The following is a 57,671-nucleotide window of genomic DNA, read 5'->3' as shown; positions in this document are numbered from 1 at the left end:
TCGCGACGCATCCGGTGAATCGTTCCGCTCTCCACGCAAGACTGCCCGAAGCGATGTGCCTTGATTTCAATGATATGGATTACTTGATAGAGGTTTTGCCACAATTTGATACGATTTTGATTGGTCCTGGACTCGGTGTACATGAGACAGCGCAACAGCTTTTAGAGATGGTTTGCGAATATGCGCATGCCGAGCAGCGGGTTGTTATTGATGGCGACGGAATCACGTTGTACGCATCGCAAAATTTCAAAAAACCGGATGCAACGCTTATTTTCACGCCTCATCGTAAGGAATGGGAACGGTTGACGCATATGGAGACCGAGGATTTGGACGATATGAAGAATCAGGATTTTGCTACGGATTTGGATGCCATTGTCGTTTTGAAAGATCATCGTACGCGCGTTTATGTCGGTGAAGATATTTGGCAAAACATTTACGGCACACCAGCGATGGCGACTGGCGGCATGGGCGATACGCTCGCTGGGATGATCGCTGGGTTGCTTGGACAATTAGAGAAACCGAAACATGCCGTCCTCACTGCTGTATTTTTGCATAGTTATATCGGTGAGACGTTGGCGAAAAAGAAATATGTTGTTTTGCCAACGGAAGTCGCCGAGCAAATTCCTTATTACTTGAAGAAATTCAGTGAAACGGATGATAATCCTTATTAAATTGTAAAGCCTACACGTTTCTTGTTGCGCGTGTAGGCTTTTTGGAATGGCAACCCTTTTTCGAACAAAATTTATAAGGTGTCAATCGATTAAATGTGTATCTTAGAAATGAGTTGATTTTCGGTGTCATTCTTAGCTTTTGTATAGTTCAAAACTAAGTGAAATTTACGCATGATAGTGGCAATTTTACGTCTGGAAACAGTAAAGCCCAGAAGGGCTAACGCCACTTTTAATTCCCGTGTCCCATAGTTTTTACGGCTTTATCAAACTCCTCGACTACTTCTTTTTCTAAGGCTGTTTCTGAATTTTTTGGTCTTGCTTGATAGTAATAGGTGCTCCTCGAGACCCCTAAAATACGGCACATCGCTGCTATTGGATATTTGTGTTTATTTTTGTTGGATTACTTGGATTTTCGTCCGAATATCAGCGCAGCTTGCTTTAAAATATCATTTTCCATCTCTAACTGCGTATTTCGTTTGCGTAGTTCTTGCAGTTCTTATTGTACACACCTTATTTTTTTGTCCAGTTAAGTATAACCTATCCATCTGATGTTAAACCCCGTTATATACGTTGTTAAAGGCGCATAACTAACATTGAGATTGATCAGCAAAGGTCCCGTTAGTTTTCGAATCGCTAAATCCATAAGTTTTCCATTCCCGTTATACTCCCTCATTAAATTGCTTACTCTTTAATTTTAAATCGTCCTGGGTTGCTTTTATCGTATATGATCGTAACTACTTTATTTTCATATAGCCATGAACTATGTTTAGTCTTTATGGTTACCCATCTCGTTCCATCAAATTCGCTTCCATCTCGCAACTTAAATCTCACTGTTAATTTAACTCTACGAGAGGTCTCATCTTGTGCACGTGGTATACCATCATCAAATGCTCGGCTAGTGAATCTGCTAAATACGACGAAAGCGTTAGTCTCCTCCCAAGTGGTATTCCTTTCTTTTCTCCCTGAAAACAGGTGAATAAAGTATATCAAAGTAGCTACTATGATAACAAAACTTAGCATAATCAAGAATATAATAATCAAGAAAAAAGCCCCCCTTCTGGAGTGTTTCTATAGTATCCTGCTCCTCCCAAAGCAACAAGAATGATAATCCCAACTACTATAAGTTTTTTCACATTACTATCTCCCATCTATATTTTGTTCCATACCGCCTACTACTCAATAAGTTTTTTTATCATAACGATATGTCTAAATACCATTATATAGCATCCGTAATTTTCCGTAAAGTTCATTTAGTTAGTCTCTTACATAGCTCCTTTTTAAAATTTTCCATATTCTAAGTATAGCATCTCCGAATCGTTTTGAATAGCACAGAAAAAGCTTGCAAAGTCTAGATTCGACCTGCAAGCTTTCTTTGTTATTCTTTCGTTCTTGGAAGTTTTAATCCAATCGTCATGCCAAATAATAAAGAACCTAGAATGGCGAATGGCATTGCAACCAACGTGTAGTTTAGGTATAGTGCACCCAGTCCTGCTAAGACGCAGATAATACCAAGCGTCAAAAATACGCGGGCCCGCCGTGCTTCTTTTGACCGCTTCCTTGTTCGTTTTTCCATGATGTGTTTGCCTCCCTTTTATGCTTTCATGCGTAGTTTCCGGCGAATTGTTGCGGCTCTCGGGCCAAATACTTTGTCGAAAAGGCGTAGTCGCAAGCTCAGATAGCCGTACACGAGCGCGCCAACCCCACCGCAAATGATGAGTAGAATCATCGAATTTAATTTCGTTTCTGGGTTAATAAACATTGTTAAACCTTGATATACCAGCAATACAGAGACCGCCATCGCCAAATTAAGGAGTAACATCAAGACTGTTCTTCTCAAAATAACGCTGAAATTGTAGTTTGCGTATTTCCGAATAATAATCATCGCAAAAATAACGGATACGGTATAGCCAAGTCCTGTTGCTGCAACGGAACCGCGCGCTCCCATCCACATCATCAGCGGCATTTGGAAAACGGATTTCGTCAATAAACCAATCAGTAGGCTCAAAATCGTGAATCGCTGTTCATCAATTCCTTGCAAGATTGCCGCTGTCACGCTGAATAAGGATAGTAAAATCGCGACTGGCGCATAGAACGCCAAGATTTGAATTCCTGCAGGATCATGTTCATAAAACACTGTATAAAGCGGTTCTGCAAGCAAGGACATCCCGATACAAGCTGGTAACGTGATGAAAAGTAGTACTTGGAAAACATCGTTTAACTGTTTTTTTACATTTTCCTGTTCGCCACGTGCATACGCCGCCGTCACGAGAGGTACAATGGTCATCGAAAACGCAGTCGCTAAACTAACTGGAATGATGACTAATTTTTGCGCACTAAAGTTAACGATACCGAGTAAATTCTCCGCTTCATGGCCACTGTAGCCAATCCATGTCAAAATTCGGCCAAACGTGAACTGGTCGATTTGTTGGTAAAGTGAGCTCGCAATGCCGACAACAACGAATGGCACCGCGGTAATGAAAATATCTTTATACATCGACGGTAATGAGACCGTAACTTCGCCTTTACTGGTTCGTAACAGGGCGTCGAGACCTTTTTTGCGTTTGAAGAAATACCAAAGTAGGCATGCTAGACTCGCCAATGCGCCGATGAAAGCTGCGAACGTGGCGATACTAATGGCGCTAACGATTGTGCCGTGTAAAATGTAAAGCACCGTTGCCGAACCTACGAGCAGGAACGCAATGCGGACAATTTGCTCGATAACTTGCGAAACCGCAGAAGGTCCCATCGATTGGTACCCTTGGAAGAAACCGCGAATCAGGCTCATAACTGGGATAACGATAAGCGCAAAGCTGACCGCGCGGATAACCCCAGTCACGTCCTCCACCGTATAACCGCTTCCCTCAATCGATTGCAACCCAGCGAGTACAGGCGCTAACGCATACATCGCGATAAAACTAACAACACCTGTTGCAAGCATTAAATACACGCCTGTTCGGAATAAACGACGCCCGATTTCATACTCGCCAATCGCGTTATATTTCGCGACATATTTCGCCACCGCCAATGGAACACCAGCCGTTGCGATTCCTAGAAAAATTTGATACGGGACATACCCGAAATTATACAATGTCATCGGTCCAGCGCCACCCATAATCCAATAAAACGGAATGACATAAAACAGACCTAAAAATTTAGAAATAAAAGTTCCTAACGTTAAAATGAAAGTTCCTCGAAGTAATTTTGATGAAGACATAGACCTCGTCCTTTATTGTGAAGTGCTCGTTTTGAGCCGATTAATGACACTCGCTTTTTCATGAAATAATGATTTGTTTAAAACTCAACTAGATTTTAGTTTACTCCTTCTTGCACAAGCTTGCAATCATTAGTTTAAAATAAATAGAAAAAAAGCGGATAATTTAATAAAATCGAATCTACATTCACCTCAATAACCCATTATTTCTGCTTTATCGTTTCTAAAAGCTCTTCATCCATCGTGTCGAAGTATCCACCCATCACTTTAACAATTTCCCCATCTTTACTCACAATAATTAAATCTGATTCATCCGACCCAAGTAACAATGTGTATATACCGTCATCTGTAGCCAGTGTATTTTGCTCCTTCACTCGTTCTGTATAGTTTTTAAATGCCGGTAATTTTATATGATCTCGTAAAGCCCCACGATAATCCAGAGCAACAATACTCTCTATCAATTCTTCTCGTTTACTCTCCTCATCCTGCATGTCAAACGCTGTAACAAATCGCGAAACAAGTCCAGCTTGCGTATGTATTTCTGCACTTGTTGGTTTTCTAAATGTTTCTCCAGACATCTCATCATATTCAGTTAAATAAACTGGTTCCGCTGTTGAACTACTAGGAACAAACACTGTACACGCCTTAAATAATCCTATCAAAACAAGATAAATGACAATGAGTTTTAGCCAGCGCCAACTTCTAACCTTTTCCCCCTCCAATTGTTTACTTTCCGTAAGTTTCCTTCTTAAAGTAGAGACTTGTTCTTTGTTTCCTAATTTCTCCTCTACTCTAATTTGCTGACGGAGTGATTTCCCCCATTCTTTTTTTACCAAAGTCAAATGTTCTATCGGAAGGGTTGTCCAAAATCGTACAGCATTCCCATAGTCTTCTGCAAAATAATAGATAAAACCCAAAAATAAATTCAATTGTAAAACATAGCCGCCCTGAAAACTATCCAAAAACTGACGTCGTTTATCCGACACTTTCCCAGTTTGTTTACTGCGAATTAGAATAGCATAAAATCTAGCTGTTTCATGAGCCGAATTAATCGCCAGCGCCTTCTCGAAACAGCGAAAACTACGCTTAAATGTTCCATTACTCAGTTGTAATTGATCTAATCGTCCATAAAAAAGGACCATCCCTTCCAAAGTACATAAATCGGCATCTCTATCAAATATTTTTTCAGCTTGTTCTACTAGCTGCTTTGCTTCTGTAAGCTTTCCATATCTCAGAGAACGATAAGCTGCGTAACGCAAAGATAAAAATTGTTCACGAACCATCCCTTTCATACGCTCAGGAAATTGAAAAGAAAAATTCGGTATGTTGAAGATTTCTTCCATATGATTCTCAAAAATATGTCTTTCCTCATCTACAAAATGCTTTTCATCAACCATTTGTAGCGCAAAATGCTCGAATAATAGCTGAATAACTGGCTGAGGAATTGTCGCATGATAATCTAGTAACAGCTCTTTCACCAAATCTCTATTCGCATTGTATTGATACATATCCCACTCTATACTACTATCTAAAATCAATTTCCAACAACCCACATCTACTCTTTTCTCAAAGTTATTAAATACACTTTGGACTAGTTCCTGAAATGTAGGGTTCTCATCTTTTTTAAGTACTAGTTCTGACTCATTAATCGTTACTTCTTCTTTGTTCTCTGTCCACAAATTTGGCGTATTCTCGATTTCATACTGCTCTATTTCCCCATTTTTTGCGAAGATCATCGCTGCATCGAAGGCTTGCTTAAGCTCTTGAAAAGCCTTCAAATCATCATCTGGATGGGTTATTTTCAGCTTCTTAGCATATGCTGATTTAATTTTCTTTTTATCCACCGTAACTTCAATATTAAGCATTTCCCAACAATTCATATGCGTATTTCCTCTTCCAGCTGATTTAAGATTAAGTGAAAATCTTTTGCTGCTTTTCGTGTTGCCCATTCCTCTTGCACCGCTAGCTTCCCTTCAAACTGCAAAATCAACTGCTCAATATATTTTCTACGTTCTCCTAATGTTTCCGCAAACAAGCGCTCTGCTCTCGCAAGAAGTAACCTATTTTCATCTCGTTCTCGCGGATGGATTTTCAAATCAGCTAAAGCCCCTATGCGAGTCTCCATCTCCACATCGGTTAACTTTTTTGTATTATTTTGCACTACCAAACGTTTTGTTTCTCCCGTTTTTGGTATCGTAACTATTACTTCTAAAATACCATTTGTATCATACGTAAAACGTGCCTTTACCAATTGATGCTTTGGTGCTTTTGGAACTTTAATTTCTAGCTCACCTAACTTAAGATTTTCCACAACTAAACGATTTTCCCCTTGGTATATCGTAAACTTAATACTTGCTTGATTATCATTCGCCGTATAGAAATCCATTTCCTTACTGACAGGAATAGTTGTATTACGTTCAATCACTGGCGCGAAGAAACCATCTCGCAATTCACCATTCACTTCATTCACTACCTCTGTCCCTAAAGAAAAGGCGCACACATCTGTTAAAATAATCTCATCTAAGCCTTCCGATTTTTCCTTTAGCGCACTTTGAATAGCGGTACCTAAGCCTACTGCCTCATCTGGGTTTATTAGTGTATACGGGAATTGACCCAATAACTTACTCAAATAGGTTCTGATTAAAGGCATTTTCGTTGCCCCTCCGATTAGAATAATTTGCTCCAATTCCTGCATCCCAATATCACTATCACGCAGCACCCTCATAATTGGTGCTCGCATTTTCAAAAGAAGCATCTCACAACACGCTTGTAACTTTGCTTCTGTTAGCTCATATTCATATTGTTTCGTTCCCACTTCGAATACAATAAAAATCTCATGTTGCGTCGTAACCTCTTGTTTAGCCTTCTCTGCACGATATTTAAGCATTGCATATTCTGCTGATGAAAGTAATGTCTCCCTTAAACCATTACTTTCTAGGCAATCTGATACAATAGCTTGCGTAAAATCCTCTCCACCCAGGAAATTATCTCCTGCAATCGCTCTTACTTGCATTACTCCATCAAACATTTCTAAAAGTGAAACATCAAATGTACCTCCACCAAGATCAATAACTAAAAAAGTAATATCATCTTCTGTTTGATGTAGGCCATAAGCAATAGCTGCGGCTGTTGGTTCACTGATTAAGCAAGTAACCTCCAAACCTGCAAGCCTTGCTGCATCCATCGTCGCTTGCCTTTGTATATCGTTAAAGTAGGCAGGCACACTAATAACAGCCTGCGTACAACTTTCACCTAAAAAATTCTCAGCGTCAGCGCGCAGATTTTTTAAAATAAAAGCCGATAAGTCAGTAGGAGTAAGGATATGTTTTCCCATTTGGTACTTTTTTTCTGTACCCATAAATCTTTTAAAAGATGCCGCCGTAAGCCCTGAGTGAGTTATTAATCGTTCCTTTGCGACTTCGCCAATTAAAATATCACCGTCATCATCTATCCCAACAACAGAAGGTGTCAAATTATTACCAAAGACATTAGGGATAATCTCCGTTTTCCCATCGTTCCAATATGAGACTAAACTATTTGATGTTCCTAAATCGATTCCTACTTTCGCCATGTTCTACCTCTCCTTTTATGTAAACTATAACTCATTATAAATGTTATTGGATAGAAAAACTTTACATTTTGAAAACGTTCACATTATTGTCACATTTAATTTTGACAGAGATAAAAAAACATGTAGCGACACTATATTCGAGTCACTACATGTCCGTTATTTCTTCTAAGCATTGTTTAAATTACTCGCCCCAGAAATAAATTCAGTCAACTCTTCATACTTCCCGTCATGCAACAACTGCACAACCTTACTGCCCACAATCACCCCATCACACACGGCGGCAAATCTCGCCACATGATCCAGATTCGAAATTCCGAAACCGGCCAAAACCGGCACAGGACTAATCGTTTTTAAGTATGTCAAATTTTCATCAATCTTATCGCCGAATGCTGCGCGCTCGCCTGTTGTCCCGTTTACTGTCACGGCATAGATGAAACCTTGCGATTGTTTGGCAATTAATTCCACTCGCGCTTTCGGGCTCGTTAGCGAAATCAATGGAATCAGGGCGATATCGGTATTTTCTAAGTGTGGCAAAATCAAATCACGATGTTCGTAGGGTAAATCGGGAATAATCAGACCTTTAATCGGTGTTTTTTTGGCAAGCTCAATGAATTTCTCAACGCCAAGGTGATAAATCGGATTAAAATAGCTCATCACGACTAGCGGAATCTCGATTTTGCTCGTTGTTAATGTTTCTAAAATCTGCTCAAGGCTAACTTTCGCCGCCAAAGCTCGCGCGCCAGCTTCTTGAATGACTGGTCCATCAGCTACGGGATCGGAGAACGGAATACCGAGTTCAATCGCGGTCGCACCAGCATCGCTCAGTAGCTTCATCTGATTTTCTAACTGGTCAAGGCCGCCATCACCGGCCATAATATAAGGAACTACGGCTAAATTAGCTTTTTCGATTGCGTTTTGTAACATCATTTGTCATCTGCTCCTTTCAAACGTGCGCGGATTTGGTCTACATCTTTATCGCCACGGCCAGATAGGCAAACGACGATACTTTCTTCTGGCTTCATTTTACCAGCGAGTTCTACAGCGAAGGAGATTGCGTGTGAGCTCTCTAACGCCGGAATGATTCCTTCGGTGCGGCAAAGCAATTGGAACGCTTCTACGGCCTCGTCATCGGTCACAGAGGCATACTCGGCGCGCCCCTCATCTCGTAAAAAACTATGTTCGGGACCGATTCCCGGATAATCCAAGCCTGCTGAAATGGAATACGCTTCCTGAATCTGACCGGCATCATCTTGCAAAATATGCATCATTGCGCCATGCAGGACGCCAATTTCACCTTTGGAAAGTGACGCTGCGTGAAAAGCGGTATCCAGACCAGAACCAGCCGCTTCGACACCGTACATTTTGACCGTCGTATCGTTCACAAATGGATAAAAAAGTCCCATCGAATTACTGCCACCGCCGATACAAGCTACTAATGCGTCTGGCAAACGGTTCTCTTTCTCCAGATGTTGCGCGCGAGCCTCTGCTCCAATCACGCTCTGGAAATCGCGAACAATTTGCGGAAACGGATGCGGTCCTAAAACGGAACCCATGATATAATGCGTATCTTCCACATTCGCCACCCAATAGCGCAGCGCCTCATTGACAGCGTCTTTTAGCGTACCGTTTCCACCTGAAACGCTGACCACTTTCGCGCCAAGCAGCTCCATTCGGAAAACGTTCAACTGCTGCCGTCTAATGTCCTCTTCTCCCATAAAAATCGTGCATTCTAAGTTAAACAAGGCCGCCACTGTCGCCGTCGCTACACCATGTTGCCCAGCGCCTGTTTCCGCTACGACTTTCTTTTTCCCCATTTGCCGTGTCAACAAAGCTTGCCCGATGCAATTATTGATTTTGTGCGCGCCGGTATGGTTCAAATCTTCCCGTTTCAAATAAATCTTAGCGCCGCCCGCATGCGCCGTCAACTGTTCCGCAAAATAAAGCGGGGACTCACGCCCAACGTAATCGCGTAAATAATAGCTCAATTCTTGTTGGAACGCCTCATCTGTTTTCGAAATTTCGTACGCTGCTTCTAGTTCTGTGACAGCTTTCATCAATGTTTCCGGGACAAATTTCCCGCCATAATTCCCATAAAAACCTGCTTTATTCGGTGCATCATAACTCATTTTCAGGACTCCTTCGCTTTTTGGATGAATTTTATTATTTTTTCAGGGTCTTTCGTTCTGTTCGTCTCAACACCCGAGGATACATCGACGGCAAATGGTTGGAACTGCTCGATTGCTGCGACGACATTATCTATATTCAAACCACCCGCGATAATCAACCGTTCCTTTGGCAACTCAGTTTTCATAATTGCCTGCCAATCAAACGTTTCACCAAGCCCTGCAATTGGTGCGTCGAGCAAAATCAAGCTATCTGAAAATGCTGTTACATCCCCATTTATCTGACCATCCTTGACTTGGAAAGCCTTGATTGTTGGATGGTTTATTTCCGCTAAATCCGCCGCCGTTTCCTGTCCATGGCATTGCACAATATCAAGCGGTACCATCGCCGCGATTCTGTTTATTTCCGCAGGACTTTCATTCACAAAAACGCCTACTTTTTTGACCGAATCTGGCATATGCTGCGCTAAAATTCGAGCTTGATCTGGTGTCACTTGGCGCTTACTCGGCGCAAACACGAAACCAATCATATCGGCCCCATTCGCGACCGCAACATCGATATCAGGACGGTATTTCAGTCCGCAAATTTTAACCTGTGTCATACGCGGCTCACCTTCAATGCGCTCGCGGCTTGCTCGACATTTTCTGCCCGCATCAACGCTTCACCGACAAGTACCACACTAAACGCCTTCGCCACGCGTGCCACATCTGCCGGTTCACGGAAGCCACTTTCACTAATATAAAACGTATCCGCGAGTGAAAATTCTCCCGCCACGCGTTCACTCACCGCAATATCCACCACAAAACTATGTAAGTCGCGGTTATTCACGCCAATCAATTTTGCGCCTAGTCGTTCGGCAATCTCTAATTCCGCTTCATTATGCACTTCCACGAGAACCTCTAAATCAAGCGCTGTAGCCTGTTTGTAAAGTGTCGCCAAATCTTCCTCTGACAAAGCCGCTACAATCAATAACACAATCGAGGCCCCCGCATTTTTGGCGCGAATCAATTGTTTTTCGCTAATAATAAAGTCCTTACACAAAACCGGAATGCTCACCGCCTCAGCCACAGCCCGCAAATCTTCTATGTCCCCTTTGAAAAATTGCTGATCTGTCAAAACTGAAATCGCGCCCGCGCCAGCCGCTTCGTAACTTTTCGCCTGGGCAACCGGGTCCACATCAAGATTAATAGCGCCTTTCGACGGAGAAGCTCGTTTTACTTCTGCAATCAGCTGCACCGCCTCTTGATTCGCCTTTAAAAAATCATGAAAATACGGTTTTTGCCTGTCTAATTTCGCTTTTTCAACCGGCATTTCCGCCACTTCCTGCGCTTTTTTTGCTAAAATTTCTTCTAAAAATGTCATCCTACTAATCGCTCCTTTTGACAAGCTAATAATTGTGTTAATTTCGCATAAGCCGCACCACTATCAATCAAATCACGCGCCATCTCGATGCCCGAAACAAGCGTCGTTACTTTTCCATGTGCCAGCAACCCGAGACCAGCGTTCAAAATGACTGTATCGTAGTACGCACTCGGCTCCGCTTTTAAAACCGATAGCAAAATTTCCGCATTCCGTTTCGCATCGCCACCTTGAATCGCCTCCAAATCACGACTTTCTAAGCCAACGTCCTCCGGCAAAAAGCAATGCATTGTCACCTCACCATTCTCAAGGAGCGCGTAATGATTCTCTCCCGCAAGCGACGCCTCATCCATGAAGCCACCGCCGTTTACTACAATCGCGCGCTTCCTGCCTAATTTTCCAAGCACTTGCGCGGTTTGTTCCAACAAATCACGACGGTAAATCCCCATCAATTGCGTCTCCAATTTCACCGGATTTGTCAGCGGTCCAATCAAGTTGAAAATCGTCGGGGTATTCAGCTCCCGCCTCACTTCCATCACATATTTCATATTTGGATGCACGTGCGGCGCGAACAAGAAAGCAATACCAGCATTCTCCAGTAAATATACCATATCCTCCGTGCCAAGCGAAATATCAATGCCCAACTCCTGACAAACGTCCGCACTTCCCGATTTACTCGAAATACTGCGATTCCCATGTTTTGCGACCTTAATGCCAGCTGCCGCCAACACAAAAGCCGAGGTCGTACTCACATTAAAGCTAAGCGATTTATCCCCACCAGTGCCGCAATTATCCATCGTATTTTCAGATGCTATCGGTAACTGTAACGCCACGCCCTGCATCGTTTCCGCAATCGCCTGCATCTCCTCAATCGTTTCTCCTTTAATTTTCAGAGCCATCAAGAAAGCCGCGATTTGCGCCTGACTTAATTCCCCTGCAAAAATCGCCGAAGCAACCGCCTGCATCTCAACTCGCGTCAAATTTTGCTGGTCATATACTTTTTGCAAATACGCTTCCATCTCGCTCACCCTCCTTTTCCACAATCGCTACAAAATTCGCCATCATCCGTTTGCCATCCAGCGTCCCAATCGATTCTGGATGAAACTGCAACCCATAAACCGGAAACCCGCGCAACTGCATCGCCATAATCTCATCGTCATCCAGCGACCGCGCCAAAACTTCCAAAGCCTCCGGAAACGCCTCCTTCTCAACAATCAGTGAATGATACCGCATAATTTCCAGTTCCTCATCTAACCCCGCAAAAATCGCGCTACCAGCCGTTTGTCGCATCATTGAAACCTTCCCGTGCCTAATCTCGCCAGCCCGACTCACCGTTCCACCAAACACCTCGCCAATCGCCTGATGCCCTAAACAAATCCCAAGCATTGGCAACTTATCCGCGAACCGCCGCACGACCTCTTCCAAAAGTCCCGCCTCACTCGGCTTCCCAGGCCCCGGTGACAACACGATTCCCGTCGCACTGGCCGCTAGCTCCATCAAATCCGCCGCATCATTCCGGCAAACCACAACCTCGTCCGCAAATTCCGCCAAATACTGTTCCAAATTATACGTAAACGAATCATAATTATCGACTAATAAAATCATTTTCCAACCTCCAGTAACGCTTTCGCTTTTTGCAGCGTTTCTAAATATTCGCTCTCAGGATCCGAGTCATACACAATCCCTGCACCAGCCTGCACATACGCCGTTCCCTGATGCAACACCATCGTCCGAATCGCCAGCGCAAAATCACAATCCCCTTGATGCGTCAAATACCCAACCGCCCCCGCATAAGGACCACGCTTTACATTTTCCCATTCATAAATCCGTTCCATCGCTCGAATCTTAGGCGCACCACTCACCGTTCCAGCCGGTAGCACCGATTTCAGCGCATCCATCGCCGTCAAGCCTGGTTTCAGCACACCATCCACAACCGACACCAAATGCATCAAAAAGCGATACCGCTCAATTGTCAAGTAAACCGGAACATGCACGCTGCCCGTCACCGCAACTTTTCCAATATCATTACGCCCCAAATCCACCAACATCCGATGTTCCGCGAGCTCCTTTTCATCATGCAAAAGTTCCTCCGCTAAACGCTCATCTTCCTGCTTCGTCCCCCCACGTTTTCGCGTCCCAGCAATTGGATTCGTCACAACCACATCACCCGCCACACTCACCAAACTCTCCGGAGAAGACCCAATCAACGTCGTCTCATCAAAATCAACGAAAAACAAGTACGGCGAAGGATTCAACAATCGCAATTTCCGATAATAATCAAACGCATCACCCGTAAACGGCGCCTCCAAACGCTGCGACAACACAATTTGGAAAAAGTCCCCGTTCCTAATATGCTCCTTCGCCCGCTCGACCTGCGTCATATACTCCGCTTTCGTCACATTACTCGTATATTCCATCGGCGTCACCACAACATTCCGCATCTCGCGTTCCCCCGCCGTCACCAACTGCTCCTGCATCCGATCAAGCGCCTCCCGCATCTCACTCTCCGTCCGATTCGAGTAACAATTATCCTGCACCAGCGTCATTTCCTCCGCCTGATGATCCATAATCAAAAACGACTCATATACCATAAAATGAATATCCGCTAATCCCGCGCGCGTTTCCCGTGGCATCTCGCCCAAATCCTCATAAAGCGCAATCGTATCATAGCCAACATAACCAATTGCGCCAGCCTCAAAAGGAAGCGAATCCGCATGTTTTGGCGCCGTCCTAATCACCTTATCAAGCTCCGCCAGCGGATCAAGCACCGTTCTCTCCACCCCATCCAACACAAATCGCTGTCCATAAACCTTTATCTCATGCACCGGATCCATCGCAATGATTGAATACCGTCCCGCATCCGCATCTCGCGCCGCGCCCTCAAGTAACGCCTTATTTTTCCCATCCAAACGCTCATAAGCCAAAATCGCCGTAATCGTATCCGCATGTAATTTCCTCGTTAATTTCATCTCTCATTCCTCCAATTCTAAAATACAAAAAAGCCCTCTAAAGAACACAGCCAAATCACTGCTTTCTTTAGAGGGCGAATAATCAAATACCGCGGTACCACCTCATATTGGAATCATAAAAAATTCCATCTCATTCGAGTACGAATCACATACTCTATCTCAATAACGGGAGAACCCGGCAGCTCCTACTTTTTCGTTCAAAGCCGCACGCGCAAGGACCACTTCAGCAAACTAACCTTATCAGTTCACACCAACCACTGACTCTCTGGAAAAATTATGTTTGCTTACTCTTCTTGCTTTATGTTTTGATTTTATTTATTTTTAAGTTTTATAGCTCTCATATATATTGAGGTTCTTTGGTTTTCTGCTACTGATTCGCTTACTGATTGTTCTCAGTTTACGTGTAAAAACCGCTGATGGATTACATGCTCACTGCGTTCTCATGCATATTGAGGCTGTAATTCAGCACACTACGCTTCATAACAGCCACAACAAAAAGGGCCTCCCTCCTTATCTAATAAACATTAGATAAGGACGGGAGACCCGTGGTACCACCTTAATTAATCGAAAAAACGATTCACTCAATCCCATAATAACATGGGGTGCCTTGTGTAACGATAAGGCCTAATCGCTAACTCCTACTGAGGAAAAATCCCGTTCAGCTTAGTTGCTCCGAAGTCCATTCACATCATCTCTGCTACTGATTCACACCAACCATCAGCTCTCTTGAAACATCCATCATGTTACTTACTCTTCATCCACGCATTCATTTACTATAACATTCATACTAGCCGATATTCTTGCTAAAGTCAAGTATTTTTTACAATGTATTCTCCATGAACCACTTGTGAATATGACCACATTTTTCGAGAATATATTCGAATGTCCTTCTGTCATCATCCAGGAAAATATACACATTCTGCATCCTATTATATCCTTTTTCAATCTCCCTGTCGCTTCCCAAACAATTCCAATAATCAAATTTACAAATAGCCTTACCCAAAGTCTTAGCCTCATGCCTCAAGTCCTGCTCTATCCTCTTTTGCTCCACGATAAAACGTAATTCAGTCCCTGATTCCAATAATAATTTTTGAATGGAAGCCAACTCAAATAATATAATTAAGTCATATAAATGCTTCCCCATTTCAATAAACCTTCCTGCCCCTGCAGACCCTAAATAATAATCCTCTACAGCGAATAGTTTATCAACAAATATCCGTTCCACCTTCATCACATTCATTTGAAATGGCTTCATATTATATTCCACATTCAAAATTTGCTTAATCGAATCTGACGCTAATGTTAGTATAATTGGTTCCATCAAATACGCAGAATAGGGCTCAAATGTCGTAAAAGCTGTCGTCTCAACCTTAACTGTCCCAACTCTTCCCAACGAATCTCTCTTCGAAAAGCCCGTCTCAAACAAAGTATCGTACTCATAAACCGATGTCCTCGAACCACTTCCTGAGACACTTTGCGGATGTGCCGTGTTTATGCCCAATTGTGTGTAACACGAAGTCACCTTTTTCAACGCATTACCTTTACTCGTTTTAGAAATAAATTTTTCATTATTAAATGTTAAATCGATGTCCTCTGAAAAACGATTAATCCTCTTTAAACACTTATATAATGCCGTCCCACCTTTAAAATATACGTCATACTCTCGTTGTACAACAGCTATTTCTTGCAACATTAAACATACATAATAATCTTTCTCTAAAATCTCTGGCAATATATCATGCTCATTAAAAATAGATTCTAGTAAATCCCTAAATACATGTCGATCGTGATGCAGAGTACAGTACATTAACCAATCAGCTCCCTGTCTAGAACAGCCTCCGCTAGTTCATCCAGTATGTGCATTACTTTTTGATTATAGTATTTTTTTGCATAGCCAAGTAGTTTGAACCCATCGATCCGCTCTCGTTCCATATAATCGTAGAGCGATACGTAAAAAGAGGCATCCAACACGTGATACTGCTCAATATCTCTTAACGTATCCAACAACTGGAAATAACGGTAATTATACTTAGAAATTGGCACTTTAGGTTTTTTAATGATTGGTGGGTTACTGAATTTATGGATTGGTTTCTTCACGTTATAATTATTTGTCACGATTTCCTGCCGATTCGTCATGTTATTAGAAAAACCATTGGCGTTAAGAAAAGCAGCCCCCGCAACGTATCCAATCACTTCATCCTCTTGCTCATTGACAATATACGCCTTCTTAATAAGCTTCTCTTTATCGATAGCGCTTCGTCCAAACTTAGTCTCTTTACTACGAAAATAAATACCATCATCATACTTAGAAATAACGCCTCTTTTTTCCAATCTACGCAAATATTCATTCACTATTCTTGTAAAACTATTATTACTTGCTACTTCAAAATGTTCATTTACTTGCTGCTTAATCTCCTTCGTGAAAATCGGCTCCCCAACCTGATATTCCAAGGCTATTTCTTCAATTTCTCCAATTAATACTTTCTTCGCACCCAAGTCGTCCCCCATTACTATCACCTTCTCCATTAAGTTTCCTTTATTATATCAAATATTACCGATTTTAGCAAAGAAGGCAACAAAAAAAGATAAGCCGTTTTGACCTATCTTTTCAAATTATGTAGCAAACAAATCAAGATTCCCTAAAACGATTCGTCGCTTCCCTTGATGTCCTTATCTGCTCAATCATTTCTTCATAATGATGCGAAGCGTAGAAGTAGAATAAGATATCAATCACTAAAAACTGCGCTTGCCTTGAACTCGTTGCCGCACTCCTTAGCTCGGTTTCTGGCGCACGTGACGTTTCCAATGCAACTGACGCTCGTTGTTTCAATTTATTCTGTCCAAAACGGGTTAAACTGAGTAGTTCTAAACCATTGTTCAATGCCTCTTCAGCCAACTGCAACACTTCACTCGTTTCTCCACTATTTGAAATCGCAAAGAAAACCGCATTTTTAGAGCCCGCCGCAAAAGCCATGGCTAAAATATGGGGATCTGCAATCGCAATCGCATGTTTCCCAGCACGCATCCATTTTTGTGCAATATCCTCGGCAATTAACCATGAAGCGCCAACACCATATGCGTAGATCGTATCCGCCTTGTAGAGAATCTCGCACGCATCCATAATTTTTTCTTTCTCTAACTGCCCAACTGTGTCATTCAATGTTTGCACGGTGTTCGAAACAAGCTTTCTCGTAATCTCTTCAAACTCCTCATTTGGCTCAATATCATAGTAACCTATCTTTTCAGGCCGAGCTAGCTCAACCGATAGCTTCATTTTTAGCTCTGGAAAACCTTCTAATCCCATTGAATGACAAAACCGAATCACCGCAGCGCCGCTCGCACCAGAACTTTCAGCCAGTTCATGAATCGACATTTTTACGATTTTACTTGGATCGGCTAATATCGCGCAACCTACTTTTGCCTCTGATTTCGGCAATTCATCTACAATACCTTGAATTCGATTAATCACACTTCCCATTATATTTGTTGCCACCTCCTTTGAATAAATGCCATGCCTAATTATAACATGCCGAATGACTATACAACAAAAAAAGTGAGACGGATTCGCCCCACTTTCTTCGCTTCTACTCTTCTACAGCTTCCATCGCATCTTTTGGCACGCCCCACAGATACGTGAGGATGAAGCCACCGATATATGCTGCTAGTAAACCAAGAACATATTCGAACCATGAGTTATTAGCGATAAGTGGAATAAGTGCTACGCCAGATGGGCCAATTGCAATCGCTCCAACATTACCGAAGAAACCAATAACAGCTCCACCGATACCGCCGCCAAGACAAGCCGTAATAAACGGACGTCCCAGTGGAATGGTAACACCGTAGATTAATGGTTCGCCGATGCCGAGAATCCCGACTGGTAAACCGCCTTTAATCATGGTAACTAAAGGTTTATTTTTGCGACAACGCATCCAAATCGCGATTGATGCACCAACTTGTCCAGCACCCGCCATTGCAAGCATCGGTAGCAAGATTGTATATCCTTGTTGTGCAATCATTTCCACATGGATTGGCGTTAATACTTGGTGTAACCCGAGCATTACCATTGGCAAGAATAGCGTCCCCAGAACGAATCCAGCGAATAATCCACCTTTTGCGATAATCCAGTTGATGCTTCCTACTAGGCTTGTTGAAATAACGCCTGCAAACGGCATAATGATGAAAATCGTGAACAAACCAATGATGAGTAACGCTAACATCGGTGTTAAAATGATGTCCAGCGAATTCGGAATCCATTTACGTAAAAATTTCTCAAGAACACAAAGTAAGTATACAGCTAGAAGTACACCGATAATACCACCTTGTCCTGCGACCATGTCACTACCGTTGAAAATATTTTTAATCGGTAATTCTGGCGTCACGCCTATTAGTAATGTTATACCACCAACAGCACCACCAAGTACTGGTGTTCCACCAAATTCTTGCGCTGTATTAATACCTACATAAATCACTAGAAAATAGAAAATACCATTTTTAATAACATTTAACAGTGTAACATATTGCATCCATGTTGCAGCATCTAGATTCCCAGCTTGAATATTATTGAATAGAATCGCCGCGATACCAGCAATTAAACCGGCACCCACAAAACCTGGAATTAGAGGAACAAAAATGTTTGCAACGGATTTCAATAAACGCTTAAATCCAGATGAATTATTTTGTTTCTTTTTCATATCTGCTTTCGTCGCAGCTGCTCTTTCTTCCACCAATTCTTTACCAGTTTTCGCAGTCGAACTTTGTGTCAAATTCTCATCCAAGTTATCTGGTAATGTTTCACCTAATTTCACGCCTGCCATATCACACATCGCGCCTGCTACTTTGTTTACAAATCCTGGTCCAACAATGATTTGGAGCGTATCATCTTCTACAACTCCAAGTACGCCTGGTGCTTTTTTCAAGCCTTCCACGTCGACCTTATCTGTATCTTTAATTCCTAATCGTACACGTGTCATACAATGCGCGATTTTAGAAACGTTTCCCATACCGCCAACTTCTTCAAAAATCTTTTGGCCTAAATCTTGCTCTTTACTCATGTTTCGTACCTCCTCTTAGTCTAAAGTGCGTCTGATAAAACCATCCGCTGATGCTAATTTTTCCGTGGCTGTCGCAAGGTCTGTGTTCGTTAGAATCATGACAATGGCTGGTTTCACATGCTGTCCTGCTAATTCAAAATGCTTTTCTGCTGTCGCGTAATCACATTCTGTCGCTTCCATGATGATACGTTTCGAACGTTCTACTAATTTTTCGTTCGTTGGCATCACGTCGACCATCAAGTTCTTATATACTTTCCCTATTCCAATCATTGAAATCGTCGAAATCATATTTAAAACTAATTTTTGCGCTGTGCCGGCTTTCAAACGTGTCGATCCTGTCAAAATTTCAGGTCCGCAATCTACTTCGATCGCTGTATCCGCGTGTTTTGAAATCGCTGCGTTCGTGTTACAAGACAAAGCTCCTGTTTTCGCGCCAACTTCTTTTGCATAATCAAGCGCACCAATCACGTAAGGCGTACGGCCACTTGCCGCGATTCCTAACACGTAATCATTCGCTGTCAAAGCAATACTTTCTAAATCTTCTTTACCAAAAGCGACCGAATCCTCAGCACCTTCTACCGCTTGTAAAAACGCTTTCTCGCCACCGGCAATTAAACCAACGACCATTGTAGCGGGAACTCCAAACGTTGGCACACATTCCGCGGCGTCTAAAACACCAAGACGTCCACTCGTTCCTGCACCAAGATAAATCAAGCGTCCACCTTTTTTAAAACTCTCTATTACACCAGTGATAACGGTTTCAATTGAAGCGAGATTCGCCGCAATAGCAACCGGTACTTTCGCATCTTCTTCATTCATAATCTGTAATGCTTCTTTTACAGTTAGGGTATCTAAAGATGTTGTCTTTTCATTTCGTTTTTCCGTTGATAAATTCTCTAACATAAAAACACCTCTTTCATACGTTTATTGTAACTCATTCGGAATTATATTTCAATAACTATTTTAAAATAATGAAATAAAGTTTCAAATTTGTAAAAATAAAAAAGCAACTTAACCTTTGCGCTAAGCCACTTTTCAACTTTATTCTGCTGTTGTTAATTCTTTTACTTTAATGTGTTTCTTGAAATTTTTCGCTAGTTTTTTATTATAATTCGTATTTTGATCCGTCCAATCGGTTCCGCGTTGGGTCGGCCAGCCGGATGTATTGGCAATATAAGTAAGCATCGCAATGCCTTCCAAACCTTTCACCTGCGCACGGTCGTAAGCGCGCGTCATGTTCGTAATTGCGATTTCAATATTTTCTTCGGGTTTCAATAGTTCCTCTTCGGTCATTTCTTCTGGCGCTAAACCACCGCGATGCAACTGAAATAAGCCATAAGAAGTTCCTGAATCGCCAATCGTTTCTGGGTCAAATCCGCTTTCTGTTTCGGCAATCGAGAGTGGAATCCAGGCTGGTATATCGTGTTTTTTCGCCGTTTCTGTAATCATGTCCTTCATTGCCGCGCGCTGTTGGTACTGATCATAGAAGTGAAACACGAGTGAGCCTGCTGCTAGTACGCCTAATATAAAAATAAATGTTTCTCTTTTCATAGCCTTAACCTCTCAATGGTTTGTATTTTCGTAGACCCTTGCGCTGCTATCGCCTCATGCGGTTGCCAAATTTGCAAAATCAGTAAGATCGCGATGAGAAAGACAAGCACGACACTCACGATGATATTTTTTATTTTCATACTTGCTTTCCCCTCCCTTACTCGACCTTATCAAAAATCAGATAAAACGTAATCCAGCCATCTTCCAATTTCGCACCATATTCAAATTCATGCTGTTCCATGACCGTTTGCACAATGGCGAGCCCAAGCCCAGTTCCCGAAAAGTTCTTATTTCGCGAAGCTTCTCTCACATAAAACGGCATCCAAATATGCTCTAATGTTTGCGAATCGCGGATCGTTGTTTCATTTTTAATGGCGAAGTAAACTTTATTATTCTGCTCGGTCCACTCGATTTTAATTTGATTCGTTGTTGCGTATTTCACCGCGTTTGTGATGACATTATTAAACACCATCTCTAGTTTTGCCTTATCCGCCAAAATAACGATTTCTGGACTGATTTCCGATTTTGTCCGAATATCTAGATCTGTCGTTTCTTGATAATTTGCAAGGATTTCCTCAAAAAGCATCCGAACTTCGATTTTTTCTAGGTGCAGTGGATCTACTTCCATTTTGGAAAAACGCAATAATTCTTCGATAATCACCGAGATTTGATTGGTCTGTTTCACGATTGTCGCCATGTAAGTCCCGTCGTCCAAGCCATCCTGAATCCCCATGCTGTAGGCTTTAATCAGTGCAAGTGGTGTCTTCAATTCATGGGTTAAGTCCGCCATAAAATGCTTTAACTCTTTATTCCGTCGAAGCAACGCATGATGCGCTTTCTTCAAATCATCACTCATCACATTAATACTCGTCGCCAAATCTTCCAATTCATCGCGTGTTTCAATGCTCACCTTCTCAAACTCCAATTTCGAAATCTGATCAGCAACCATTTTTAATTCCTTCAGCGGTTTCGTAATTTTTCGAGATAAAAAGCCAGTAAGCGCAACGACTAAGATAGAGCCGAACAGCATCAACATCAAGTTAAATTCATTGATGATTTTTGCGGTTTCATCGTAATTGGCAATCGAAATCCCCGCCATGATAAGCAATCCATCCTTCTCGTTTAAACTCACTAAAAAACTCGATTTTTGCTTGCCTTGGTCGTATAATTTCGTAATAATCGCGCCTTTTTTTAAATCCTCTACCGTCTCACCTGTCACCCAAAAACGGTTTAGCGCAATGCGTTTCTGCGCCAAGTCTAGCCGCAACATTTCATTGAGGTCGTCCACATTATTGCTCATTTTCTCAGCTACAATTGTCACGTCATACTTCGCTTCCAATATGCCAAGGTCATTCTCAATCCGCTTCTTATCCCACTTGTCGACCTCTTTCATCGCCTGCGTCACTTTTTGATTCATCTCAAAATGATAGTATTTGGGTAGAAAAAATTGATTTACGAGCATCGATAGCGCAAAAACACCGATAACCACTGCCGAAATGCGCCACGTCAGCTTACGGCCGAGTTTACTCATTATCGACCTCGATACTATAGCCCATCCCGCGATGCGTCTTAATCAGCCCGTCACCAACTTTTTCGCGAAGCCGCCTAATATGCGTGTCTACTGTGCGCTCTTCGCCTTCGTAATCAATCCCCCAAACAATATCCAGCAGCTGATTTCGATTCAGAATCGCACCTTTATTTTGATATAACACGCGCATTAATTCGTATTCTGTTTTCGTGGCATTAATATCCATACCTTGTTTAAATAATTTCTTGGCATATGTATCAATCGTAATATCCGCCACTTCGAAACAGTTCTGAAAACCCGTCAAATTCTTCGCGCGAACCAACAACGCTTTCGGGAAAAATGGCTTCTTAACGTAGTCATCCGCTCCAGTTTCGAGCGCATAACATTCATCCTCGCCCTCACTTTTCGCCGTCAACATCATCACTTTCACAGAGCCCGACGCCTTCATTTCTTTGCAAACTTCCACACCATTTACGCCCGGCATCATCCAATCCAACACCGCTAAATCCAATTTCTCACGATAATATATTTCTAAAGCCTCTTCTCCATTTTCCGCTTGAAAAACAGTAAAGCCCTCTTTTTCAAAATAAGCACATAAAATTTTCAACATATCTTTTTGATCATCTGCAATTAATACGTTCATTCTTCATCATCCTAGTGGTTCATTTTTTCCATCATACCATAGATTTATGACACGAATTTGACAAAAAGCAAACCTTTAAAAATTCTTTAGAAACAAAATAGTCCACCTAACCATGTATAGAGTTAGATGGACTGGTTATTAAGTTTAATTAGCTACAATGTTTACCAATTTACCAGGGACAGCGATGACTTTACGGACTGTTTTGCCCGCTATTTCTTCGGTGATTTTATCATTGCTTCGAGCGATTTGTTCTAGCTCATCTCGGGCTAAATCTTTCGCTACTGTGACTTTTGCTCTCACTTTACCATTCACTTGTAGCACGATTTCGACTTCATCTTCCACCAATTTAGAAGCATCAAATGTTGGCCATGACTCATACGTAATCGTTTCGGTATGACCAAGACGATTCCATAGTTCTTCTGCCAAATGTGGTGCGATTGGCGAAAGGAGTTGAACGAAACCTTCTGCATAGTTTTTCGGAACGGTCGTTGCTTTATATGCATCGTTTATAAAAATCATCAACTGTGAAATACCTGTATTGAAGCGCAGGTTTTCGTAGTGTTCGGATACCATTTTCACCATTTGGTGGTACGATTTCTCAAGGTCAACATTGGCTTCTGTCGTAATTTTAGCGTTGATTTCGCCTGTTTCTTCCTCGATGAACAAGCGCCAAACGCGATCTAGGAATTTGCGTGCTCCTTCTAGGCCATTTGCGTTCCATGGAATCGATGCTTCAAGTGGTCCCATGAACATTTCGTAGAGGCGTAGCGTGTCCGCGCCGTATTGTTCAACCACGTCATCTGGATTGACAACATTGCCGCGAGATTTACTCATTTTCTCGTTATTATCGCCCAAAATCATGCCTTGGTTAAACAGTTTTTGGAACGGTTCTTTCGTTGGTACAACACCGATATCGTATAGGAATTTGTGCCAGAATCGCGCGTATAGCAAGTGCAATACCGCATGCTCGGCGCCACCGATATACACGTCGACCGGAAGCCATTTTTCAAGCTTTTCTTTATCTGCCAAAACGTCCTTGTTTTCCGGATCGATATAGCGCAAGAAGTACCAGCTAGAGCCAGCCCACTGCGGCATTGTATTCGTTTCGCGAACTCCTTTACGACCATTTGCATCGACCACATTTACCCAGTCAGTCAAGTTTGCAAGTGGTGATTCGCCTGTTCCAGATGGCTTGATTTCGGTTGCTTTTGGAAGGAGTAGTGGCAATTCTTGTTCTGGAATCGTTGTTGTTTCGCCATCTTCCCAATGAATGACAGGAATCGGCTCGCCCCAATAACGTTGACGGCTGAACAACCAATCGCGCAAACGGAAACTAATTTTACGCGTACCAGCTTTATTTTCTTCTAGCCAGTCAATGATTTTGGCAATCGCATCGTCTTTATTCAGACCGTTGAGAAATTCTGAATTAATGTGGTCCCCATCGCCCGTATAAGCCTCTTCTTCGACATTTCCGCCAGCCAGAACCGCTTTAATGTCCAAATGGAATTGTGTCGCGAACGCATAATCACGCTCATCGTGTGCCGGAACCGCCATAATTGCACCAGTTCCGTACTGAATTAGGACATAATCGGCAATCCAAATCGGCATCTCTTCGCCGTTCACCGGATTAATCGCGTAAGCTCCCGTGAAAACGCCAGTCTTATCTTTCGCAAGATCGGTACGCTCCAACTCACTTTTAAGCTCCACTTGTTTCTGATACGCCGTCACCGCTTCTTTTTGATCCGCTGTTACAATCTTATCCACCAAATCATGCTCTGGCGCTAGAACCGCATACGTTGCCCCAAAAAGTGTATCTGGACGCGTCGTAAATACAGTGAAATTCGCGTCGTTGTCTTTCACTTGAAACGCAACCTCCGCACCTTCTGATCGCCCAATCCAGTTACGCTGCATATCTTTAATATTCTCTGGCCAATCCACCAAATCCAAATCATCTAGCAAACGATCCGCGTACGCCGTAATTTTTAGCATCCATTGACGCATCGGTTTACGAAAAACAGGATGCCCGCCGCGCTCACTTTTGCCATCGATAACTTCTTCATTCGCAAGCACCGTACCAAGCGCTGGACACCAGTTCACCGCAACCTCAGCCTCATAAGCGAGCCCTTTTTCGTATAGTTTCGTGAAAATCCATTGCGTCCATTTATAATAATTCGGGTCGGTCGTGTTAATTTCGCGATCCCAGTCATAAGAGAAGCCTAGCGACTTGATTTGGCGCGTGAAATTCTCGATATTATGCGCTGTAAATGCAGCAGGGTCGTTCCCCGTATCAATCGCGTACTGCTCAGCTGGCAGTCCAAACGCATCCCAACCAATCGGATGAAGCACGTTAAACCCTTGCATGCGCTTCATTCGTGAAATAATATCCGTCGCCGTATAACCTTCTGGATGTCCAACGTGGAGTCCTGAGCCTGATGGATAAGGAAACATATCGAGTGCATAAAAATTCGACTTATCCGCGTCCTCCGTCGTTTTGAAAATCTTCTCGTCTTCCCATCTCTTCTGCCATTTCGGCTCCATCTCTTTGTGATTAAATGTCATAATCCATAACTCCCTTTCTATACTTGCTGCAAAACAAAAAAATCCCACAGCAAAAAAATGCCATGGGACGAGAGTAAAAACCCCCGCGGTACCACCCAAATTAGTGTCTCCACTCAACTCAAGAATTCCTTAACGCGGAAAAGGACGGCGGTTTTCACCACATCTATGCGTGCCGAGGCAAGTTCGTACATCTTCGCGTGTGACTCGCACCAACCGTCACCTCTCTAAACGCCAAGAACTTGTACTACTACTCCTCTTTCTTGTTTCATCAATAGTTCTATTGTAACGTATCCGCCACGCTTTGACAACCCTCTAAATCGGCGCCTTATCAAGCGCGGTCAACCAAATCATCTCGACTTTATTATCCCAGAACCCAAAGCGCAATTCGATATTATTATCCTTATCTTCATACACGAGCTCCTGCTCATAGCGATCGGACTTCGTTAAATTACGATACGCCGAACCATACGTACTAGTCACTTTATCAACAGAATCACCAAACTTGATGCCACGGCTCGTTGTTAATTTATCGCTTCCATATTCGATATGTATCACGCGATTTTTGTCAGCGTCCTCGATAGATACCCAGTATGTGGCCTTTTCTTTATTCTTTGGAACGAGTACTTTTATCTCTTTTTGGAGACTTTTATCCGTGACTTCCTTCGATTTAAAATCTGTTTTCTGTGTTTCGGTTGCCAGTACTTGATCGATTTTAATCCCATTTACTGACTCCGAAGAAAGATCGGTCGAAGCAACCTGTTTGTGAATTTCATGATACGGACTGCCCGTCACGAAAAACGTTTGCCTGAAAAAAATCGCCACCATCGCCACCAGTAGAACAAGCGCTGCGAAACCAACCCAATGTTTTCGAATATTTACTTTCCCATAAAAAGCTGTGATGACCATCAAACAAATAATCGCCAGCACAAGGTATACAATTATCATTTCCCCACTTCTTTCGCGTTTCCAAAGTAACCTAAAGATGTCTTAAAAATAGCATAAAAACGCGGATAAAGCAACGATTGTCATTTCGCTAACGGCTTGTATTTCATCAACGGATATAATAGGAATCCTAGGAAGAATAGGCCTAGACTAAGAGCGAACACGCGCCAGTCCTCTGTTCCACTTTTGATAATCCAACTAGCGTACGTTAGTGCAAGAGCTGCGATAAAGCCATCAAACCAACGTTTCCCTATTGAATTCGTCTCATATGTCGCACCTGTTAGCGTCAATTTCAGTTGGAATAGTGGTGAGATGAAATATTGGACGAGAAACGCCAGCGTCGAGACTTTGACCACGAAATCGTAGGCTGTTGCGATGTTGCCAGAAAGCGTTGATAGGATGAATAATTGGGACGCACAACATGTCAAAATGAGAACAAGGACTGGCGTACCATTTTTATTCGTTTTCGCTAGGAATGGGAGGAAAAGTCCATTTTTCGCGGCTTGGTACGGCGCTTCGGAACTCATCATAATCCAACCAATCGCTGAGCCAAATAAGCAGACAAGTGCGAGCAATGCCATAACTGCCGAGCCACCGCTACCCGTGACAACGTTTAGCGCATCGGCTAACGGACTTGCGGAATGTAATAGCTTGGATTTAGGAATGAGCCCGAGTGCCAGAATCGTGATTGTCGTGTAGAGACAAACCGAGATGACCAGCCCAGAAATAGTCGCAGCACGAACTGTTTTACCGGATTTCGCGCGTCCCGCAAACATCATTGCCGACTCAATTCCGATGAACGCCCATAATGTAACGATTGCCGCACTGTTGACTTGTGATAGCAAGCCGTTTTCTAGTCCGCTCGTGTCGACAACCGGATGATACCACTCGCCCATTACAGAGGATTGGAAAGCGAATAAACCGACGACAATGAATAGGAAGAAGCCGATAATTTTCGCTGCTGTTGCGATTAAATTAATTCGTCCCGCCCCGCTTACTCCTTGAATGATGATCAGGCAAACGCCCCACAAAAGTAGCGAACAAATAAGAAACGTCAATAATTGGCCGAGTCCTAACTGATAAGATCCCATGGTAAACACGATTTTTTTACTATTAAGTACTGGAAAAAAGACGGATAAGTAACCTGCAAAAGAGGTGATAATGGACACGTTTCCTGCCCAGTTAGCGACCCAGTAACTCCAGACGGCGATGAATCCTGCCAGCCGTTTTAATTTTGGATTGCGGAACAATTCGAACGCATGGCTTTGCGCACCACTTGTTAAGTCTGGTCGTCGCACAGCCAAATTTCCGAATACGAGCGCGATCATTAACACACCGGTTCCTGTTAAAATCCATGCCAGCATAATGCCGAGTGGACTTGCTACGGCCGCCATTTGTCGCGGCAACATGAAGATTCCTGATCCAATCATGTTTCCTACTACTAAAGATGTCAATACGAGATAACCCATTTTTTTGTTTGTTTTGTTCATTTTCTCTGCCCCCAAGTCGTTTTAGTACATTACCAAGTTAAAGTATTTTTATATCATAGCACAATGATAACTCCTCCGCAACCCTGAAAAATATGATAAAATAACAAGGATGATTATTTCAAGTTTGAAGGAGTTTGACAAAAAATGAACCCATTTCCATATACGAACGATAATAAACGATACCACACATGGAATTACTGCTTGCGTGACCATTTTGGCTACAAAGTTTTCAAAGTGGCGCTGGATGGTGGCTTTGACTGTCCAAATCGTGATGGTACGGTAGCGCATGGGGGTTGTACTTTTTGCAGTGCGGCGGGGTCTGGTGATTTTGCAGGCGATCGAGTGGACGATTTGCAGACCCAGTTTCACGCGATCAAGGACCGGATGCATACAAAATGGAAAGACGGCAAATATATGGCCTATTTCCAAGCATTCACGAACACGCACGCCCCTGTTGCCGAACTGCGCGAAAAATATGAATCCGTGCTAAATGAACCTGGCGTCGTCGGTTTATCGATTGCAACACGCCCTGATTGCCTTCCTGATGACGTTTTGGACTATTTAGCCGAGTTAAACGAGCGAATCTACCTCTGGGTGGAACTCGGCCTCCAAAGCGCGCACAACGAGACTGGCGTACTCATCAATCGGGCACATGACTACGATTGCTATGTGGAAGGTGTCAAAAAATTACACGCTCGCAGGATTCGTGTTTGTACGCATATTATCAACGGCCTGCCTCGTGAAACACCAGAAATGATGATGCAAACCGTGCAAAAAGTCGTTGAAAGCGGCGTCGCGGGCATCAAAATCCATCTGTTGCACTTGCTAAAAGGCACGCCGATGGTTCAGCAATACAAAAATGGCGAACTAAAATTTTTAACAAAAGACGATTATGTCAGCCTGGTTTGTGATCAGCTCGAGATACTCCCTCCTGAAATGGTCATTCATCGCATTACAGGAGACGGCGCAATCGAAGACTTAATTGGCCCGATTTGGAGCTTGAATAAGTGGGAAGTTTTGAATTCGATTGATGCGGAACTCGTTAGACGTGATAGTTGGCAAGGGAAATTTTACAACACAGCAAAGGTTGGGAACGAAGCATGAACTTAAAAAGCATTTTACCATTCAGTCACGACCTGCTGACCCGTCTTATTTTGCCTGGCGATACTGTTGTTGATGCCACGATTGGAAATGGCCACGATACAGCATTTTTAGCCAATCTGGTTGGTGTGAATGGCCACGTATTTGGTTTCGATATCCAGCAAGAAGCCATCGAAGCAACGACGCAATTGCTCACTGAGAAACATGTTGCCGATCAAGTCACACTTTTCCGCGAGAGCCACGCAAACATGATCGAGCTCCTGCCACAACAAACCGAAATCAAGGCAGCTATCTTCAATCTAGGCTACCTTCCGGGTGGCGACAAAACAATCACAACACTCGCTGACTCTACTATCAAGGCCATTGAAGCGGCCCTATCTCTACTTACGGTCGGCGGTATCGTGATTCTAGTTATTTATCACGGGCATCCCGAGGGCCAAACCGAGAAATCCGCCGTGCTACACTATACCGAAGCGCTCCCCCAAGAGCAGTTTCATGTCTTAGAATACCGCTTCATCAACCAACGCAATAACCCGCCTTTTGTAATTGCCATTGAAAAACGAAAAATAAAGAGGTTGAGACAAAACTCAAGATAAGGCAAAAGCGCTCTCCCATTTCTTCGGGTAGGACGAAAAATTCTGCTTTATATAAATCGAGCGAAAGCGTTTGTATTCAGGGGATTTGGTGGAAGCCGGAAGCGGAGCATACTGGTGTATGTTAGAACCGGAAGTCCGCCTAATCCCCCGAATGCGAACGCTTGTCGCCGATTTATCTGGGTTATGTCCCATCCTCTTTTGTTTGAAATAAAATTTCACAACCTGTATACTTAGCTTAAAATACCACGAAAGTACGGTGATTCACATGTTCGGTATCTCGATTTATTTATCTAGCGACAACGACTTTGAAAAAACCATCCAACAAGCATCTAACAACGGCTTTTCGCTCATTTTCAGCTCCTTACATATTCCAGAAGAAAATCCTGCAAACTATCGACACTTGCTTACAAGACTTGGCGCTGCAGCAAACACATACAACATGCAACTAATCCTCGATATTTCTGCTACATCATTAGCACACATCGGGCTCACCATCGACACCGCCGACCAGCTAACTGAACTTGGCGTCACCGGTCTACGCGTCGATTATGGACTCACGACAGACGAAATCGCAAAACTTGCCAAGAAAATCAAAATCTACCTCAACGCTAGCACCATTGACAGCACATTTTTAGAAATACTTATTCAATCTGGCGTCGAAATCTCACAAGTTGAAGCCTTCCATAACTATTATCCAAAGCCACACACAGGCCTCGATATTCCCTTTTTCAAGCAAACGAATGCATTTCTACACCATCATGGCTTAAAAATTGCAGCTTTCGTGCCCGGCGACGGTGAAAAACGCCAACCTTTATTCGAAGGCCTACCAACACTCGAAAAACACCGCTACAGCCATCCATTCGTCGCAGCGCTTGAACTAGAAACACTCGGCGTCGACAACATTTATATCGGCGACCCCACACTGCAAATACAAACGACCGAGCAATTCGCAGCTTTCGCCAAAGATAGCACACTATTACTCGACTGCCAATTAGCTCCAAACCTAGATCCGCGCATCCAAAATCATCTGTTGCAGCCAGATAATAACCGCATGGACCCAGCACGTGACCTCATTCGCTTAGAAAAATCCCGACCAGCTTTAGCGAAACTCGATATTCCAGCTACACTATCAAACACGCGTCCCATCGGTAGCATCCTCATTGATAACAACTTATTCGGACGGTATCAAGGCGAAATAACGATAGCCCTCTACGACTTGCCTGTCGAGCCAAAAACAAATAATATTGGGCAGATCACTCCAGACTCCATCGCCATACTTCCCTTCCTAAAACCTGGCCAGGCGTTTCAATTAAGACCAAATAATGAATTAAAATAAACAAAGAAGATTCCGCTTGCTTTTACAAGAGCAGAATCTTCTTTAGTTTCCTTTAGCACTCTTAGTGGTTTTCTGTTTGGTATATTTTATTTCCAGAATCAAATCGCTCTGGTAAATACCAGACACACAAAATCTTTGTCTAACTTCCAACCATCTTTCGTGAGTCATGTCTGTACACAAATACAAAGGAACAATCATAAAAAAGAAACCTCTAAAAATCAGGTTTTTCACCCAACTTTTAAAGGTTTCTCTATTTTCCTATTCGGCTAACGCTCTTATTTGCTCTAAAATCTTGGATAAGTTCTCCGAAGATAGCAGTAACTCATTGATACAAGTAATCTGTTCTACAATTGTATTTCGTGAAATATCTGCATGCTTATGAATATCAGAATCAAATGTATCCCGAATTTCAATGGAATCTGTTGGAATCTGCGTATACAAATTATAATTAAATGAAACTAGTGGATAACCAAAAATAATTCTTCTTTTATTTGCCTCGCTCTCAGCTAACCTAACCAAATCTGCAAAAATACTCGTTTTGCGGAAATCTCGTAAAAAATGCAAATCATTTTCCTGATTGTACTGCTCAAGGCTTATTATGGGATCCACCGTAACCGAATTATAATCCCCCAATAAGCTATGATATAGTGCACCAGTGCCACCCTTTGAGCCACCATATAAAACTACATCTTCTTTAGAGATATGATACGTGTTCCTAACAATCCTAATTGCCTCTTGAACATCTGATTCCATATTTGAATAGTTAAACGTATTAATATAGTGACTACCATAAGCTAAATTTAAATCCATTATTCTCATAATAATCGTGTTCTTAACCAAATGTTTCTGCATACTCCCAAAAGATGTTGTGAAGCAGCGATGCGCAATATTCGCGCTATGATAGTTTTCTTTTGCCGGCATTGGAGAAAAAATGACAACAGCTTCAAAAACATTTCACCTTTTGTACATATTTGGGCTATTTTTGTATAACCTATAGCATTTCTAATTCCCAATTTCGTTTATTTTTATAAAAGTCATATATTTTTAAGGTAAATAATCAGCAATTTGAAATAAACTACTCTTTTTTGTATTTTTTTCACTTTTCATCCTAATGTCACTTGCAAAGTTACCTCTATAAACTACTTTTCTCTCCTTTATCAATGTTTTTCTGTCCAAAATACCCAATTATTACAATTAAATTCAGGATACATTCCTAAAATTAAAATAACAGAAAATTCATTCATTAACAAGAAGGAACTTCCAACTCAGTCTCCATTTTTAATAAAAAGAAATTGCACTCTGATCCCTTATTGATTATACAGGCAAGGTTCAATCAATTCAAGCCTTGAAAAAAAGATTCACCATATGTTCACAAAGATGGCTTGAACAGTAAATGTTAGCCTTTACATTCTGTGGGTATTTTTGGATTACATCCTCTTTCGCATCAAAAATGCAAAATCACCGAGCTCAAAACAGCCCGGTGATTCCGCATTTATTCAATTATTTCCCAAAATCGTACTTATTCTCTACATATACATCATACCAAATCATGAAAATGACAACCGTCCAAATTTTACGGCTATAATCTTGTTTTCCAGCACAATGATCGTCTAGCAATTGCAAGACATATTTTTTGTTGATGAGGTGATCTGTTGGTGAATCGCGAATAATATCTTTCACCCATTGATTCATCTCGTCTTTCAACCAATGACGAATCGGTACTGGGAATCCAAGTTTACGACGATTTAAAACATGGTCTGGTACGAATGCTTCTGCCGCCTTACGCAACACGTATTTCGTTGTACCATTCGTTGTTTTAAGCGACGCTGGGATATCTTTTGCGACACGGAATACTTCTTTATCCAAGAACGGCACGCGGACTTCTAGCGAGTTCGCCATCGTCATTCGATCGGCTTTCAGTAAGATATCGCCACGCATCCACGTATGGATATCGATGTATTGCATCCGCTCAACTGGATTGTAACCAACTGTTTCCGCGTACAATGGATCGGTAATTTTGGTATAATCATGGCCAGCTTGATATTTCGGTAACAGGATTTTCTTCTCAGCTTCCGTAAACATTTTTGCGTTACCAATATAACGTTCTTCCATCGGCGTTGTTCCGCGTTCTAAGAAGCTCTTGCCGCGCATTCCCTCAGGCATAACATTGGCAACACCGCGTAACATGGATTTCAAAACACCTGGCATTTTATTAAACATGGACAATGAGTTCGGCTCGTTATAAATATTATACCCACCAAAAAGTTCATCAGCGCCTTCTCCTGATAAAGCAACCGTCACGTGTTTGCGCGCTTCACGAGATAGGAAATAAAGCGGAATCGCAGCTGGATCTGCCAGCGGATCATCCATATGCCAAACAATTTTCGGCAATTCATCCATGTATTCTTGCGGCGTAATGATGTAACTTATGTTCTCCACGCCTAGCTTCTCAGCCGTTTCTTTCGCTACGTCGACCTCACTGAAGCCATCGCGCTCAAAACCGACAGAGAACGTTTTAATCGCAGGGTGGTATTCCTTTGCAATGGCCGCTATAATCGAGGAATCAATCCCACCAGACAAGAACGAACCAACTGGCACGTCACTGCGCATATGCATTTTCACAGAATCGTACATTACATCACGAATTTCTTTAATAAACGTATCTTCTGATTTCGCAACTGGTTGGAACTTCGCCTTCCAATATTGACTAATCTGCATTGATTCGCCGATTTTTTTCGTGAAATAATGGCCAGGTTCTAAGCGTTTAATACCTTGCGTCAAAGAATCTGGCTCTGGAACAAACTGGAACGTCATATAATTTTGTAATGACACTTCATCCAATTTTGTCGATTTCAGCGCATGTAAGATTGATTTCTTTTCAGAGCCCATATAAAGTTTTCCATCTTCTTCTGCATAGAAAAACGGCTTGATACCAAATGGATCACGGGCACCATAAATTTTTTCCTCTACTTTATCCCAAATAACAAAGCCAAACATACCGCGCAATTGTTCCGCCGTTTTTTCCTTATATTTGGCATATGTAGCAATAATAACCTCTGTATCACTGCTCGTCTCAAAAGTCATGCCCTCATTCACTAAGTTCTCACGCAGCTCCACATAATTATAAATTTCACCATTGAAAATTATCCAATAACGCTCATTCTCGTACGTCAGCGGCTGATGACCGTTCTCCACATCAATAATACTGAGTCGGCGGAAACCAAACTGAACATGTTCATCCGTAAAATAACCCTCATCATCAGGTCCACGGTGAGTAATCATGTCATTCATTTGCTTAAATGTTTCCTTCTCTTCGCCAGTAATTTCAGCAATGCGGTCATGTACGCATCCAATAAATCCACACATCGTCACATTTCTCCTCTATTTTTAAACTATTTATGTTCTCTTTTCAACAACGTCTATCATATCATAAATAGGCTTTGTTTGAACAGTATCCCGCAAAAAAAGACGGTTAGAATTGTTCATAAACCAGATAAATCGGCGGCAAGCGTTTGTTTGAAGCAAAATTTACGTCTTACCCAGAAAAATAGGATTCGTCCTATCTCAAAAATAATGAATGATATTTCAATTTTATTATGATTTGAGTTCCTTTCAGCCTATCTCTAAGTATCTTACAAAAAATCGTATTTTTATGTATATCTAAAAATCCACCACAAAACAGCAGCGGGCCGCCAAAGGTTTAGTTTCTAAGCAAAAGCGAGTACCGACGTGGAATGTACTAAAGTACATGAGCATCGGAACACAGCTTTTAACGACGAAAATGAGCCTTTGGCAGCCCGCTGCTGGACGATTTTTAGTTTTCTGTGTGTTTTAATACTGGACGGTCATGTAGTGGTTGAATTTTACGGTTGTTGCCATCGTAGTATTTGTTGAATTCTGCAATTTGTTCTTTTGAAACTTCTACTGGTGTCGACATAACATACCATTCTACGTTTTCAGATAGTGGTGGTGTTGTTAGAGAGCCTAGGTAGTGGTAGTATGATTTGTTTGTTGGAAGTAGAGCTGCTACGTCGATTGGCTCGCTAACTGCTGCTTTCTCGCCTTTTTTAACGTTGTTTAAAATGCTTTGGAAAGCTGGATTTGCTTTACCTTCTTTGAAGAAAACGCCGATAACTGCTAGACGACTATCTTGATTTTCATTTACAAAGTGGGCTTCGATTGGATAATGTTTGCCATCCACTGTATGCTCACTTTCTGCGTGAAAATGGAATTGATTTAATTCAAATTTGCGTCCGTTGATAGTGGCTTGTCCACCGTCATCTACTTGGATACTGTGTCCGTTGTCTACTTCATCGGTCACTTTTTGATTGTAATTTAATTCAATAGTTCCTGTGTCTTTCATTGGTTCAGTTTTGGCTGTTTCAATGTTGATTGGGGACTGTGTGTCGCCTGCTTCAAATTGCCACGATTTTTGATCATGGTAGTCTAAGTGATCCTCATGTTTTGCTGCTGTTTCGGTCTTTTCTGTTTTTTCTTCTTTTTTCGTGTCGCTTGCATCGCTATTGCCACAACCTGCTACGAGGATGAGTGATGCTGCGATTGCTGAAGCTGCTAATAATTTTGTTTTCATGTTGAAAACCCCTTTCGTTAAGTAACTTAATTATTATATTACATAATGATTCATCTGTGTGTGTACTTTTTGTGACGAAATCATGGTATTTTTGCGAAAAAATTACTCAAAATGTAAAAAACCTAGCTGGATTGGCTCCAAAGCTAGGTTTTAAAATATTAATTTATAGTTGCAGTTTCTAATAAAAATTCTTTCATTTGTTGCGCTTTATCTATTTTTTCCCAAGGTAAATCTAAATCTAACCTTCCGAAATGTCCAAATGCCGCGGTTTGACGATAAATCGGGCGACGCAGGTCAAGCATTTTGATAATTCCTGCTGGACGTAGATCGAAAAATTTGTTTACCGCATTGATTAAGTCTTGCTCACTGTAACTACTTGTTCCATATGTGTCAATAGAGATTGATACGGGATGAGCGACCCCAATAGCATAGGCTAGCTGTACTTCTACTTTTTTAGCAAGTCCAGCTGCGACAATGTTTTTTGCTACGTAACGTGCAGCATAGGCGCCTGAACGGTCCACTTTTGTCGGATCTTTACCGGAAAAAGCTCCACCGCCATGACGTGCATAGCCGCCGTATGTGTCGACGATAATTTTGCGACCAGTTAAGCCAGCATCTCCTTGAGGCCCACCAATAACGAAGCGGCCAGTTGGATTGATGAAGTATTTCGTTTCCGCGTCAAGAAGGTTCGCGTCAATCACTTCTTCTATGACTAGTTTATGCAAATCAGTTGCGATCTGTTCTTGTGAAATATCTGGATGATGTTGTGTGGAAATAACAATCGTATCGACACGAATTGGTTGATTATTATCATCATACTCTACTGTTACTTGTGTTTTCGCATCTGGGCGTAGGTAAGTTAATACGTTATTTTTGCGTAGTTCTGCGATTTCACGGGATAATGCGTGTGCTAATGAAATGGGAAGTGGCATCAATTCCTCGGTTTCATCTGTTGCAAAACCGAACATCAAGCCCTGATCTCCTGCCCCAATAGCATCGATTGCGGCATCTTCGGCTGAACCATCGCGGGATTCTAAAGCGACATCCACACCTTGCGCAATATCTGGTGACTGCTCGTCTATTGCCGTTAAAACAGCGCATGTTTCCGCATCAAAACCATATTTTGCACGGGTGTAACCAATTTCTTTAATCGTATCACGCACGATTTTCGGAATATCCACATAAGTAGAGGTTGTTATTTCCCCCGCTACGAGTACCAACCCTGTTGTTACTGTCGTTTCACAAGCTACGCGAGCATCAGGATCTTTCGTTAAAATTGCGTCCAGGATTGCATCTGAAATCTGATCTGCAATCTTGTCTGGATGTCCATCAGAAACAGATTCTGACGTAAATAAATGACGGTTTCTTGCCATTCTTTGTTTCCTCCTTTTTCTTCTCCATCGCGAAGTGGTTTGCAAAAATGCGAACTTATCGTCTGTTTCCTTGTAGTTTTCGTTCACGCTTTCATGCGACATGTTTTATCCTCATGCCAACAAAAAAGCCTTCTCCCTATTTGCCAATTGCACGCGGAATAGAGAGAAGGCTATTATTTACAATACCTTCGCTCTCATCGATCAGGAAATCAATTCCTGCCACAGGTTAGCACCTTACAATACATGTAGGTTGCCGGGTTTCAAAGGGCCAGTCCCTCTACCGCTCTGGATAAGAGTTTAATTTAGTTTTCACGTTATTGTAACATGTTTCATTATTATTGTCACGCACAAAAATTATTCATGCCCCTTCTCACTTCTTTTTCCGAATATCGCACATCCGATTATCTGCCACCGCACTGTACCCAAAACGTCCCACTGGTTTCAAGAATGGTAAGTACATAATCAGACCAATCAGCCCTGTCATCGGAAAACGCAGTAGCATCCGGCGAATCGCGAAAAACCCCTTCTTAACGCTCCCATTTGGCGCGATAAGATGAATTTCGCGCATTAGTTCTTCTTGTGAAAATCCGATATCCCTGGCACCTTGAAGCGGTCTCCAATCTATGACATGCATCCAGTCCAACCTTTCAAATACTCGCTTCGTAGCTTTGCAAAATCGACAGTTTTGATCATACAGAACGATATCTTTCATCCTCATTCATCTCCTTAAATTACGTTTCTTGCTTACCATTCTCGCCAAACTATGTTAAAATGAATTTTATACATCGGGATTTCCTAGATTGTATGAATGCTTGGTTCACCAAAGGAGAAGAAACTATGATATTTTCAGCATTAACTTTGATTATTTTTGCGATTTTTATTATCGCTGTGTGCATTTTTGAATTTGTTTTGAAATGGCGCTGGTTCAAGTACTTTTTAGCCACAATGGGCTTGATTACGAGTGCAGTTATTTTCTTTATTAGCTTTTATGGTGGCGGGGTTTCACAAGCTGAGATTGCAATTTCGATTTTCATTGCCACACTTGGGGAATATATTTTCTCCCTAATTATTAGCCTCATTGCTTGGATTCGTCGCATGTCAGATAAGAAAACAGCGTAAATAATCAGTTAGAAAAAGTTGAGCCTTCATATTACCGGCTCAACTTTTTTTGTTGCCTAGTTACTCGAATTAAGCGACACTAGTTCATATGTAATTATCGTTGTATCGTTTTCCCAGATGAGCTTACGTGGCACTGCAATCCCGTTTGTCTCGCTCTCTTTTGTCGTCCGGACTTCTACCGGCACATCGATTGGATAAATACGATATCCTGCTTTCTCCAACTCAAAAAAATTATCTGAAATCCGCTTCTCTTTTCCCTTTGTTACGATCATTGTATTAACTTCTAATGGCATTCCCATGCGTATTACCTCCAATTATTTGATTTTAGTTGTCGCAATGCTTCTTGAATCACGACCTGCATTCCTTCATCTCGCATAAAAAAACTGAACTGATTCTGCTGGACAAGGCTCGCTAAATCTCCTACAATCAGCTTTGGCCCCAGTGTTTCCATATAATCCAACTGATTCACAAAACCTACGACATTCGCCAAATAAACGCGTTTGCTAAACGTTCTTTCTGCTGTCTTTACTTCATATTGCGCTATTATATGTAATTTGTCTAATTTTGCGCCGGTTTCTTCCATTGTTTCACGGATTGCCGTTTCCGCATTCGTCTCCCCAGGTTCACCCTTCCCACCAGGAAACTCGATGCCACGGGTTTTATGCGTTGTAAACAGCCAAGTGTCGTGAAACTGTGCGATGACGAGCACATCATCTGCTTCTTGTTCGATATCAAAATATATCGATACCGTATTCCCAAGCGAATCCTGATACGTATACATGCTTGTTCCCTTTCTTTTTTTCGAATTTGTGGTACGATAAAGAGGTTAAATCTCTTAAAAATGAAGGTGAGTCGCAAAATGAAGAAAATCATGTTGGGCGGTATTCGTCTTTATCGCAAATATATTTCACCGCTAAAACCCGGAACTTGCCGTTTTTACCCTACTTGCTCGCAATATGGTATGGAAGCAATTACGGAACACGGTGCTCTAAAAGGTGGCTGGCTGACCATCAAGCGAATTTCTAAATGCCATCCTTTCCATAAAGGCGGTGTGGATTTAGTACCGATTAAGTGCGACCATAAAGACCACCGTCATCATCATTATAGTGAAAAATAGGAGTGCTTGCAAGAAACATGTGCTAGCAGTCACTCCTATTCCTTCGATTAAAAATTTCAATAAACTGCTTGCCTTTTTGTGATATATAAGGTATTATGAATTTCTGATGTTAAATCGTAATCGCTACGATTTATTATTTTTCGGCATCAAATAAGAATCATTTCGATTTAGGGGGTTCCTTTTTTCATGAAGAAAATAGCCATTTTACTTAGTACGATTCTGCTTGTCTCTGTTTTCATGGTCGGTTGTGGTAATAGCGACGCGAAGACGAAAGATGCGGATAAGTTAACGGTTTACACGACGGTTTATCCATTACAATACTTAGCGGCCCAAATTGGTGGCAAATATGTCGATGCGCATTCGGTGTATCCAGCTGGTTCGGATGCCCACAGCTTTGACCCCTCACAAAAAGACATGATGAATATTGCAGATAGCGACCTGTTTTTCTATATCGGGCTTGGTATGGAAGGTTTTGTTGATAAAGCGAAACAATCGCTTAAAAAGGAAAACGTGAAGTTTGTCGTGACGACGGATGATTTGAAATTGCCTGCTGTCGCGCACGAAGAGGAAGATCATGACCACGAGGGCGACGAGGATGACCACGATCATGGTGATGTAAATCCGCACGTTTGGCTGGATCCGAATTACATGGTGACGATGGCGGGCGTTGTACGGGATAACTTAAGCAAGGAACTTCCTGCGCAAAAAGCGACATTTGAGAAAAATTATGAAGATGTTGTATTGCAATTACAAACATTGAATAACGATTACAAAACGATGGCTACGAATGCGAAACATAAAGATTTTGTGACGGCACATGCGGCATATGGCTACTGGGAGCAAGAATACGGCTTGAAACAAATCCCGATTGCTGGTATTTCAACGAGCGACGAACCATCCCAGAAGAAGTTAACATCGATTGTAAACACGATTAAAAAGGATAAGATTCCGTACATCTTGTTAGAACAAAATACGAATTCCAAAATTGCTGACGTTATCCAGAAAGAAACGGATACAAAGACAATGAAACTGCATAATTTAGAGACATTGACGCAAAAGGACATCGATGCAAAACGTGACTATATGTCGATTATGAAAGATAATTTAGAGGCGTTAGATAAGGCGTTGAATTATTAATGCATAGAAAATGCCGAGTGTACGAAACGCTCGGCATTTTTGTATGCTATTGTTTTAAAAGGTGACGCTGAATTTTTTGTGATGCGGTTTTTGGGAGCTCTTCTAAAAAATGAAATTGACGTGGTATTTTAAACTTAGCCAGTCTTTGCTGACAAAATTCGGAAAGTAACGCTGTGTCCATAGCCTCATTTGCCACAATAAAAGCTACAGGTACCTCTCCCCATTTTTCGTCCGATGCAGCGACCACAGCCACCTCTACAACATTCGGGTGTGCCATCAAAACATGCTCGATTTCGGTTGGATAAATATTTTCACCACCAGATATAATCAAATCGGAGCGCCTATCCAGAACAAATAGGAAACCATCGTCATCTAAATAGCCAACATCGCCGGTCTGAAACCAGTCATTCTCGTCAAATGCTGCCTTTGTCGCCAAATCATTATGCAAATATCCAGCCATGATCGAAGGCCCTTTTAGCAAAATTTCGCCATGTTCACTTATCTTGATTTCTGCTGGGAATAAGGGTTTTCCTGCCGAACCAATTTTTAAAAGGGCATCTTCTGGAGGTAGCGTCACGATTTGTGAAGCCGTTTCTGTCATGCCAAACGATTGCACCAGTGGAATTCCTTTTTCAAAACAAGCCTCAAGCATCGATTGGTTCGCCGGACCTCCACCAAGCAACATACTGCGGAAATTCGGATGATATCGCGTTGTAAAAACATCCAGCAACCGCTGCGCCATCGTTGTCACCACCGAAATCATCGTCACCTCACCGCTTCGCAAAAAGGCATCGACCCGAGCCTCGTCGAAATGCTCCTCCAAATAAACCGGAATCCCGTAAATCACCGAGCGCATCAAAATCGACAGACCACTAATGTGAAAAATAGGCACCGCGCAAAGCCAACTATCTCCTGCCTGCAAACCAAGATTCAGCATCGAGCCAGTGGCGCTCCACCAATGATTCCCAAACGTCTGCATCACGCCTTTAGGCTGCCCAGTCGTACCCGACGTATACATGACCGAAGCCACATCTTCCATCGCAAAATAGGATACAAGCGGGACATCCAAAATCGGCGCACCCATCACAGCCGTAAAGGAAGTCGCTTGGATTCCGTCCACTTTTCCCACAAATACATCCGTATAAAAACACCGTTCCACCTGCGCATCTCGTGTTTGAAACAAAATCTCCGTCGCTGTCAACCGATTATTCAAGAACACCGTCCGCGCACCCAGCTGCTGCAACGCATGAATCATCAGAAACGTCTCCCGATCATTCTTACCGAGGAGGGCAACATACATCCCCTCCCGAACACCGAACGATGCCAATTTCCCAGCCACTTCTTGCACCGCTGCATAAATCTCTAAAAAAGTCTCCTGCTTATCATCAAAAACAAGCGCGGTCTTCCTGGGAGAAAGCCGCACTCGTTTTTCCAACCAATTGGTTAGTTCCATCATTTTTCACCAACAATCAAGGGAATTTCGGGAATTGATCGAAGTCTGGGTCACGTTTTTCTTTGAACGCGTCACGTCCTTCTTTCGCCTCATCCGTCGTATAGTAAAGAAGCGTTGCGTCACCAGCCAGCTGCTGAATACCAGCCAAACCGTCTGTGTCCGCGTTGAATGCCGCCTTAATAAATCGAAGCGCTGTCGGACTCTTCTTCAACATTTCCTTCGCCCAAGCAACCGTTTCATTCTCAAGCTCAGCAAGAGGCACAACCGTGTTAATCCAGCCCATTTCAAGCGCTTCATCCGCCGTATACTGACGACACATGAACCAAACTTCCTTCGCTTTCTTATGTCCAATCACGCGCGCCAAGTAGCCTGAACCATAACCTGCATCAAAACTACCGACATTCGGCCCCGTTTGACCAAATTTCGCATTATCCGCCGCAATCGTCAAATCACACACAAGTTGCAACACGTTTCCGCCACCAATCGACCAACCAGCAACCATCGCGATAACCGGTTTCGGAATCACGCGAATCAAACGCTGCAAATCAAGCACGTTCAAGCGCGGAATATTGTCCTCACCAACATAACCACCATTTCCACGAACTTTCTGATCTCCACCAGAACAAAACGCTTTATCGCCTTCTCCAGTTAAAATAATCACGCCAACCTTCGAATCCTCACGCGCAATCGTAAATGCATCAATCATTTCAATGACCGTTTTTGGCGTAAATGCATTGTGTACTTGCGGGCGATCAATCGTAATTTTCGCGATTCCTTCGTATGTTTCGTACTTAATTTCCGTATAATCCTTCTCTTTTTTCCATTCAAAACCCATTATTTCGTTCCTCCTCTAATTCGTAACCAATTGCGGACCGCGTAACCAAAAGCTTCCGGTTGCTCGATGTGAATCGTATGTCCCGCATTTGAAAAAGTAATATATTTTGCATCAGGAAGCGCCGTTTTCATTTCCAACGCAATCCCGCAAAATTTCTGATCCTCTTGCCCCGCTAAAAGTAAAGTCGGAATCTGAAGCGCCGGCAACTCCTCCCAAAAAGAAGGCTGCGCACCCGTCCCCATTCCGCCAAGACTCCCAGCTAGGCCTTGTGCCCGCTGATTCAAACGTTCCGCGCGAACCTTATCCCGCGCATCTTCCGAGAGATAACGCTGCGTCGCAAAAAGCGGCAACGACTCCCAATCCGCAACGAAATCCGCAACGCCTTGCGTTCTAATTTTATCAGCAAGCGCCGTATCTTTCAACATTCGTGCTGTGCGTTCTTGTTCCGATGCCAAACCCGGTGAAGCACTCTGCAAAACGAGCGTCTGAATCCGATCCGGGTACCGCGTTGCAAGCCCTAGAGCAAGCCTGCCCCCCATCGAATAACCAAGCACCGAAGCCCGCTGCACAGGCAACTGATCCAAAATCGCTATCAAATCCGCCGCCTGCTCCTCTATTTCGTAGCGCGAAGCATCAAGCGGCGCATCCGTCTGGCCATGCCCCAACAAGTCCACCGTCACACAATGCCAATCCGCAGACAGAATCGGCAAAACCGCATCATACGTCGCATGCGATCCCGTAAAGCCATGGAGCAGCAACAATGTTCCCCGCGAAGCCCCACCAGTATTCATCTCCACAACATGGTAATCCACGCCCCGAATCCGCATCTTACTTCAACTCCAACCGAATCGCCGTCTTAATCGTATCCCACAACACCCGGTGAGCATCCACATTTTCATACCGATTCGTCTTCACCTCAATAATATCCAGCCCCTTGTGGAAATGAGCCCGATCAAGCGCATCATGGAACTCATCCCAATCCGCCACCTCATGAAAATCACCCTCATAAAGCGCAGCCGTATAGCGAAAATCAAGATCCGTCCCCGTTCCAAACAACGACTCAAAATACTTTGGATCTGACGCCTGCGGTAAGAATGAGAAGATCCCGCCACCATTATTATTCACCACAATAATCGTCAAATTCAGCCCATATTTTTTCGCCATCAAAAGTCCGTTCATATCATGATAAAACGACAAATCCCCAATCAGCAAATACATCGGTTGCTCCGTCAAACTAGCACCAAGCGCCGAAGAAACCACACCATCAATCCCGTTTGCGCCACGATTCGCAAGCATCCGAACCTGTTTATCCACTTGCGCAAAATACGTATCAATATCACGAATCGGCATACTGTTTCCAATAAACAAACCAGCCTTTTCAGGAATCCACTCGCGAAGATCATACACGAGTTTCCCTTCATCAAGCACGTCAAGCGTCGACATATGCGTCTCAATGACCGTTTTCACTTTTGCATTCAGCTGTTGCCAAGTTTCCATCCAGTCACGCTCAGTCTTCTCCTGCCAGCCGTCGGTAAGCGCGCCAACCAAGAAATGCTCGTCACAATGAATCATGTTAGTCACCGCTTTAATCGGGTCCTTCCACGCCGCGCCTGGGTCAACAACGTAGAACATCACGTCCTCCAAAGCCTCGAGCCACTTCATGAGCGGCTTCGAAACCGGCATCGACCCAAAGCGAATCACAACTTCCGGACGCAACGCCTCGCGCGCCACTTCCTCCTGCAAAATCGCATCATACTGGTCAATCACCGCATCACTCAACGCACCATAACTACGCAATTGCGACAACGGATCTGCCAAAATCGGCCAACCAATCTGTTCCGCGAGCGCCACCAATTTTGGTGAAAACGCCTTTTTATCCAAAGGACCCGCCACAAAAATGCCACGTTTCCCAGCACAAGCTCGGGTAATCTGTGCAATAACCGCATCCTCTAACACCTCATGCGTATAATAAATATGCACGTGACGACGCTTCTTCTCCGTAACCGCAAACGGCGACGGCTCCAAAATCGGCATCAACGGCTCACGCAATGGAAAATTCAAATGAACAGGCCCACGTGGCGCATTCATCGCAATATCCACAGCCTTCGAGCCATGCCATTTTGCAAAACGCAACATCTCCGTCGAATTCTCAGGCAATGCCATATCCGTAAAATCCTTCACATGCGATCCAAACAGGCGTACCTGATCCATCGCTTGCGGCGCCCCAACATTTCGCAACTCATGCGGCCGATCCGCTGTCAAAACAAGCAACGGAACTTGCGATAAATTCGCCTCAGCCACCGCTGGAAAATAATTCGCCGCTGCCGTTCCCGATGTACATAATAATACAACCGGTCTTTTCGAAGCCTTCGCAATACCCAAAGCGAAAAATCCCGCCGAGCGTTCATCCACATCCACATAAATTTTTAACGTCGGATGTTCAGCCATCAATAAAGCAATCGGCGTCGAGCGCGAACCTGGACTAATAACCGCCTCTTTCACGCCAGCCTGCACCAATTCCTCTACAAAAGCCGCCAAATATTCCGTCATGACCTGTCTATGTTCGTTCATGTACTTTACCTCCTAATACCCGTAACATCGGCTGAAACTTAATCGCCGTTTCCGCAAGTTCTTCTGCCGGCACCGAATCCGCCACAATTCCGCATCCAGCATATAGCAAAGCATTCGTATCTATCGCAAGCGCCGAGCGAATCGCGACCGCAAATTCACCACGATCAAGCGGATCAATCCAACCAATTGGAGCCCCGTAAAAACCGCGATCCATCTCTTCTTTCAAACGAATCACCGTCATCGCCTCTCTTTGCGGCCAACCACCAAGCGCTGGCGTCGGATGTAGCGCACGTAACACATCCAACATCCTCGCCTCGCTTCGCCGTCCCGAAACCGTCATATACAAATGCTGAATATCCCGATTCTTAAGCAACACCGGATTCGCCGAAACCTGCACATCCTCACAAAAGCGCTCCATCGTCGCCTTAATCATCTCCACAACAAAATGGTGCTCCGCTAAATTTTTCGCATCATTGAGCAACGTCGACCCAAGAATCGCATCCGCATTCTCCGTGTCCCCACGAGCAATCGAACCCGCCACACAAGCCGACTCCAATTTTGCCTCGTCCGCCAACAACAAACGTTCCGGCGTCGCGCCAAAGAAAGTACTCGTCCCGTTTTCGAGCACGAAACAATAACTATTCCCTTGCTGCTCCTCCATATGCGCGATCATCCGACTACTCGAAAGAAAGCCATCAAAACCAAGTCGCATTCGCCGAGCCAGCACCACTTTTTGCATATCCGGCGCTTCTTGAAGTAGCGTCACAACATCCGTCGCAGCCCGCAACCAAGTATCCTCCGCCAAGCGCTCCTCCAAAATACAAGCAACCTCAGGATCAGCCGTAACTTCCGCCGCCGCAATCTTATCCCACTGCGCCATCACAGCCTCCACTTTCGAATACACATCGTCCGCCGAAAGCCAAATGTTCACCGATAAATAACAACGATCATCCTTCTCCGTCACCAAGAAAAGCGGTAAATAAAAAAATCCTTCGCCAAACTTTTCCCATTCTGGCGACGTATCATGCTCATCATCAAAACTAAATCCACCAAAATATACAGCACCACAAGCCATTTCCTCGCTGTTCGTTACCGTCTGCCGAAGCACCTGCTCTTTTCTCGTATGTAACGCCAAAAAACGATCCTGACCGCGCTCTACCTTCAACCGATCCATCGCACCGAGCCCAGAAAGACGCAACGTTCGCTCCTTATTTTGCCAGAAGAAACGTTCCCCCTTAAAAGCTCCACTTGCCTGATCAAATATGTGCTTCGCCGAGCCCTCTTCTAGCTCCGTCACCCAGCTCAATAACACATTCTCATTTTGCGAAACCATCGTCCGCTTTGCCTGCTCAAATAGCTCTATCGGCAATGTTAAACTCATATAATTCATCTCTCCTTCATTGCCTCAACTCACCTCATCATTATAACAAAAGAAGCGCATTTGTACACCTCCGGACACTCCCGAAAAAACACTCCCCAAAGCCAATTGAAAAAGAAATCTCCTATATTCATTGACTAATGAGGTAACATTGCCTAAAATTGTACAAGTACAAAGCTTTTATAAAAGGAGAGAAACTAATGGCACACGGCACAAAATCAGCTATTGTAAGACATTCTGGATTCCATAAATGGTGGATGCTACTCCGTCCACACACACTGGTTGCATCTTTTGTCCCAGTATTTTTAGGAACCACCGTCGCAATGAGCTACGAAAGTTTTCATTTTACGCGCTTTTTAGTCATGCTAATATCGTGTTTCCTCATTCAAACCTCTGCCAACCTATTTAACGAATACTACGACTTCAAAAAAGGGCAAGACGATGAGCATACAGTAGGAAACGGTGGCGCAATTGTTCGAAACGGGATGAAACCAGGCTTTATTTTATTCCTAGCCATTTTTCTATACGTATTAGCCATTCTAGGCGGTATTTACTTATGTATGGACGTGAATAATTGGTGGATTGGCCTACTCGGTATTATCTCGATGATTGTCGGCTATTTATACACCGGCGGACCATACCCGATTGCCTACACACCATTCGGCGAAATCATGGCTGGCTTTTTCATGGGAGGTATTATCACATTCATTTCCTTCTATATCCAAGCCGGATTTATCAGTTCCTTCATCGTCTACGTTTCGATTCCAGTGATGGTACTAGTCGGTAACTTGTTGCTCGCCAACAGCATCCGCGATTTAGAGCCCGACAAAGCAAACGGACGCCTCACACTCGCGATTTTACTAGGTCGAAAAGGAGCACTTATCCTCTTCACGTCAGCCTTCATTTTCGCGTACGTATGGGAAATCGCGCTGATCTTCACAGTGGAAGCGACTCCGTGGATTCTAATTATCCTACTAAGCGCTCCAGAAGCCATCAAAGCCGTTCGCCGCTTCATCGGTAAAAGCGTTCCGATTACGATGGTTCCTGCGATGAAAGCAACGAGTAAAGCTCTCACGTTCTTCGGAATTTTACTAGCAATCGCATTTTTGATTAGCTTACTAAGCGCGAATATGGTCGATTTTTAAAGCATAGAAAGAACCAGCAAAACCGTCGATGGTCTGCTGGTTCTTTTTAATTTTGCGAACTAATTTCAATAACCTGTGCCTTACTCTGCACATACTTCGTCAATTCAATCGATAAATCATAATGCAAAAATGGTGTAATAATATAAACGCCATTAAAATGTTCGCAAATCGCGTCGAGAATTTCCTTCGCAATCGCCATACCTTCTTCGCGCCCAGTCCCGCTTTTATCCGCTTCCCGCATCCGTTCCCTCACCTCATCCGTCAAACGAATACCTGGAACTTCATTATGCAGAAACTCAGCATTCCGACTCGAAAGTAACGGCATCACACCAACAAAAACAGGAACCGTAATCCCAGCATCAACCAGCGCTTCTTTCAGCTGTACCGCTTTTTCCGTATCATAAATCGGTTGCGTGATAATATAATCAGCACCATATTCTACTTTACGCTCAATCAAACGCACCGCCTTATCTAGCTTCAGCACGTTCGGATTAAACGCAGCCGCCACTTGGAATCGTGCCTTCTCCTTCAACGATTTCCCGGTATAGGAAATCCCATCATTGAACTTCTTAATCAACTGCACAAGTTCCACCGATCGTAAATCAAACACCGATGACGCACCTGGAAAATCGCCAACCTTACTCGGATCTCCCGTCACAGCCAGCACATCCTGAATCCCCAACTTGTGAAAGCCCATGATATGCGAGTGCATCCCGATTAAGTTATGATCCCGCGTTGTCAAGTGAATGAGCGGCCGAATATCATACTCCTGCTTCAAAATCGCCGCCAGCGCCATGTTACTAATCCGAGGCGTCGCAAGCGAATTATCCGAAATCGTAATCGCATCCACACCCGTAGCATCAAGCTTCTGCGCTCCTTCGAAAAATTCAGCGGTATCAAATGTCCGCGGTGGATCAAGCTCCACCAACACCGTATACTGCTCCTTCACTTTATCCGTAAGCCGCACACCCGCGTCCTCCGCCGCATCCAACTCCGCCAATTCCAAAATCGGATGAACCACTTTTGATGTCACCGGTTTGATCGATTTTAAGCCTCGTCGTAGCGCCCGAATATGATCCGGCGTCGTACCACAACAACCACCGATCAAACGCACACCTTCCTGCCTGAAAATCTCACCATACTGCTCAAAATAATCCGTTTCCGTCTGATAAACGACTTTTCCCTCATCCATCTGCGGTAAACTAGCGTTCGGATAAGCTGCCAAATAAGCATTTTCGAGCAACGGCACACTCTCAAGCGCTTTGGTCATGTGATACGGACCAAGTCGGCAATTCGCGCCAACAACATCCGCTCCCAAATCCGCCAATTCCTGTAATGCGGATGCCAACGTTTGCCCACTTTGCAAAAGCCCCGGTTCATGCATCGACACATTCGCCACAATCGGCAAGTCCGTCGTTTCACGTGTAATTTTTAACACCGTTTTTAGTTCCTCAAGATCATAATACGTCTCCAGCAAAATCGCATCCACACCTTCAAGCAACAAACAATACAATTGCTCCCTGAAACTACGCTTAATCTCTTCCAAACTCGGCGCCGCAATTCGCGCATCATTCGCCCCATTAATCCCGCCGATTGTACCAAAAATATATACCCCAGTCCCGCGCGCCGCCTCTTTTGCATGCCGCACAGCCGCCTGGTTAATTTTTTTAATGTCATCTTGCAAACCATATCGCGATAACTTAATATAGTTCGCGCTATACGTATTGGTTTGAATAATATCCGCCCCAGCCTCGATATAAGCCCGATGGATCGCAACGATATCATCTGGATGTGATAAATTCAACTCTTCAAAGGAACGGTCAACCCCGTAAGAATAAAGCAGCGTACCCATTGCACCATCAGCAATTAAAACTTTTTCACTTAAATCGCGGCGTAAATTCATCAACGAGCACTCCTTTCCACTGTATAAGCAAGCGCTTGTTCGAAGTCCGCGATAACATCCGCAATATCCTCAAGCCCCGCCGAAAAGCGCAATAATCCTGGCGTAATACCAAGTTTCAACCGTTCTTCTTCTGGAATCGCCGCATGCGACATCCTCGCTGGATACGATAAAATACTCTCCACAGCGCCCAAACTCACCGAAAACACCGGCAATTTCGCATGATTCACAAACTGGCGCGCTGCCTCTTCGCTACCGAGGTCAAATGACAAAACCGCGCCCGCCGAATCCGCCTGTTTCTGCTGAATATCATAATCCGGATGGCTAGCCAAACCAGGATAAAAAACCTCTTTCACCCGATCATCCCCTTGCAAAAATTCCGCCAGTTTTTGCGCTGAATCTGTGCCTACATTCATCCGCACAGCAAGCGTCTTAAGCCCGCGCAATAACAACCAGCAATCCTGAACACCGAGCACGCCACCCGTCGAATTTTGCATAAAATAGACCTGTTTCGCGAGCTCCTCATTATTCGTCACCACAAGTCCCGCCAAAATATCACTATGTCCACCGATAAATTTCGTTGCACTATGCACAACCAAGTCCGCGCCCAAATCAAGCGGTCGTTGCAAAGCCGGCGTCAAAAACGTATTATCCACAAACGTATAACAAGCATGCTCCTTCGCAAGTCGCGCCACCGCCGCAATATCCGTCACACGCATCAACGGATTCGACGGCGTCTCCACATAAACCAACTTCGTATTCTCCTGAAACGCCGCCGCAACAGCATCCAAATCACCCATATCCACAAACGTATGCGTAATCCCAAACCTCGGCAAAATTTGCTCCGTCAATCGAAACGTTCCACCATACACATCACCAGAAATAATAAAATGATCCCCTTGCGACAACGTCAACAGTGCCGCAGAAATAGCCGCCATCCCAGTCGCAAACGCAAAACCATGCGTCCCATTTTCCAATTTTGCAATCGCTTCTTCCACAGCCTGACGCGTCGGATTTCCCGATCTTGCATAATCAAATTCATGATAATTATCAAAATCCGGCTGGTGAAACGTCGATGACAAATGAAGCGGCGTATTGAGAGTACCAGTCGCCTCATCAATGCCAAGGCTAGCATGCACAACCTTCGTATTAAAAGAAAACTCCTCACTCATGCACGCTCACCCCTTCTTTCAAAACAGCTGCAAAAGCCTGATCCAAATCCGCAATTAAATCATCACTATTTTCAATCCCAACCGAAATTCGCAACAACTCATCCGTCAAACCGTAAGACTCCCGAAGTTCGCGCGGTACATCCGCATGCGTCTGCGTCACCGGATACGTAATTAAACTCTCCACGCCACCCAAACTCTCCGCAAACGTAAACAACTCCAAACTCCGCAATAACGGCGAAACAAGCGCAGCATCCTTAATCAAGAAACTCACCATGCCGCCCTTTCCAGGATAAAGCACCTTCGTGACAGCCTCGTGCCCTTCCAAAAATTCCGCCACTTTTCGCGCATTTTTCTGATGCTGCTCCACCCGCAGAACAAGCGTCTTCAGTCCACGCATCAACAACCAACTATCAAACGGCGAAAGCACCGCACCAATCGAATTATGGAAATCACGCAATTGCACCGCCAACTCCTCATCCTTCACAATCACCGCACCCGCCAACACATCATTATGCCCACCAAGATACTTCGTCGCACTATGAAAAACAATATCCGCACCCAAATCCAGCGGTTGCTGTAAAATCGGCGTCAAAAACGTATTATCCACAATCACTAGCAAATCATGCTTCTTCGCAAAAGCAACAACCGCTGCGAGATCCGTCTCCACCATCAAAGGATTCGTCGGCGTTTCAATAAAAACAGCCTTCGTCTCAGGTGTCAATAACCCTTCCAAATCAGCAATATCCGTCGTTTCCCAATAAGAAAAATCAATTTTATACTTCTTCGCAATCAATTCAAAATAACGATATGTACCGCCATATAAATCCCGTGAAGAAATAATATGATCGCCACTCGCAAACAATGTGAAAATAAGCTGAATCGCACTCATACCCGAACTCGTCGCAAAACCAGCTGTCCCATTTTCCAATGTCGCCAGCGCCTCTTCTAGAACCTCACGCGTCGGATTCCCCGTTCTCGTATAATCATACCCAGTCGAAACACCCAGATCTTCATGACGGTATGCAGTCGACAAATAAATCGGCATGTTTACAGCACCAGTCGCTCCACTTTTTCGATTTCCAATTTGCGCTACAATCGTTTCTTTTTTTAACTTTGTCATTCCAATCCCCTCCATCAATTTAAAAAGCGCCAGGAGTAGCAACATCATGCCGTTCCTAGCGCCAAAGTTTCTATTATTTTATTACTTTATACGCTTCACGAATCTCTTTCGTCGCATTCACCATATCACGAAGCGCCTCGATCGTTTCCTTCTCTTTACGCGTTTTCAAACCACAATCTGGATTCACCCAGAATTGGCGCGCATCAATTACTTTTAAAGCTCGGCGGATATTTTCTTGAATTTCGCCAGTCGTCGGAACACGTGGACTATGAATATCATATACACCCAATCCGATTTCCTTATCATACCCAACCTTCTCAAACGTTTCGATAATTTCACCATGACTACGAGACGTCTCAATCGAGATAACATCCGCATCCAGCGCGCTAATCGTATCGATAATATCCTCAAACTCTGCATAACACATATGCGTATGAATCTGCGTATCATTTTTAACCGAAGTCGTCGTTAACTTGAACGAATAAACCGCATCATCCAAGTACTTTTGCCATCTCGAGCGTTTCAGTGGTAATCCTTCACGTAGCGCCGGCTCATCGACCTGAATCACCCGAATTCCAGCCTCCTCAAGCGCCTCCACCTCTTTACGTAGCGCCAAACCAACTTGATTAGCAACCACATAATCCGGCACATCATCACGCACAAACGACCAGTTGATAATCGTCACCGGCGCCGTCAACATCCCTTTCACAGGACGATTCGTCAGCGACTGCGCATAAACACTTTCCTTCACCGTAATGGCCTCCGTAAACGCCACATCCCCGTAAACCAATGGCGGACGCACCGCGCGCGATCCATAAGACTGCACCCATCCAAATTTTGTCGCCTGGAAACCATCCAATTTCTGACCAAAATACTCGACCATATCCGTTCTTTCAAACTCACCATGCACCAACACATCCAAGTCCAAATCCTCTTGAATCCGAATCCAACGCTCCGTCTCCGCCTCAATAAATTTCTCATATTCCGCGTCCGTAATCACCTTTTTCAACCAATCCGACCGCTTTTTCCGAACCTCAGGCGACTGCGGAAAACTACCAATCGTCGTCGTCGGTAATAACGGCAGCTGCAACCACGCGTGTTGCAACTTAATTCTCTCTACAAATGGTAAATCACGCTTCACTTCCACATTTTCCAAATTGCGAATCGCTTCCTGAACCTCCGCATTATTTCGGTGATGCGAGCCATTAATCGCCGCTAAAGCCGTTTTCGCATCTGCAAATTCCGCCGTCACATCCCCACCATTCAACGCCTTCGTCAGCGCCACTAATTCCAGTAATTTCTCATCCGCAAACGATAATCCACCAAGCAATACCTCGTCCAAATCTGGCTCACTTGCTTTCGTCACCGGTACATGCAACAAAGAACTCGACGGTTGCACGATCAAACGCTCTTTCGGAACCACTTTTGCAATTCGCTCAAGCAATTCCAATTTCGCATCCAAATCCGCACGCCACACATTTCGTCCATCAATCACCCCAGCTGCCAAAATTTTATCCTCAGGGAAACCAAATTTTTCAAGCGCCTCAATCGACTCCCCATGATCATGCACAAAATCCACACCAATCGCGTCTACCGGCAGTTTCACAACCTCTTCGAAATAATCAAGACTTTCGAAATAGGTTTGCAATTCAATCTTCAATTCAGGTGCACTCTTCTTAAATGAAGAATAAACCTCTTCAAACAACGCTAACTCTTCCTTATCAAAACTAGTAGCTAAGTAAGGCTCATCAATCTGTACCCACTTCGCACCAGCGTCCTGCAACTCCTTCAAAATCTGACCATAAAGCGGAACTAACTGACTGAGCAACCCTTTGAAATCATCATTCCCTTTCGCTAATTTCAAATAAGTAATCGGTCCAACAAGCACCGGCTTACCATCAATCCCCAGCTCTCGTTTCGCCTCCTCATAATAAAATAACGCCCGATTCTCCGTCAACTGCGGTTTCGCATCCACAAGTTCCGGCACAATATAATGATAATTCGTATTAAACCACTTCGTCATCTCCGAAGCAACCGCACCATCATTCCCCCGCGCAACCTCGAAATATGTATCAAGATCCACTTTCCCAGCCTCATAATTAAATCGTTTTGGCACAACCCCAAACGTAATACTCGTATCTAAAATGTGATCATAAAAAGAAAAGTCCCCGACAGGAATCAAATCAATTCCTTTGTCCTGCTGTTTCTTCAAAGCTTGTAAACGCAATTCTTTAGTTTCAGAAAGTAATTGCTCTTCAGAAATCTTATGATTCCAATAATTCTCAAGCGCCTTCTTCCACTCCCGTTTCTCACCTAAACGCGGATACCCTAAATTTGAACTTTGAACTTTCGCCATTTCACATCACCATTCCCTCATTATTTTTTTCATATAAAAAGCCCCTCCAGCAAAGAACCAGAGAGGCTACGAATATCCGAATTTTGCAGATACGTATTCACTCTCTTATCTTTCGAAGCATCACACTTCGCAGGATTTAGCACCTTTTCAAAAACTGAAAGGTTGCCGGGTTTCACAGGGCCAGTCCCTCTACCACTCACAATAAGAGTTATTATATGAAATTAATTACATCCAGTTCCGATGTATTGAACTTATATTACCATCCCACGAAATTCCTGTCAACTAAAAAATCACACCATTGTCGAACTTTTTCGAGCATTCCCAAAAAATAAGGCTAAAAACGCTGCAATCAGAAGCCCAGTAATCACAAAATAAAACACATCATTACCGAACAATCCAATCATAATTCCCGTTGCAGAAGGCCCAATAATACTCCCCAAACTAAAGCTCATTCCCACTAAAATATTCCCCGCAGGTAACAGCTCCAGTGGCGTCAAATCTGTCATATAAGACAACCCAAGCGAATACATCGATCCCAGAAAAATCCCCAAAATAAAAAACATCACAATCAATAAAATACTATTAGAAACAAACGCCGTCACAAAAAACACAATGGCCCCTACCCCAACAAAAATCGGCAAAACTTTCGCCCTACCAATCCTATCACTCAAAATACCAATCGGAACCTGGAATAAAATCGTCCCTACAGAAAAGGAAGAAATAATTGTCACGACCATCGCTTGCGGAATCCCATCTCGAAGCCCCACAATCGGAAAAGTAGCATTAAGCGCAGTCTCTAGTATGCCATACACAAAAGGTGGAACCATCGAAATCCAAGCAAGCCTAAATACATCCGAAAAACGCTTCAAACTTCCAAAAAACGATATTTCACGTATAACCGCACTTTCAGCAACAAATTCATTCCTAAGAAACCAGACAAGTCCCCAAGCAATAAGAACCATAATCCCTGATATAAAGAACGGCAAGTTCACATTAATCTCCATCAAATTTACAAGCTGGGGTCCAACAGCAAAACCCAATGAGAAAAACAGCCCATAGATAGCCATATTACGACCACGCTTTGAAGGATGGCTCATTGCACCAATCCAAGTCTGCGAAGAAAAATGCAACATATGATCCCCCACACCAACCAATAATCGCAAAATAAACCAAAAATATAGGTTAAACCATAGCGGAAATAGTAATAAAGCAAGTGCTACAATACCACCACCGACAATGATAATAGGTTTGTATCCAAAACGATGTAATGGTGCTTCAATAAATGGCGATACTAATAAGACACCTATATATATCCCCGTGGCATGAAATCCATTCACTCCTGAAGAAATCCCGTTGCCTTCAAATATAATAGAGATTAACGGCAATAGCAAGCCTTGTGATAGACCAGATATAGCAACAACCACTGTCAAAATCCAAAATTTAAATCTATTGCTTTTCATACCTATCCTCCTATGCATTTTTTGCATTAAAAAGAACAATGCCATATAAATGACATTGTTCTTTTTAATCAGCGATGACCCGTACGGGAATCGAACCCGTGATACCGCCGTGAAAGGGCGGTGTCTTAACCGCTTGACCAACGGGCCTCATTATTAATCTAAATTTCGCATCTTTTATACTGGCGGAGAAGGAGGGATTTGAACCCTCGCGCCGCGTTAACGACCTATACCCTTAGCAGGGGCACCTCTTCAGCCACTTGAGTACTTCCCCAATATAAACACTTACAAGCTCCACAGGCAAGACTCGAACTTGCGACCGATCGGTTAACAGCCGATTGCTCTACCAACTGAGCTACTGTGGAATAATATGGTGGGCCTAAATGGACTCGAACCATCGACCTCACGCTTATCAGGCGTGCGCTCTAACCAGCTGAGCTATAGGCCCACAATAAAAATAAAGAGCGGGTGATGGGAATCGAACCCACGACAACAGCTTGGAAGGCTGTAGTTTTACCACTAAACTACACCCGCATCATCCAAAATTAAAAAGGCGGCTAGTGGGAATCGAACCCACGCATGCCTGAACCACAATCAGGTGCGTTAACCACTTCGCCATAGCCGCCGCTATCGCTAATATGGTGCCGGCTGCAAGAGTCGAACTCGCGACCTACTGATTACAAATCAGTTGCTCTACCAACTGAGCTAAGCCGGCTTAAGATACAGATTACTATTAAGGTGGCTTGGGACAGAATCGAACTGCCGACACCTTGAGCTTCAATCAAGTGCTCTACCAACTGAGCTACCAAGCCATGAGTAAAGCGGTCCCGACGGGATTTGAACCCGCGATCTCCTGCGTGACAGGCAGGCATGTTAACCCCTACACCACGGAACCACTAATTGCGGGGACAGGATTTGAACCTGCGACCTTCGGGTTATGAGCCCGACGAGCTACCAGACTGCTCCACCCCGCGACAATAATATTATTTTATCCACAAATCACTAAGATGAAAAAGGAGGAAGAGGGATTCGAACCCCCGCGCGGTCTTACCCGCCTGTCGGTTTTCAAGACCGATCCCTTCAGCCAAACTTGGGTATTCCTCCATGATATAATAAAAAATAGTGATAGGTGGACCTTGCAGGACTCGAACCTGCGACCGGACGGTTATGAGCCGTCTGCTCTAACCAACTGAGCTAAAGGTCCAGAATTAAAAGGTAGCGGCGGAGGGAGTCGAACCCACGACCTTTCGGGTATGAACCGAATGCTCTAGCCATCTGAGCTACACCGCCAATATAAGATACAGACATACCTTTTACTCAAAAGAATAGTTGGTGGAGCCTAGCGGGATCGAACCGCTGACCTCCTGCGTGCAAAGCAGGCGCTCTCCCAGCTGAGCTAAGGCCCCTTCATAATAAAAAGGAGTAATTGGATATTTTCTTAATGGTCGGGAAGACAGGATTCGAACCTGCGACCCCTTGGTCCCAAACCAAGTGCTCTACCAAGCTGAGCTACTTCCCGAAAGTGCGCCCGAGAGGATTCGAACCTCTAACCGCTTGATTCGTAGTCAAGTACTCTATCCAGTTGAGCTACGGGCGCATTATATAAGTATATGGTGCCGAGGACCGGAATCGAACCGGTACGGATATCACTATCCGCAGGATTTTAAGTCCTGTGCGTCTGCCAGTTCCGCCACCCCGGCGTTAGAAACTTTATAATGGCAACTACAATTTTGGAGCGGAAAACGGGGTTCGAACCCGCGACCCCCACCTTGGCAAGGTGGTGCTCTACCACTGAGCTATTTCCGCTTAAGTATAAGATGCGGGTGAAAGGACTTGAACCTTCACGCCTCGCGGCGCCAGATCCTAAATCTGGTGCGTCTGCCAATTCCGCCACACCCGCAAAAAATGAGCCGTGATGGGCTCGAACCATCGACCCTCTGATTAAAAGTCAGATGCTCTACCAACTGAGCTAACGGCTCACAATAAAAAACGTATACTATGAGAAATATGGTGCCGGCTGCAAGAGTCGAACTCGCGACCTACTGATTACAAATCAGTTGCTCTACCAACTGAGCTAAGCCGGCTTGATTAAATGGGGGCTAACGGGATCGAACCGCTGACCCTCTGCTTGTAAGGCAGATGCTCTCCCAGCTGAGCTAAGCCCCCTAAAAATATGTACATTGCCCGGCGACGACCTACTCTCACAGGGGGAAGCCCCCTACTACCATCGGCGCTGAAAAGCTTA

48 protein-coding genes, 22 tRNA genes, 1 pseudogene, 2 riboswitches and 3 other annotated features (1 of these 76 running past the window's edge) are annotated in these 57,671 nt (G+C 43.6%); of the genes and pseudogenes, 8 read left to right on the top strand and 63 right to left on the bottom strand.

The window, feature by feature from the left end:
* On the top strand, nt 1-671 hold the 3' portion of the coding sequence (locus HCJ66_RS09610) for an NAD(P)H-hydrate dehydratase (RefSeq protein WP_181677495.1). The gene continues 172 nt to the left of window position 1, outside the view; only the last 671 of its 843 coding nucleotides appear in the window; its start codon lies off the left edge, out of view; the stop codon is at nt 669-671.
* A gap of 134 nt (nt 672-805) precedes the next feature.
* Here the strand turns inward: HCJ66_RS09610 and HCJ66_RS16135 are convergent.
* The 24 genes and pseudogenes from HCJ66_RS16135 to HCJ66_RS09495 form a co-directional block, all read right to left on the bottom strand.
* Nucleotides 806-1,167: pseudogene (locus tag HCJ66_RS16135) on the bottom strand (IS3 family transposase); the annotation flags it as partial.
* Between the two features lie 879 nt (nt 1,168-2,046).
* Complete coding sequence (locus HCJ66_RS09605) at nt 2,047-2,244, bottom strand: hypothetical protein (RefSeq protein ID WP_181677499.1); 198 nt, start codon at nt 2,242-2,244, stop codon at nt 2,047-2,049.
* An 18-nt stretch (nt 2,245-2,262) separates the two neighbouring features.
* Nucleotides 2,263-3,885: a putative polysaccharide biosynthesis protein gene (locus HCJ66_RS09600; protein WP_181677500.1), complete on the bottom strand. Its 1,623-nt coding sequence runs from the start codon at nt 3,883-3,885 to the stop codon at nt 2,263-2,265.
* Between the two features lie 200 nt (nt 3,886-4,085).
* Nucleotides 4,086-5,762 (bottom strand): J domain-containing protein, encoded by a 1,677-nt coding sequence (locus HCJ66_RS09595; RefSeq protein ID WP_222717465.1) that lies wholly within the window; start codon nt 5,760-5,762, stop codon nt 4,086-4,088.
* Nucleotides 5,759-7,453, bottom strand: coding sequence for a molecular chaperone HscC (locus tag HCJ66_RS09590; RefSeq protein ID WP_187132923.1), 1,695 nt, complete (start codon nt 7,451-7,453; stop codon nt 5,759-5,761). Before HCJ66_RS09590 ends, HCJ66_RS09595 begins: the two co-directional genes overlap by 4 nt.
* 165 nt (nt 7,454-7,618) lie before the next feature.
* Nucleotides 7,619-8,380 (bottom strand): tryptophan synthase subunit alpha, encoded by a 762-nt coding sequence (gene trpA / locus HCJ66_RS09585; protein ID WP_187132922.1) that lies wholly within the window; start codon nt 8,378-8,380, stop codon nt 7,619-7,621.
* On the bottom strand, nt 8,377-9,579 hold the full coding sequence (trpB, locus tag HCJ66_RS09580; RefSeq protein WP_187132921.1) for a tryptophan synthase subunit beta: 1,203 nt from the start codon (nt 9,577-9,579) through the stop codon (nt 8,377-8,379). The genes trpA and trpB overlap by 4 nt, the downstream gene beginning before the upstream one ends.
* A 2-nt stretch (nt 9,580-9,581) precedes the next feature.
* A complete protein-coding gene (locus HCJ66_RS09575; protein ID WP_187132920.1) occupies nt 9,582-10,178 on the bottom strand; it encodes a phosphoribosylanthranilate isomerase in 597 nt (198 codons plus the stop codon).
* On the bottom strand, nt 10,175-10,939 hold the full coding sequence (gene trpC, locus HCJ66_RS09570; protein ID WP_187132919.1) for an indole-3-glycerol phosphate synthase TrpC: 765 nt from the start codon (nt 10,937-10,939) through the stop codon (nt 10,175-10,177). Before trpC ends, HCJ66_RS09575 begins: the two co-directional genes overlap by 4 nt.
* Complete coding sequence (gene trpD, locus HCJ66_RS09565) at nt 10,936-11,955, bottom strand: anthranilate phosphoribosyltransferase (protein WP_187132918.1); 1,020 nt, start codon at nt 11,953-11,955, stop codon at nt 10,936-10,938. The genes trpC and trpD overlap by 4 nt, the downstream gene beginning before the upstream one ends.
* Nucleotides 11,927-12,541 carry an anthranilate synthase component II gene (locus HCJ66_RS09560; protein ID WP_187132917.1) on the bottom strand — a complete coding sequence of 205 codons (615 nt, stop codon included), beginning with the start codon at nt 12,539-12,541 and terminating at the stop codon, nt 11,927-11,929. Before HCJ66_RS09560 ends, trpD begins: the two co-directional genes overlap by 29 nt.
* Nucleotides 12,538-13,905: an anthranilate synthase component I gene (gene trpE / locus HCJ66_RS09555; protein WP_187132916.1), complete on the bottom strand. Its 1,368-nt coding sequence runs from the start codon at nt 13,903-13,905 to the stop codon at nt 12,538-12,540. Before trpE ends, HCJ66_RS09560 begins: the two co-directional genes overlap by 4 nt.
* Before the next feature lie 67 nt (nt 13,906-13,972).
* Nucleotides 13,973-14,215 (bottom strand) — a binding site (T-box leader).
* Nucleotides 14,216-14,432: 217 nt separating this feature from the next.
* Nucleotides 14,433-14,675 (bottom strand) — a binding site (T-box leader).
* Nucleotides 14,676-14,725: 50 nt separating this feature from the next.
* The gene (locus tag HCJ66_RS09550) at nt 14,726-15,637 is read right to left on the bottom strand and encodes a nucleotidyl transferase AbiEii/AbiGii toxin family protein (RefSeq protein WP_187132915.1); all 912 of its coding nucleotides are present in this window, start codon (nt 15,635-15,637) and stop codon (nt 14,726-14,728) included.
* Nucleotides 15,638-15,711: 74 nt separating this feature from the next.
* The gene (locus HCJ66_RS09545) at nt 15,712-16,413 is read right to left on the bottom strand and encodes a hypothetical protein (protein ID WP_187132914.1); all 702 of its coding nucleotides are present in this window, start codon (nt 16,411-16,413) and stop codon (nt 15,712-15,714) included.
* A gap of 121 nt (nt 16,414-16,534) precedes the next feature.
* A complete protein-coding gene (locus HCJ66_RS09540) occupies nt 16,535-17,383 on the bottom strand; it encodes a MurR/RpiR family transcriptional regulator (protein ID WP_187132913.1) in 849 nt (282 codons plus the stop codon).
* 106 nt (nt 17,384-17,489) lie between these two features.
* The gene (locus tag HCJ66_RS09535) at nt 17,490-18,956 is read right to left on the bottom strand and encodes a PTS transporter subunit EIIC (RefSeq protein ID WP_187132912.1); all 1,467 of its coding nucleotides are present in this window, start codon (nt 18,954-18,956) and stop codon (nt 17,490-17,492) included.
* Between the two features lie 15 nt (nt 18,957-18,971).
* A complete protein-coding gene (murQ, locus tag HCJ66_RS09530) occupies nt 18,972-19,859 on the bottom strand; it encodes an N-acetylmuramic acid 6-phosphate etherase (RefSeq protein WP_181677517.1) in 888 nt (295 codons plus the stop codon).
* A gap of 138 nt (nt 19,860-19,997) precedes the next feature.
* Nucleotides 19,998-20,507: a transglycosylase SLT domain-containing protein gene (locus HCJ66_RS09525; RefSeq protein WP_187132911.1), complete on the bottom strand. Its 510-nt coding sequence runs from the start codon at nt 20,505-20,507 to the stop codon at nt 19,998-20,000.
* Entirely contained in the window at nt 20,504-20,647 is a 144-nt protein-coding gene (locus HCJ66_RS09520; protein WP_187132910.1) for a hypothetical protein, read from the bottom strand. Before HCJ66_RS09520 ends, HCJ66_RS09525 begins: the two co-directional genes overlap by 4 nt.
* Before the next feature lie 17 nt (nt 20,648-20,664).
* A complete protein-coding gene (locus tag HCJ66_RS09515; RefSeq protein ID WP_187132909.1) occupies nt 20,665-22,038 on the bottom strand; it encodes a sensor histidine kinase in 1,374 nt (457 codons plus the stop codon).
* Entirely contained in the window at nt 22,031-22,678 is a 648-nt protein-coding gene (locus tag HCJ66_RS09510; protein ID WP_187132908.1) for a response regulator transcription factor, read from the bottom strand. Before HCJ66_RS09510 ends, HCJ66_RS09515 begins: the two co-directional genes overlap by 8 nt.
* 144 nt (nt 22,679-22,822) lie before the next feature.
* Nucleotides 22,823-25,237: a leucine--tRNA ligase gene (gene leuS, locus HCJ66_RS09505; protein WP_187132907.1), complete on the bottom strand. Its 2,415-nt coding sequence runs from the start codon at nt 25,235-25,237 to the stop codon at nt 22,823-22,825.
* Between the two features lie 60 nt (nt 25,238-25,297).
* Nucleotides 25,298-25,503, bottom strand: a binding site (T-box leader).
* A gap of 46 nt (nt 25,504-25,549) precedes the next feature.
* On the bottom strand, nt 25,550-26,182 hold the full coding sequence (locus HCJ66_RS09500) for a hypothetical protein (protein WP_187132906.1): 633 nt from the start codon (nt 26,180-26,182) through the stop codon (nt 25,550-25,552).
* An 80-nt stretch (nt 26,183-26,262) separates the two neighbouring features.
* The gene (locus HCJ66_RS09495) at nt 26,263-27,669 is read right to left on the bottom strand and encodes an amino acid permease (protein WP_187132905.1); all 1,407 of its coding nucleotides are present in this window, start codon (nt 27,667-27,669) and stop codon (nt 26,263-26,265) included.
* A 144-nt stretch (nt 27,670-27,813) separates the two neighbouring features.
* Here HCJ66_RS09495 and mnmL point away from each other — a divergent pair, with 144 nt between their 5' ends.
* The 3 genes from mnmL (at nt 27,814) to HCJ66_RS09480 (ending at nt 30,702) form a co-directional block, all read left to right on the top strand.
* Nucleotides 27,814-28,773, top strand: a complete 960-nt coding sequence (mnmL, locus tag HCJ66_RS09490) for a tRNA modification radical SAM protein MnmL/YtqA (RefSeq protein WP_187132904.1) — start codon at nt 27,814-27,816, stop codon at nt 28,771-28,773.
* Nucleotides 28,770-29,366 carry a tRNA 5-(aminomethyl)-2-thiouridylate-methyltransferase MnmM gene (gene mnmM / locus HCJ66_RS09485; protein WP_187132903.1) on the top strand — a complete coding sequence of 199 codons (597 nt, stop codon included), beginning with the start codon at nt 28,770-28,772 and terminating at the stop codon, nt 29,364-29,366. Before mnmL ends, mnmM begins: the two co-directional genes overlap by 4 nt.
* Before the next feature lie 265 nt (nt 29,367-29,631).
* Complete coding sequence (locus HCJ66_RS09480; protein ID WP_187132902.1) at nt 29,632-30,702, top strand: MupG family TIM beta-alpha barrel fold protein; 1,071 nt, start codon at nt 29,632-29,634, stop codon at nt 30,700-30,702.
* A 258-nt stretch (nt 30,703-30,960) separates the two neighbouring features.
* Here the strand turns inward: HCJ66_RS09480 and HCJ66_RS09475 are convergent, their stop codons facing one another.
* The 5 genes from HCJ66_RS09475 to HCJ66_RS09455 form a co-directional block, all read right to left on the bottom strand.
* A complete protein-coding gene (locus tag HCJ66_RS09475) occupies nt 30,961-31,635 on the bottom strand; it encodes an XcbB/CpsF family capsular polysaccharide biosynthesis protein (protein ID WP_343068987.1) in 675 nt (224 codons plus the stop codon).
* Between the two features lie 567 nt (nt 31,636-32,202).
* The gene (gene asnB / locus HCJ66_RS09470; RefSeq protein ID WP_187132900.1) at nt 32,203-34,068 is read right to left on the bottom strand and encodes an asparagine synthase (glutamine-hydrolyzing); all 1,866 of its coding nucleotides are present in this window, start codon (nt 34,066-34,068) and stop codon (nt 32,203-32,205) included.
* A 448-nt stretch (nt 34,069-34,516) separates the two neighbouring features.
* A complete protein-coding gene (locus HCJ66_RS09465; protein ID WP_187132899.1) occupies nt 34,517-35,293 on the bottom strand; it encodes a carbonic anhydrase in 777 nt (258 codons plus the stop codon).
* Between the two features lie 158 nt (nt 35,294-35,451).
* Nucleotides 35,452-36,666 carry a methionine adenosyltransferase gene (gene metK / locus HCJ66_RS09460; RefSeq protein ID WP_187132898.1) on the bottom strand — a complete coding sequence of 405 codons (1,215 nt, stop codon included), beginning with the start codon at nt 36,664-36,666 and terminating at the stop codon, nt 35,452-35,454.
* A 191-nt stretch (nt 36,667-36,857) separates the two neighbouring features.
* A riboswitch (SAM riboswitch) is annotated at nt 36,858-36,962 on the bottom strand.
* A gap of 74 nt (nt 36,963-37,036) precedes the next feature.
* Nucleotides 37,037-37,378: a thiol-disulfide oxidoreductase DCC family protein gene (locus HCJ66_RS09455; protein ID WP_187132897.1), complete on the bottom strand. Its 342-nt coding sequence runs from the start codon at nt 37,376-37,378 to the stop codon at nt 37,037-37,039.
* A gap of 125 nt (nt 37,379-37,503) precedes the next feature.
* Here HCJ66_RS09455 and HCJ66_RS09450 point away from each other — a divergent pair, with 125 nt between their 5' ends.
* Nucleotides 37,504-37,785, top strand: coding sequence for a hypothetical protein (locus tag HCJ66_RS09450; RefSeq protein WP_181677534.1), 282 nt, complete (start codon nt 37,504-37,506; stop codon nt 37,783-37,785).
* 56 nt (nt 37,786-37,841) lie between these two features.
* Here HCJ66_RS09450 and HCJ66_RS09445 read toward each other — a convergent pair whose 3' ends face one another.
* Nucleotides 37,842-38,084 carry a DUF2584 domain-containing protein gene (locus HCJ66_RS09445; RefSeq protein WP_181677535.1) on the bottom strand — a complete coding sequence of 81 codons (243 nt, stop codon included), beginning with the start codon at nt 38,082-38,084 and terminating at the stop codon, nt 37,842-37,844.
* 5 nt (nt 38,085-38,089) lie between these two features.
* A complete protein-coding gene (ytkD, locus tag HCJ66_RS09440) occupies nt 38,090-38,566 on the bottom strand; it encodes an RNA deprotection pyrophosphohydrolase (protein ID WP_187132896.1) in 477 nt (158 codons plus the stop codon).
* Between the two features lie 78 nt (nt 38,567-38,644).
* Between ytkD and yidD the strand changes: the two genes are divergently transcribed.
* Together yidD and HCJ66_RS09430 are read left to right on the top strand one after the other, a co-directional pair.
* Nucleotides 38,645-38,902, top strand: coding sequence for a membrane protein insertion efficiency factor YidD (gene yidD / locus HCJ66_RS09435; protein WP_220132350.1), 258 nt, complete (start codon nt 38,645-38,647; stop codon nt 38,900-38,902).
* A gap of 186 nt (nt 38,903-39,088) precedes the next feature.
* Nucleotides 39,089-40,039, top strand: coding sequence for a metal ABC transporter solute-binding protein, Zn/Mn family (locus HCJ66_RS09430; protein WP_187132895.1), 951 nt, complete (start codon nt 39,089-39,091; stop codon nt 40,037-40,039).
* Between the two features lie 46 nt (nt 40,040-40,085).
* Here HCJ66_RS09430 and HCJ66_RS09425 read toward each other — a convergent pair whose 3' ends face one another.
* Genes HCJ66_RS09425 through HCJ66_RS09405 form a run of 5 tightly spaced genes read right to left on the bottom strand, consistent with a single transcriptional unit; the run spans nt 40,086 to nt 46,279 of the window.
* Complete coding sequence (locus HCJ66_RS09425) at nt 40,086-41,492, bottom strand: o-succinylbenzoate--CoA ligase (RefSeq protein WP_187132954.1); 1,407 nt, start codon at nt 41,490-41,492, stop codon at nt 40,086-40,088.
* 16 nt (nt 41,493-41,508) lie between these two features.
* A complete protein-coding gene (gene menB / locus HCJ66_RS09420) occupies nt 41,509-42,327 on the bottom strand; it encodes a 1,4-dihydroxy-2-naphthoyl-CoA synthase (RefSeq protein WP_187132894.1) in 819 nt (272 codons plus the stop codon).
* Entirely contained in the window at nt 42,327-43,154 is an 828-nt protein-coding gene (menH, locus tag HCJ66_RS09415) for a 2-succinyl-6-hydroxy-2,4-cyclohexadiene-1-carboxylate synthase (RefSeq protein WP_187132893.1), read from the bottom strand. The genes menB and menH overlap by 1 nt, the downstream gene beginning before the upstream one ends.
* Before the next feature lies 1 nt (nt 43,155).
* Nucleotides 43,156-44,898 (bottom strand): 2-succinyl-5-enolpyruvyl-6-hydroxy-3-cyclohexene-1-carboxylic-acid synthase, encoded by a 1,743-nt coding sequence (menD, locus tag HCJ66_RS09410; RefSeq protein WP_187132892.1) that lies wholly within the window; start codon nt 44,896-44,898, stop codon nt 43,156-43,158.
* Nucleotides 44,885-46,279 (bottom strand): isochorismate synthase, encoded by a 1,395-nt coding sequence (locus HCJ66_RS09405; RefSeq protein WP_187132891.1) that lies wholly within the window; start codon nt 46,277-46,279, stop codon nt 44,885-44,887. The genes menD and HCJ66_RS09405 overlap by 14 nt, the downstream gene beginning before the upstream one ends.
* Before the next feature lie 197 nt (nt 46,280-46,476).
* On the opposite strand from HCJ66_RS09405, the gene HCJ66_RS09400 reads away from it, so the two are divergent.
* Nucleotides 46,477-47,421 (top strand): 1,4-dihydroxy-2-naphthoate polyprenyltransferase, encoded by a 945-nt coding sequence (locus tag HCJ66_RS09400; protein ID WP_187132890.1) that lies wholly within the window; start codon nt 46,477-46,479, stop codon nt 47,419-47,421.
* 46 nt (nt 47,422-47,467) lie between these two features.
* Here the strand turns inward: HCJ66_RS09400 and HCJ66_RS09395 are convergent, their stop codons facing one another.
* The 27 genes from HCJ66_RS09395 to HCJ66_RS09265 form a co-directional block, all read right to left on the bottom strand.
* On the bottom strand, nt 47,468-49,324 hold the full coding sequence (locus HCJ66_RS09395) for a bifunctional homocysteine S-methyltransferase/methylenetetrahydrofolate reductase (RefSeq protein WP_187132889.1): 1,857 nt from the start codon (nt 49,322-49,324) through the stop codon (nt 47,468-47,470).
* Nucleotides 49,324-50,493 (bottom strand): cystathionine beta-lyase, encoded by a 1,170-nt coding sequence (gene metC / locus HCJ66_RS09390; RefSeq protein ID WP_187132888.1) that lies wholly within the window; start codon nt 50,491-50,493, stop codon nt 49,324-49,326. Before metC ends, HCJ66_RS09395 begins: the two co-directional genes overlap by 1 nt.
* The gene (locus HCJ66_RS09385) at nt 50,486-51,613 is read right to left on the bottom strand and encodes an aminotransferase class I/II-fold pyridoxal phosphate-dependent enzyme (protein WP_187132887.1); all 1,128 of its coding nucleotides are present in this window, start codon (nt 51,611-51,613) and stop codon (nt 50,486-50,488) included. The genes metC and HCJ66_RS09385 overlap by 8 nt, the downstream gene beginning before the upstream one ends.
* A gap of 73 nt (nt 51,614-51,686) precedes the next feature.
* Nucleotides 51,687-53,969: a 5-methyltetrahydropteroyltriglutamate--homocysteine S-methyltransferase gene (gene metE, locus HCJ66_RS09380; RefSeq protein ID WP_187132886.1), complete on the bottom strand. Its 2,283-nt coding sequence runs from the start codon at nt 53,967-53,969 to the stop codon at nt 51,687-51,689.
* A gap of 102 nt (nt 53,970-54,071) precedes the next feature.
* Nucleotides 54,072-54,177: riboswitch (SAM riboswitch) on the bottom strand.
* An 82-nt stretch (nt 54,178-54,259) separates the two neighbouring features.
* On the bottom strand, nt 54,260-55,429 hold the full coding sequence (locus HCJ66_RS09375; RefSeq protein ID WP_187132885.1) for an MFS transporter: 1,170 nt from the start codon (nt 55,427-55,429) through the stop codon (nt 54,260-54,262).
* Between the two features lie 75 nt (nt 55,430-55,504).
* Nucleotides 55,505-55,576 (bottom strand) — tRNA-Glu (locus tag HCJ66_RS09370).
* Between the two features lie 33 nt (nt 55,577-55,609).
* Nucleotides 55,610-55,700: transfer RNA gene (locus HCJ66_RS09365), tRNA-Ser, on the bottom strand.
* 18 nt (nt 55,701-55,718) lie between these two features.
* Nucleotides 55,719-55,791, bottom strand: a tRNA-Asn gene (locus HCJ66_RS09360).
* Nucleotides 55,792-55,797: 6 nt separating this feature from the next.
* Nucleotides 55,798-55,874: transfer RNA gene (locus HCJ66_RS09355), tRNA-Ile, on the bottom strand.
* A 15-nt stretch (nt 55,875-55,889) separates the two neighbouring features.
* Nucleotides 55,890-55,960 (bottom strand) — tRNA-Gly (locus HCJ66_RS09350).
* Between the two features lie 18 nt (nt 55,961-55,978).
* A tRNA-His gene (locus HCJ66_RS09345) sits at nt 55,979-56,051 on the bottom strand.
* A 14-nt stretch (nt 56,052-56,065) separates the two neighbouring features.
* Nucleotides 56,066-56,141 (bottom strand) — tRNA-Thr (locus tag HCJ66_RS09340).
* Nucleotides 56,142-56,165: 24 nt separating this feature from the next.
* Nucleotides 56,166-56,238, bottom strand: a tRNA-Phe gene (locus tag HCJ66_RS09335).
* A 10-nt stretch (nt 56,239-56,248) separates the two neighbouring features.
* Nucleotides 56,249-56,321, bottom strand: a tRNA-Asp gene (locus HCJ66_RS09330).
* 5 nt (nt 56,322-56,326) lie between these two features.
* Nucleotides 56,327-56,400: transfer RNA gene (locus HCJ66_RS09325), tRNA-Met, on the bottom strand.
* 40 nt (nt 56,401-56,440) lie between these two features.
* Nucleotides 56,441-56,530 (bottom strand) — tRNA-Ser (locus tag HCJ66_RS09320).
* Nucleotides 56,531-56,556: 26 nt separating this feature from the next.
* Nucleotides 56,557-56,630, bottom strand: a tRNA-Ile gene (locus HCJ66_RS09315).
* Between the two features lie 12 nt (nt 56,631-56,642).
* Nucleotides 56,643-56,716: transfer RNA gene (locus HCJ66_RS09310), tRNA-Met, on the bottom strand.
* 40 nt (nt 56,717-56,756) lie between these two features.
* Nucleotides 56,757-56,832, bottom strand: a tRNA-Ala gene (locus HCJ66_RS09305).
* 36 nt (nt 56,833-56,868) lie between these two features.
* Nucleotides 56,869-56,945: transfer RNA gene (locus tag HCJ66_RS09300), tRNA-Pro, on the bottom strand.
* A 4-nt stretch (nt 56,946-56,949) separates the two neighbouring features.
* Nucleotides 56,950-57,023, bottom strand: a tRNA-Arg gene (locus HCJ66_RS09295).
* Nucleotides 57,024-57,037: 14 nt separating this feature from the next.
* Nucleotides 57,038-57,126 (bottom strand) — tRNA-Leu (locus tag HCJ66_RS09290).
* A gap of 31 nt (nt 57,127-57,157) precedes the next feature.
* A tRNA-Gly gene (locus tag HCJ66_RS09285) sits at nt 57,158-57,232 on the bottom strand.
* Between the two features lie 12 nt (nt 57,233-57,244).
* Nucleotides 57,245-57,326, bottom strand: a tRNA-Leu gene (locus HCJ66_RS09280).
* Between the two features lie 6 nt (nt 57,327-57,332).
* Nucleotides 57,333-57,405, bottom strand: a tRNA-Lys gene (locus HCJ66_RS09275).
* 29 nt (nt 57,406-57,434) lie between these two features.
* A tRNA-Thr gene (locus HCJ66_RS09270) sits at nt 57,435-57,510 on the bottom strand.
* Nucleotides 57,511-57,519: 9 nt separating this feature from the next.
* Nucleotides 57,520-57,592 (bottom strand) — tRNA-Val (locus HCJ66_RS09265).
* Between the last annotated feature and the right edge of the window lie 79 nt (nt 57,593-57,671).

It is taken from the genome of Paenilisteria portnoyi (assembly GCF_014322795.1).
GTDB lineage: Bacteria > Bacillota > Bacilli > Lactobacillales > Listeriaceae > Listeria_A > Listeria_A portnoyi.
This window is presented reverse-complemented; position numbering and strand designations above follow the sequence as displayed.

Excerpts from the sequence above, each read along its gene's own strand:
- HCJ66_RS09605 (WP_181677499.1), bottom strand. The coding sequence starts at position 2,244 with ATGGAAAAACGAACAAGGAAGCGGTCAAAAGAAGCACGGCGGGCCCGC.
- HCJ66_RS09600 (WP_181677500.1), bottom strand. The coding sequence starts at position 3,885 with ATGTCTTCATCAAAATTACTTCGAGGAACTTTCATTTTAACGTTAGGA.
- HCJ66_RS09595 (WP_222717465.1), bottom strand. The coding sequence starts at position 5,762 with ATGAATTGTTGGGAAATGCTTAATATTGAAGTTACGGTGGATAAAAAG.
- HCJ66_RS09590 (WP_187132923.1), bottom strand. The coding sequence starts at position 7,453 with ATGGCGAAAGTAGGAATCGATTTAGGAACATCAAATAGTTTAGTCTCA.
- trpA (WP_187132922.1), bottom strand. The coding sequence starts at position 8,380 with ATGATGTTACAAAACGCAATCGAAAAAGCTAATTTAGCCGTAGTTCCT.
- trpB (WP_187132921.1), bottom strand. The coding sequence starts at position 9,579 with ATGAGTTATGATGCACCGAATAAAGCAGGTTTTTATGGGAATTATGGC.
- HCJ66_RS09575 (WP_187132920.1), bottom strand. The coding sequence starts at position 10,178 with ATGACACAGGTTAAAATTTGCGGACTGAAATACCGTCCTGATATCGAT.
- trpC (WP_187132919.1), bottom strand. The coding sequence starts at position 10,939 with ATGACATTTTTAGAAGAAATTTTAGCAAAAAAAGCGCAGGAAGTGGCG.
- trpD (WP_187132918.1), bottom strand. The coding sequence starts at position 11,955 with ATGGAAGCGTATTTGCAAAAAGTATATGACCAGCAAAATTTGACGCGA.
- HCJ66_RS09560 (WP_187132917.1), bottom strand. The coding sequence starts at position 12,541 with ATGATTTTATTAGTCGATAATTATGATTCGTTTACGTATAATTTGGAA.
- trpE (WP_187132916.1), bottom strand. The coding sequence starts at position 13,905 with ATGAAATTAACGAGGAAATTACATGCGGATACGATTACGGCGATTTTG.
- HCJ66_RS09545 (WP_187132914.1), bottom strand. The coding sequence starts at position 16,413 with ATGGGGGACGACTTGGGTGCGAAGAAAGTATTAATTGGAGAAATTGAA.
- HCJ66_RS09540 (WP_187132913.1), bottom strand. The coding sequence starts at position 17,383 with ATGGGAAGTGTGATTAATCGAATTCAAGGTATTGTAGATGAATTGCCG.
- HCJ66_RS09535 (WP_187132912.1), bottom strand. The coding sequence starts at position 18,956 with ATGAGTAAAGAGCAAGATTTAGGCCAAAAGATTTTTGAAGAAGTTGGC.
- murQ (WP_181677517.1), bottom strand. The coding sequence starts at position 19,859 with ATGTTAGAGAATTTATCAACGGAAAAACGAAATGAAAAGACAACATCT.
- HCJ66_RS09525 (WP_187132911.1), bottom strand. The coding sequence starts at position 20,507 with ATGAAAAGAGAAACATTTATTTTTATATTAGGCGTACTAGCAGCAGGC.
- HCJ66_RS09520 (WP_187132910.1), bottom strand. The coding sequence starts at position 20,647 with ATGAAAATAAAAAATATCATCGTGAGTGTCGTGCTTGTCTTTCTCATC.
- HCJ66_RS09515 (WP_187132909.1), bottom strand. The coding sequence starts at position 22,038 with ATGAGTAAACTCGGCCGTAAGCTGACGTGGCGCATTTCGGCAGTGGTT.
- HCJ66_RS09510 (WP_187132908.1), bottom strand. The coding sequence starts at position 22,678 with ATGAACGTATTAATTGCAGATGATCAAAAAGATATGTTGAAAATTTTA.
- leuS (WP_187132907.1), bottom strand. The coding sequence starts at position 25,237 with ATGACATTTAATCACAAAGAGATGGAGCCGAAATGGCAGAAGAGATGG.
- HCJ66_RS09500 (WP_187132906.1), bottom strand. The coding sequence starts at position 26,182 with ATGATAATTGTATACCTTGTGCTGGCGATTATTTGTTTGATGGTCATC.
- HCJ66_RS09495 (WP_187132905.1), bottom strand. The coding sequence starts at position 27,669 with ATGAACAAAACAAACAAAAAAATGGGTTATCTCGTATTGACATCTTTA.
- mnmL (WP_187132904.1), top strand. The coding sequence starts at position 27,814 with ATGAACCCATTTCCATATACGAACGATAATAAACGATACCACACATGG.
- mnmM (WP_187132903.1), top strand. The coding sequence starts at position 28,770 with ATGAACTTAAAAAGCATTTTACCATTCAGTCACGACCTGCTGACCCGT.
- HCJ66_RS09480 (WP_187132902.1), top strand. The coding sequence starts at position 29,632 with ATGTTCGGTATCTCGATTTATTTATCTAGCGACAACGACTTTGAAAAA.
- asnB (WP_187132900.1), bottom strand. The coding sequence starts at position 34,068 with ATGTGTGGATTTATTGGATGCGTACATGACCGCATTGCTGAAATTACT.
- HCJ66_RS09465 (WP_187132899.1), bottom strand. The coding sequence starts at position 35,293 with ATGAAAACAAAATTATTAGCAGCTTCAGCAATCGCAGCATCACTCATC.
- metK (WP_187132898.1), bottom strand. The coding sequence starts at position 36,666 with ATGGCAAGAAACCGTCATTTATTTACGTCAGAATCTGTTTCTGATGGA.
- HCJ66_RS09455 (WP_187132897.1), bottom strand. The coding sequence starts at position 37,378 with ATGAAAGATATCGTTCTGTATGATCAAAACTGTCGATTTTGCAAAGCT.
- HCJ66_RS09450 (WP_181677534.1), top strand. The coding sequence starts at position 37,504 with ATGATATTTTCAGCATTAACTTTGATTATTTTTGCGATTTTTATTATC.
- HCJ66_RS09445 (WP_181677535.1), bottom strand. The coding sequence starts at position 38,084 with ATGGGAATGCCATTAGAAGTTAATACAATGATCGTAACAAAGGGAAAA.
- ytkD (WP_187132896.1), bottom strand. The coding sequence starts at position 38,566 with ATGTATACGTATCAGGATTCGCTTGGGAATACGGTATCGATATATTTT.
- yidD (WP_220132350.1), top strand. The coding sequence starts at position 38,645 with ATGAAGAAAATCATGTTGGGCGGTATTCGTCTTTATCGCAAATATATT.
- HCJ66_RS09430 (WP_187132895.1), top strand. The coding sequence starts at position 39,089 with ATGAAGAAAATAGCCATTTTACTTAGTACGATTCTGCTTGTCTCTGTT.
- HCJ66_RS09425 (WP_187132954.1), bottom strand. The coding sequence starts at position 41,492 with ATGGAACTAACCAATTGGTTGGAAAAACGAGTGCGGCTTTCTCCCAGG.
- menB (WP_187132894.1), bottom strand. The coding sequence starts at position 42,327 with ATGGGTTTTGAATGGAAAAAAGAGAAGGATTATACGGAAATTAAGTAC.
- menH (WP_187132893.1), bottom strand. The coding sequence starts at position 43,154 with ATGCGGATTCGGGGCGTGGATTACCATGTTGTGGAGATGAATACTGGT.
- menD (WP_187132892.1), bottom strand. The coding sequence starts at position 44,898 with ATGAACGAACATAGACAGGTCATGACGGAATATTTGGCGGCTTTTGTA.
- HCJ66_RS09405 (WP_187132891.1), bottom strand. The coding sequence starts at position 46,279 with ATGAGTTTAACATTGCCGATAGAGCTATTTGAGCAGGCAAAGCGGACG.
- HCJ66_RS09400 (WP_187132890.1), top strand. The coding sequence starts at position 46,477 with ATGGCACACGGCACAAAATCAGCTATTGTAAGACATTCTGGATTCCAT.
- HCJ66_RS09395 (WP_187132889.1), bottom strand. The coding sequence starts at position 49,324 with ATGAATTTACGCCGCGATTTAAGTGAAAAAGTTTTAATTGCTGATGGT.
- metC (WP_187132888.1), bottom strand. The coding sequence starts at position 50,493 with ATGAGTGAGGAGTTTTCTTTTAATACGAAGGTTGTGCATGCTAGCCTT.
- HCJ66_RS09385 (WP_187132887.1), bottom strand. The coding sequence starts at position 51,613 with ATGACAAAGTTAAAAAAAGAAACGATTGTAGCGCAAATTGGAAATCGA.
- metE (WP_187132886.1), bottom strand. The coding sequence starts at position 53,969 with ATGGCGAAAGTTCAAAGTTCAAATTTAGGGTATCCGCGTTTAGGTGAG.
- HCJ66_RS09375 (WP_187132885.1), bottom strand. The coding sequence starts at position 55,429 with ATGAAAAGCAATAGATTTAAATTTTGGATTTTGACAGTGGTTGTTGCT.